The organism is Roseibium sp. (assembly GCF_039982295.1).
Taxonomy (GTDB): Bacteria; Pseudomonadota; Alphaproteobacteria; order Rhizobiales; family Stappiaceae; genus Roseibium.
In genome coordinates this window covers 1-57,466 of record NZ_JBDWYP010000082.1, presented here as the reverse complement: position 1 = coordinate 57,466, position 57,466 = coordinate 1, and the positions used below count along the sequence as shown (strand labels likewise).

Annotated in this window: 50 protein-coding genes and 1 pseudogene (1 of these 51 cut by a window edge); 35 read left to right on the top strand and 16 right to left on the bottom strand. The window is 56.5% G+C overall.

The genetic code is table 11. From position 1 onward, the window contains the following. Positions 1–14, bottom strand: the beginning of a protein-coding gene (locus ABJZ52_RS16235; RefSeq protein ID WP_153771043.1) for a MerR family DNA-binding transcriptional regulator. The gene continues 451 nt to the left of window position 1, outside the view; only the first 14 of its 465 coding nucleotides appear in the window; its start codon is at positions 12–14; its stop codon lies beyond the left edge, outside the window. Positions 15–421: 407 nt separating this feature from the next. On the opposite strand from ABJZ52_RS16235, the gene ABJZ52_RS16230 reads away from it, so the two are divergent. From ABJZ52_RS16230 to ABJZ52_RS16220, 3 genes are all read left to right on the top strand, one after another. Then, positions 422–4,441 carry a peptidoglycan-binding protein gene (locus ABJZ52_RS16230; RefSeq protein WP_348188296.1) on the top strand — a complete coding sequence of 1,340 codons (4,020 nt, stop codon included), beginning with the start codon at positions 422–424 and terminating at the stop codon, positions 4,439–4,441. Between the two features lie 174 nt (positions 4,442–4,615). After that, entirely contained in the window at positions 4,616–5,545 is a 930-nt protein-coding gene (locus tag ABJZ52_RS16225; protein ID WP_348188294.1) for a sulfite exporter TauE/SafE family protein, read from the top strand. After that, on the top strand, positions 5,542–6,315 hold the full coding sequence (locus ABJZ52_RS16220; protein ID WP_348188292.1) for a TIGR02186 family protein: 774 nt from the start codon (positions 5,542–5,544) through the stop codon (positions 6,313–6,315). The genes ABJZ52_RS16225 and ABJZ52_RS16220 overlap by 4 nt, the downstream gene beginning before the upstream one ends. 46 nt (positions 6,316–6,361) lie before the next feature. Here ABJZ52_RS16220 and pdeM read toward each other — a convergent pair whose 3' ends face one another. Then, complete coding sequence (gene pdeM, locus ABJZ52_RS16215; protein ID WP_348188290.1) at positions 6,362–7,096, bottom strand: ligase-associated DNA damage response endonuclease PdeM; 735 nt, start codon at positions 7,094–7,096, stop codon at positions 6,362–6,364. Next, positions 7,093–9,603 carry a ligase-associated DNA damage response DEXH box helicase gene (locus tag ABJZ52_RS16210; protein WP_348188288.1) on the bottom strand — a complete coding sequence of 837 codons (2,511 nt, stop codon included), beginning with the start codon at positions 9,601–9,603 and terminating at the stop codon, positions 7,093–7,095. Before ABJZ52_RS16210 ends, pdeM begins: the two co-directional genes overlap by 4 nt. A 138-nt stretch (positions 9,604–9,741) precedes the next feature. Here ABJZ52_RS16210 and ABJZ52_RS16205 point away from each other — a divergent pair, with 138 nt between their 5' ends. From ABJZ52_RS16205 to ABJZ52_RS16195, 3 genes are all read left to right on the top strand, one after another. Further along, positions 9,742–10,641 (top strand): DUF4189 domain-containing protein, encoded by a 900-nt coding sequence (locus tag ABJZ52_RS16205; RefSeq protein ID WP_348188286.1) that lies wholly within the window; start codon positions 9,742–9,744, stop codon positions 10,639–10,641. 80 nt (positions 10,642–10,721) lie between these two features. After that, the gene (locus ABJZ52_RS16200; protein WP_348188284.1) at positions 10,722–11,750 is read left to right on the top strand and encodes a ligase-associated DNA damage response exonuclease; all 1,029 of its coding nucleotides are present in this window, start codon (positions 10,722–10,724) and stop codon (positions 11,748–11,750) included. Between the two features lie 12 nt (positions 11,751–11,762). Then, positions 11,763–12,191: a DUF4440 domain-containing protein gene (locus ABJZ52_RS16195; RefSeq protein WP_348188282.1), complete on the top strand. Its 429-nt coding sequence runs from the start codon at positions 11,763–11,765 to the stop codon at positions 12,189–12,191. 71 nt (positions 12,192–12,262) lie between these two features. On the opposite strand, the gene ABJZ52_RS16190 is transcribed toward ABJZ52_RS16195, so the two are convergent. Beyond that, positions 12,263–14,338, bottom strand: a complete 2,076-nt coding sequence (locus ABJZ52_RS16190; RefSeq protein WP_348188280.1) for a DEAD/DEAH box helicase — start codon at positions 14,336–14,338, stop codon at positions 12,263–12,265. Between the two features lie 373 nt (positions 14,339–14,711). Between ABJZ52_RS16190 and ABJZ52_RS16185 the strand changes: the two genes are divergently transcribed. The 3 genes from ABJZ52_RS16185 (at position 14,712) to ABJZ52_RS16175 (ending at position 17,800) form a co-directional block, all read left to right on the top strand. After that, the gene (locus ABJZ52_RS16185; RefSeq protein WP_348188278.1) at positions 14,712–16,361 is read left to right on the top strand and encodes a cisplatin damage response ATP-dependent DNA ligase; all 1,650 of its coding nucleotides are present in this window, start codon (positions 14,712–14,714) and stop codon (positions 16,359–16,361) included. A 57-nt stretch (positions 16,362–16,418) separates the two neighbouring features. Continuing rightward, complete coding sequence (locus ABJZ52_RS16180) at positions 16,419–17,039, top strand: 2-hydroxychromene-2-carboxylate isomerase (protein WP_348188276.1); 621 nt, start codon at positions 16,419–16,421, stop codon at positions 17,037–17,039. Positions 17,040–17,185: 146 nt separating this feature from the next. Further along, the gene (locus tag ABJZ52_RS16175; RefSeq protein ID WP_348188274.1) at positions 17,186–17,800 is read left to right on the top strand and encodes a hypothetical protein; all 615 of its coding nucleotides are present in this window, start codon (positions 17,186–17,188) and stop codon (positions 17,798–17,800) included. Between the two features lie 32 nt (positions 17,801–17,832). Here ABJZ52_RS16175 and ABJZ52_RS16170 read toward each other — a convergent pair whose 3' ends face one another. Continuing rightward, positions 17,833–18,702 carry a thioesterase family protein gene (locus ABJZ52_RS16170; protein ID WP_348188272.1) on the bottom strand — a complete coding sequence of 290 codons (870 nt, stop codon included), beginning with the start codon at positions 18,700–18,702 and terminating at the stop codon, positions 17,833–17,835. Positions 18,703–18,995: 293 nt separating this feature from the next. Between ABJZ52_RS16170 and ABJZ52_RS16165 the strand changes: the two genes are divergently transcribed. Next, on the top strand, positions 18,996–19,463 hold the full coding sequence (locus ABJZ52_RS16165; protein ID WP_348188270.1) for a secondary thiamine-phosphate synthase enzyme YjbQ: 468 nt from the start codon (positions 18,996–18,998) through the stop codon (positions 19,461–19,463). 22 nt (positions 19,464–19,485) lie between these two features. On the opposite strand, the gene ABJZ52_RS16160 is transcribed toward ABJZ52_RS16165, so the two are convergent. Next, positions 19,486–19,632 (bottom strand): hypothetical protein, encoded by a 147-nt coding sequence (locus tag ABJZ52_RS16160; protein WP_348188265.1) that lies wholly within the window; start codon positions 19,630–19,632, stop codon positions 19,486–19,488. 612 nt (positions 19,633–20,244) lie between these two features. Here ABJZ52_RS16160 and ABJZ52_RS16155 point away from each other — a divergent pair. Next, on the top strand, positions 20,245–20,934 hold the full coding sequence (locus ABJZ52_RS16155; protein WP_348188263.1) for a response regulator transcription factor: 690 nt from the start codon (positions 20,245–20,247) through the stop codon (positions 20,932–20,934). A 36-nt stretch (positions 20,935–20,970) separates the two neighbouring features. On the opposite strand, the gene ABJZ52_RS16150 is transcribed toward ABJZ52_RS16155, so the two are convergent. Beyond that, a complete protein-coding gene (locus ABJZ52_RS16150; protein WP_348188260.1) occupies positions 20,971–24,498 on the bottom strand; it encodes a PAS domain-containing hybrid sensor histidine kinase/response regulator in 3,528 nt (1,175 codons plus the stop codon). 243 nt (positions 24,499–24,741) lie between these two features. Here ABJZ52_RS16150 and mscL point away from each other — a divergent pair, with 243 nt between their 5' ends. The 5 genes from mscL to ABJZ52_RS16125 all read left to right on the top strand — a co-directional run bounded on the left by mscL (position 24,742) and on the right by ABJZ52_RS16125 (position 28,862). Further along, complete coding sequence (mscL, locus tag ABJZ52_RS16145) at positions 24,742–25,167, top strand: large conductance mechanosensitive channel protein MscL (RefSeq protein WP_348184445.1); 426 nt, start codon at positions 24,742–24,744, stop codon at positions 25,165–25,167. 324 nt (positions 25,168–25,491) lie between these two features. Then, complete coding sequence (locus ABJZ52_RS16140; RefSeq protein ID WP_289032822.1) at positions 25,492–26,661, top strand: PAS domain S-box protein; 1,170 nt, start codon at positions 25,492–25,494, stop codon at positions 26,659–26,661. A gap of 53 nt (positions 26,662–26,714) precedes the next feature. Continuing rightward, positions 26,715–27,317 carry a response regulator gene (locus tag ABJZ52_RS16135; RefSeq protein ID WP_213216596.1) on the top strand — a complete coding sequence of 201 codons (603 nt, stop codon included), beginning with the start codon at positions 26,715–26,717 and terminating at the stop codon, positions 27,315–27,317. A gap of 171 nt (positions 27,318–27,488) precedes the next feature. Next, entirely contained in the window at positions 27,489–27,830 is a 342-nt protein-coding gene (locus ABJZ52_RS16130) for a response regulator (RefSeq protein ID WP_289032824.1), read from the top strand. 312 nt (positions 27,831–28,142) lie between these two features. Next, positions 28,143–28,862, top strand: a complete 720-nt coding sequence (locus ABJZ52_RS16125; protein ID WP_209008551.1) for a helix-turn-helix domain-containing protein — start codon at positions 28,143–28,145, stop codon at positions 28,860–28,862. Positions 28,863–29,003: 141 nt separating this feature from the next. On the opposite strand, the gene hemN is transcribed toward ABJZ52_RS16125, so the two are convergent. Then, complete coding sequence (hemN, locus tag ABJZ52_RS16120; RefSeq protein ID WP_289032826.1) at positions 29,004–30,362, bottom strand: oxygen-independent coproporphyrinogen III oxidase; 1,359 nt, start codon at positions 30,360–30,362, stop codon at positions 29,004–29,006. Between the two features lie 104 nt (positions 30,363–30,466). Here hemN and ABJZ52_RS16115 point away from each other — a divergent pair, with 104 nt between their 5' ends. The 10 genes from ABJZ52_RS16115 to ccoS all read left to right on the top strand — a co-directional run bounded on the left by ABJZ52_RS16115 (position 30,467) and on the right by ccoS (position 40,462). Next, a complete protein-coding gene (locus ABJZ52_RS16115; protein ID WP_289032828.1) occupies positions 30,467–31,201 on the top strand; it encodes a glutathione S-transferase family protein in 735 nt (244 codons plus the stop codon). A 30-nt stretch (positions 31,202–31,231) separates the two neighbouring features. Further along, positions 31,232–32,278, top strand: coding sequence for an AbrB family transcriptional regulator (locus tag ABJZ52_RS16110; protein ID WP_348188254.1), 1,047 nt, complete (start codon positions 31,232–31,234; stop codon positions 32,276–32,278). A gap of 230 nt (positions 32,279–32,508) precedes the next feature. Next, positions 32,509–34,164, top strand: coding sequence for a cytochrome-c oxidase, cbb3-type subunit I (gene ccoN / locus ABJZ52_RS16105; protein WP_348188251.1), 1,656 nt, complete (start codon positions 32,509–32,511; stop codon positions 34,162–34,164). A 14-nt stretch (positions 34,165–34,178) separates the two neighbouring features. Continuing rightward, positions 34,179–34,913: a cytochrome-c oxidase, cbb3-type subunit II gene (gene ccoO / locus ABJZ52_RS16100; RefSeq protein ID WP_213216591.1), complete on the top strand. Its 735-nt coding sequence runs from the start codon at positions 34,179–34,181 to the stop codon at positions 34,911–34,913. A 4-nt stretch (positions 34,914–34,917) separates the two neighbouring features. After that, positions 34,918–35,073, top strand: coding sequence for a cbb3-type cytochrome c oxidase subunit 3 (locus ABJZ52_RS16095; protein ID WP_192110262.1), 156 nt, complete (start codon positions 34,918–34,920; stop codon positions 35,071–35,073). Between the two features lie 3 nt (positions 35,074–35,076). Further along, positions 35,077–35,955 carry a cytochrome-c oxidase, cbb3-type subunit III gene (gene ccoP / locus ABJZ52_RS16090; RefSeq protein ID WP_348188247.1) on the top strand — a complete coding sequence of 293 codons (879 nt, stop codon included), beginning with the start codon at positions 35,077–35,079 and terminating at the stop codon, positions 35,953–35,955. Between the two features lie 197 nt (positions 35,956–36,152). Beyond that, a complete protein-coding gene (gene ccoG, locus ABJZ52_RS16085; RefSeq protein ID WP_348188495.1) occupies positions 36,153–37,532 on the top strand; it encodes a cytochrome c oxidase accessory protein CcoG in 1,380 nt (459 codons plus the stop codon). Positions 37,533–37,541: 9 nt separating this feature from the next. Continuing rightward, positions 37,542–38,060 (top strand): FixH family protein, encoded by a 519-nt coding sequence (locus tag ABJZ52_RS16080; protein WP_246542145.1) that lies wholly within the window; start codon positions 37,542–37,544, stop codon positions 38,058–38,060. A gap of 11 nt (positions 38,061–38,071) precedes the next feature. Continuing rightward, on the top strand, positions 38,072–40,285 hold the full coding sequence (locus ABJZ52_RS16075) for a heavy metal translocating P-type ATPase (RefSeq protein WP_348188244.1): 2,214 nt from the start codon (positions 38,072–38,074) through the stop codon (positions 40,283–40,285). Beyond that, on the top strand, positions 40,286–40,462 hold the full coding sequence (gene ccoS / locus ABJZ52_RS16070; RefSeq protein WP_348188241.1) for a cbb3-type cytochrome oxidase assembly protein CcoS: 177 nt from the start codon (positions 40,286–40,288) through the stop codon (positions 40,460–40,462). A gap of 388 nt (positions 40,463–40,850) precedes the next feature. On the opposite strand, the gene hemA is transcribed toward ccoS, so the two are convergent. Next, entirely contained in the window at positions 40,851–42,137 is a 1,287-nt protein-coding gene (gene hemA / locus ABJZ52_RS16065; protein WP_348188239.1) for a 5-aminolevulinate synthase, read from the bottom strand. Positions 42,138–42,477: 340 nt separating this feature from the next. On the opposite strand from hemA, the gene ABJZ52_RS16060 reads away from it, so the two are divergent. Further along, complete coding sequence (locus tag ABJZ52_RS16060) at positions 42,478–43,017, top strand: response regulator (RefSeq protein WP_348188236.1); 540 nt, start codon at positions 42,478–42,480, stop codon at positions 43,015–43,017. A gap of 55 nt (positions 43,018–43,072) precedes the next feature. On the opposite strand, the gene ABJZ52_RS16055 is transcribed toward ABJZ52_RS16060, so the two are convergent. Then, positions 43,073–43,282 carry a hypothetical protein gene (locus tag ABJZ52_RS16055; protein WP_348188233.1) on the bottom strand — a complete coding sequence of 70 codons (210 nt, stop codon included), beginning with the start codon at positions 43,280–43,282 and terminating at the stop codon, positions 43,073–43,075. Between the two features lie 216 nt (positions 43,283–43,498). Here ABJZ52_RS16055 and aroQ point away from each other — a divergent pair, with 216 nt between their 5' ends. Further along, positions 43,499–43,936, top strand: a complete 438-nt coding sequence (gene aroQ, locus ABJZ52_RS16050) for a type II 3-dehydroquinate dehydratase (RefSeq protein WP_348188231.1) — start codon at positions 43,499–43,501, stop codon at positions 43,934–43,936. A 19-nt stretch (positions 43,937–43,955) separates the two neighbouring features. Here the strand turns inward: aroQ and ABJZ52_RS16045 are convergent, their stop codons facing one another. Together ABJZ52_RS16045 and ABJZ52_RS16040 are read right to left on the bottom strand one after the other, a co-directional pair. Then, positions 43,956–44,591, bottom strand: a complete 636-nt coding sequence (locus ABJZ52_RS16045; protein ID WP_348188229.1) for a sugar transferase — start codon at positions 44,589–44,591, stop codon at positions 43,956–43,958. A 179-nt stretch (positions 44,592–44,770) separates the two neighbouring features. Beyond that, a complete protein-coding gene (locus ABJZ52_RS16040; protein ID WP_348188226.1) occupies positions 44,771–46,078 on the bottom strand; it encodes a UDP-glucose/GDP-mannose dehydrogenase family protein in 1,308 nt (435 codons plus the stop codon). A gap of 365 nt (positions 46,079–46,443) precedes the next feature. Here ABJZ52_RS16040 and ABJZ52_RS16035 point away from each other — a divergent pair, with 365 nt between their 5' ends. The 4 genes from ABJZ52_RS16035 (at position 46,444) to ABJZ52_RS16020 (ending at position 50,019) form a co-directional block, all read left to right on the top strand. Beyond that, a complete protein-coding gene (locus tag ABJZ52_RS16035) occupies positions 46,444–47,322 on the top strand; it encodes a metal ABC transporter substrate-binding protein (RefSeq protein ID WP_348188493.1) in 879 nt (292 codons plus the stop codon). Positions 47,323–47,390: 68 nt separating this feature from the next. Next, a complete protein-coding gene (locus ABJZ52_RS16030; RefSeq protein WP_348188223.1) occupies positions 47,391–48,317 on the top strand; it encodes a manganese/iron ABC transporter ATP-binding protein in 927 nt (308 codons plus the stop codon). After that, a complete protein-coding gene (locus tag ABJZ52_RS16025) occupies positions 48,317–49,186 on the top strand; it encodes a metal ABC transporter permease (RefSeq protein ID WP_348188220.1) in 870 nt (289 codons plus the stop codon). Before ABJZ52_RS16030 ends, ABJZ52_RS16025 begins: the two co-directional genes overlap by 1 nt. Then, on the top strand, positions 49,186–50,019 hold the full coding sequence (locus ABJZ52_RS16020; protein WP_348188217.1) for a metal ABC transporter permease: 834 nt from the start codon (positions 49,186–49,188) through the stop codon (positions 50,017–50,019). Before ABJZ52_RS16025 ends, ABJZ52_RS16020 begins: the two co-directional genes overlap by 1 nt. Before the next feature lie 368 nt (positions 50,020–50,387). Here ABJZ52_RS16020 and ABJZ52_RS16015 read toward each other — a convergent pair whose 3' ends face one another. The 3 genes from ABJZ52_RS16015 to ABJZ52_RS16005 form a co-directional block, all read right to left on the bottom strand. Continuing rightward, the gene (locus ABJZ52_RS16015; protein ID WP_348188215.1) at positions 50,388–51,722 is read right to left on the bottom strand and encodes a DEAD/DEAH box helicase family protein; all 1,335 of its coding nucleotides are present in this window, start codon (positions 51,720–51,722) and stop codon (positions 50,388–50,390) included. A gap of 225 nt (positions 51,723–51,947) precedes the next feature. Continuing rightward, positions 51,948–52,406 carry a ribonuclease HI gene (gene rnhA / locus ABJZ52_RS16010; protein ID WP_348188213.1) on the bottom strand — a complete coding sequence of 153 codons (459 nt, stop codon included), beginning with the start codon at positions 52,404–52,406 and terminating at the stop codon, positions 51,948–51,950. Positions 52,407–52,675: 269 nt separating this feature from the next. Then, on the bottom strand, positions 52,676–53,236 hold the full coding sequence (locus ABJZ52_RS16005; protein ID WP_348188210.1) for a recombinase family protein: 561 nt from the start codon (positions 53,234–53,236) through the stop codon (positions 52,676–52,678). A 404-nt stretch (positions 53,237–53,640) separates the two neighbouring features. On the opposite strand from ABJZ52_RS16005, the gene ABJZ52_RS16000 reads away from it, so the two are divergent. From ABJZ52_RS16000 to ABJZ52_RS15990, 3 genes are all read left to right on the top strand, one after another. Continuing rightward, on the top strand, positions 53,641–54,423 hold the full coding sequence (locus tag ABJZ52_RS16000; protein ID WP_348188208.1) for a DUF5131 family protein: 783 nt from the start codon (positions 53,641–53,643) through the stop codon (positions 54,421–54,423). A 67-nt stretch (positions 54,424–54,490) separates the two neighbouring features. Beyond that, positions 54,491–55,750 carry a three-Cys-motif partner protein TcmP gene (locus tag ABJZ52_RS15995; protein WP_348188206.1) on the top strand — a complete coding sequence of 420 codons (1,260 nt, stop codon included), beginning with the start codon at positions 54,491–54,493 and terminating at the stop codon, positions 55,748–55,750. A 58-nt stretch (positions 55,751–55,808) separates the two neighbouring features. Beyond that, a complete protein-coding gene (locus ABJZ52_RS15990) occupies positions 55,809–57,272 on the top strand; it encodes an RES family NAD+ phosphorylase (protein ID WP_348188203.1) in 1,464 nt (487 codons plus the stop codon). 88 nt (positions 57,273–57,360) lie between these two features. Here the strand turns inward: ABJZ52_RS15990 and ABJZ52_RS15985 are convergent. Next, positions 57,361–57,466: pseudogene (locus tag ABJZ52_RS15985) on the bottom strand (IS5/IS1182 family transposase); the annotation flags it as partial.

Below are 57,466 nucleotides of genomic sequence, written 5' to 3'. Positions count from 1 at the left end.
AGAGCTTCGCTCATAGCGTCTTACCTTGTCATCTCCGGTTCCGGAGCTTTGTTTTTATTTGCGCAGCTGTGTGGCTGAGAGGATCTCGCCGTCCACCGAAACGCCAAATGTGGATAACCCGACACACATCAATCTCGGTTACTTTGAAGGAACATGTACCTTACGCGAAGGTAAAGGTCCAGTCACGGCAGCGGGCTTGTCAGGAAATCGTTAACCGATGGCCTGCTGAGGCGGGCAGATGATGTTTTCTCAACGGTTAACCCGCTCCGGTTTCTTGCATTTGGCAACTGCAATTAACGCGCTGTTTACCCTGTCTGGACAAAGATTCGGCAAATGCTGCGGCGCTATTTGTATTTTTTGTTGGCTTGGCGCAGCCCGTCAAAAATGAGCGGTCAGAAGATCGTAACCCCAGGGTCAAGACATGCCGGCTTGGAAGAACCGTGAAGCAGGACGCCGCGGACGCATCAGAAATGAGCCACACGATGAGGGCTATTTCGATGCGGGCCTTGACGAGCGCGATGCCCGCCGTCCGCGGCCGTCACGGCACGAGCAACCGGGCGATCGGATTGAACGTCTGACAAGAACCGCGACTTCTCTTGGTGATCAGGGCAGGCGGCGACGTGCGCGCCCGATGGGCGGCGAAGGCGAGCTCGAGGCGGTTGCCAACGAACTCGATCGTTTGCTTAGCGACCGTGACGCTGATGCTGCGCCCCGGCGCCCGTCGCGTGGGCAGGCCCCCACCCGTCGGTCAAAGAGAGACCGGTCTCCCCCGCGCGATGGCGGGCGTCTTGATCAGGTGATTGGTGCGCTTGAAAAGCTGGACCGGAAAGTCGAAGGACTTGCCGACAAGTCGCAGTATGAGGACGAGTATCGCGAGGATTTTGGAGCGTATCATGCTTTCGACGCAGATGATCGCCGCTCAGCCTACGATGCGCCTTATCCGGACGAAGACTACGAACCAGATGCGTACGGCGCTGACCTGGATCATGACGATGACTATGGTGCCGATGAGTATGATGACTACGAAGAACAGGCCTATGCCTACGCGGAGCCGCGTGGACGCAGGCGAATGGCTTCGGGGTCTCGTCGCGCGCCCAACGATCCCGGCATCGGTGCCTATAAGGATCTCGGCCGCCGCATAGACTCCCTGCGCAAACCGCAGATGGAAGCCTTCAACATGGTGCGTCAGGAACTCGGTTCCTTGCGCGACGCCATTGGCGGCTATTCCTCCGTCACCCAGGAACGGTCCGGCAAGCAAAATGCCGAGCTGCGCCGTCTGGCGAACATGGTCGAGCGGCTGCGTGTTGAGCGACAGGATGATCGCTTTGCAAAAGAGATCCGCAAGGAAGTTTACGAACTCAAGTCGCTTGTCGGCCGCACCAATGTCGACGGGACGCTCAAGACCCTCGAGCACGGCTATGCCCATATTCTGCAGCGTTTGGATGAGCTCAGCCGGGCGACGATCGACCCCAGGGTTCTGCGCGGTGTTACGGCGCGCTTGAACGAGATTGAGGATTCCTTTGCCGCCCTGCCACGCGGCGAACACATGCTCGTGCTTGAAGACCGGGTGTCCGGCATCGCTGAACGCGTTGAAGAGCTGCTCCATCGAAACAGCCACGAGGAAATCGAACCTCTTCGGCTAGAGTTGCGCGAAGTTCGCAATTTTGTTGAACAGATTGACATTGGCGGTCTGGTCGAAAGCATCGATGACAGGATGCGTTTCGTTGCGGGTCGCCTGGACGAGCTCGAAATTCTGGCGCGCGAGCAGCGCGGACTTGATACGCGCATTTCCGCCATGGAAGATCGGCTTCCCGATGCCGACACGTTGAACCGGTTACAGGGTAGGCTTGAAGACATTGTCGGTATGATGTCCGACGAGCGTGCCACGGGTGAGACACCAAAGGCGTTTGCGGCGCTGGAAGAGCGCCTGGCAACGATCTCGGGCAAGATCGATACCATTGAAAAGACTGCCAGCCGTCCGACGGCTGCTATGGATGCTGCCGCTCTGGCTGCTGCCGATCCTGCGGGGATCGAGGCGCTCGGCGAGCTCCAGATGCGGATTTCTGATCTGGCGGAACAGCTTGATAAGCCTCGGGATAACGTCACCACCAGTGATCTGGACGCATTGCGCCAGGAAATCGGGGACATGCGTAAGGCGGTCGCCGCACCGGTTTCTACGGATGCATTGGAACAGCGCATCAGCGATCTGGCGGAAGCCGTGGCTCGCGGCAGCGAAGGACTTGATGATCAACGCATAGAGCAGCTTGGCTCTAAGGTTGCAGCGCTTGCCGAACAGCTCGAGACTTCCGGCGATCGCGATGAGGACATGAAACGGGTCACGACTGCGTTGGCCCGTATCGAAGACGGATTGAAGACCACACGGGAAGAGGTGGTTGCGATCGCCATGGACGCGGCGCAAGAAGCCGTTTCGGCTAATCCCACGGCGCGTGCTCCTGAATACGACAAGGCAATCGAGGGTCTGCAAGGTGATCTGCGCAGGCTTCTGGATGCCGCTGATGGTTCGGAAGAGCGTACACGCAACACATTCAACGGTGTTCAGTCGGTACTTGGTTCGCTCACGGACCGACTGGAGCGTCTGGAGCGGATGGACCATCCGACATCGGCGTCTACTGCATCGTCGACCGCAGTTGGCGAAGCAGGGCTTCTGGGACGTGGGTTGAACAAGCTGCGCCAGTCCGAGCCTCAGGAGGAGCGTACGACTGAGCGTGTGCGGGATCGAAAGGCCGATTTTATTGCTGCTGCGCGCAGGGCTGCGCAAGCAGCATCTCAAGAAGCTGCAATGATCGAAGCTGCCGCTGAGCCGAGCCGTTCCAAAGACGATAGCGCCGAAGATCGCAGTTCTGCGCGTACCGGCTGGCTGCGCAATGTCTTGAAGCGCAATACAAAGAAGTCTGACGGCGTAGACGCAGATGAATTGGTGTTGGATACACCGGCGTTTGAACCTGTTCATGCAGAAGAAAACAAGGTTCTCCCTGGGGATCGGCCCGCGCCTGAAGACACGCCTGCCGCAGGCGGCGGTCGCCGCAGAGCCTTGCTCTTTGCAGCTGCCGCAGTGGTTCTGATGATCGGCACCTTGCAGGTCTTCAAGTTGGTCACGACGTCCGGCGATGGGGCGTCTGATGCCGACAAGGTTGCCGTGACCACCCAGGAGCCGGTTACGCCGCAGGTGGCAAAGGTAGAGACGCCTGCCGAGGCCACACCCAGCCCGGCGGAAGCAGCCCCGGTGAGAGCCGCAGGCGCAGTTAAGAGCCCGCCGGAAAGTGTCGCCAGTACGAACGAGAGTGCAGCGGGAGCAAAGGTTGCGCCACCTGTGGAACCGGCACAGACCACGCCTCAGCTTGCCTCTGCCCCGGCCACTCAGCCCGTGAAACCGGCGCCTCAGCAGGCGTCAACGTCAGTCGCGCCCGGTCCCGAGACACCCGACACGCTGGCATTTGCTCCTCCGAGCGGTGTTGGCGGGAGCTTCGGCGCAGAAGTGCCGCCGCTCGAAAACGAAATTTCATCGGCAGGCCAGAATGCAGTTCCAGCCAGTCTCGTTGCGAAGCTGCCTCCGGAGGCGGTTGGCCCGATGGCCTTGCGCAGCGCTGCAGCCAGTGGCAATGCCGCAGCAGCTTTCCTCGTTGGTGTGAAATACACCGAGGGCAAAAGCGTACCGGCCGATCTTACGGAAGCGGCCAAATGGTACCAGAAAGCGGTCGATCTTGGCCTTGCGCCGGCCGAATATCGCCTTGCAAGCCTCTATGAGAAGGGCCGGGGTGTCGAGAAGGATCTCGAAAAGGCCCGTGAGCTTTACACAAAGGCAGCTGAAGCGGGCAACGCTAAGGCAATGCACAATCTCGCGGTTCTTTACGCTGAAGGCGCAGACGGCGCTCCCGACTTTGCCAAGGCAGGCAAGTGGTTCGAAAGCGCAGCCAACTATGGCGTGAAAGACAGCCTGTTCAATCTGGGTATTCTCTATGCGCGTGGTCTTGGTGTCGAAAAGGACCTCGTGGCGAGTTACAAGTGGTTTGCGATCGCCGCAGATCAGGGGGACCGGGACGCTGCCAAGAAACGCGACGACGTGGCGAACATGATGGACCAGGAGACGCTGGCAGCTGCACGCCTCGCTGTGGAGACGTTCAAGCTGAAGACGCCGGATCCGGTCGCAAACAAGGTTGCCACCGACCCTGAATGGGCGGCTGCGGGAGACTTGTCCACCAATGCCTCCATTTCTCTCGGCAATGTCGTCGACTATGAGGGAATGGTGCGAGAGGCGCAGACCAGACTGAATCAGCTCGGCTTCGAAACAGGCACGCCTGATGGGCAGATGGGGCCGCGAACTCGCAGCGCAATTCGCGCCTTCCAGCGCAGTATCGGCATGGTTGAGACCGGTGACGTCGATGCGGATCTGATCAAGGAACTGGAAAGCCAATCGATCTGATTTTGGCCGGTTTACCCGCGCGCAAGACACGCTAGCGTATAAAAAGAACAACGCAGGCAGGCTTTATGACACTGATGGCCTGACTCTGGTTGACAGATCTTTCCAAGAGGGTCTTAAACCGAAGCATCATATCCACGGGTCCCTGACCGGGTACCCCAAAACCGGCAATCTATCGTGCAAGTCTATCTGCCCATCGCCGAAATACCGGTCAATATGTTTGTCATTTTCGGCATGGGCGGCGCCGTGGGATTTCTCTCGGGCCTTTTCGGCATTGGTGGCGGGTTTCTCCTGACGCCGCTTCTGATCTTCTCTGGTATTCCACCGGCGGTCTCTGTTGCGACTGTCACGACGCAGGTCGTCGCGTCCTCCGCATCTGCCGTGGTGACTTACTGGCGCCGCAAGGCAATCGATCTCAAGCTCGCGACAATGCTGCTGATCGGCGGTGTCCTGGGCTCATTGCTGGGCGTGATCCTGTTTGATGTCCTTCAGTCTGTTGGTCAGCTGGATCTGGTCATCTCCCTGGCGTATGTCACCTTCCTCGGCGCGATTGGCAGCCTGATGCTGATTGAATCAGTTCGTGCCATTAGACGACGCAAAAGTGGTGCACGCGTGGCAGCCCGGCGGCCCGGCCAGCACAACTGGATCCACGGGCTTCCCTTCAAGATGCGGTTCCGCCAGTCGAAGCTCTACGTCAGCGTTTTGCCTATCCTGGCGCTGGGGGGCATCATCGGCTTCCTGGGCACGGTGCTCGGCATCGGCGGCGGCTTCATGATGGTGCCGGCGCTGATTTACCTGCTGCGCGTTCCCACGAACATCGTTATCGGAACATCGCTTCTGCAGATCATGTTCACCATGGCTGCCGCCACTATCTTTCATTCGATAGGCACCCAGACGGTTGATATCGTCCTTGCCTTGACGTTGATGATTGGCGGCGTGATCGGTGCTCAATTTGGCGCGCGTATGGGTCAGAATCTGCGCGGGGATCAGTTACGGCTCCTGCTGGCTCTGCTTGTGCTGCTGGTCGGCATGCGCTTTGCCGTCGATTTGTTGCTGACGCCAGAAGACTTCTATTCGATTGCGATCATGAAAGGGGCGGGCGCATGATCGGTCGAAGTGCCTTGCTTCTGGCTTTGGCCCTCTGCCTGCTCGGATCGCAAACTCGCGCCGAGGACCTTGTGACGGCCCTGTCCTCGGACGAGGTCTCTATCCAGTCAAACTTCACCGGTACGGAAATTGTGATTTTCGGCCAGATCAGCCGAGACCTGAACACGATTGCCCGCCCAGGTGTCTACGACCTGGTGATCACGGTTGAGGGCCCCTCGCAAGACATCACCACCCGCCGGAAAGGACGTTTTCTGGGTGTCTGGGTCAATCGTGAATACGAGACCTTCCAAGGCGTTCCGTCATTTTACGCTTTGGCCAGCACCCGGAGTGTCGGAGAGCTGGGGGATCGGGAGCTGCTCGATGAACATGCCATTGGTCTTCATCACCTGAACCTCGCTGTCTCAGGCCATTCGGGCGTGCCTCTCTCTGAGCGCGACGACTTCCGCAACGCCTTCCTCCGTCTGCGGCAGCAGCAGGGGCTCTATTCGGAACGACCACAATCGATAGAGTTTCTGACGGAGACAATGTTCAGGACGAAAGTACCGCTGCCAGCGAATATCCCGGTCGGTCAATACAAGGTGAAAAGCTATCTTCTGCAGGATGGTGGGCTTCTCTCGGCGAAGGAGTCCGACTTGACTGTTGCCAAAAGCGGCTTCGAGCAAGTGACCTACAACCTCGCGAACAATTATTCGCTGATCTATGGATTGCTCGCGGTAACACTTGCCATTTTCACAGGCTGGCTCGCAGGGGTGATATTCCGCAAGGACTGAAGCGATATTCGAGCAGGCTTGGTCCGTGCCGTCGCTCAGTGAACGTCTAGTCCGCGATCAGCCGGGCTGCCGTGAACGGGTAAAGGCGGTTCTCTCCCAATAGAAAAGCCGAAAAACGACGTGGCTCGAACAGTGAAGAGAATGCGTCGTCCATCACATTTAGACCGCCGGTCAATGCGCCGAAGGCAGGTAAGACCAGTCTCGAGCCATCCGTGACAAAGCAAGAGCGCCGGATGGACCGTCCGTAACGGCGCACTCTTGCCGCGGGATGAAGATGCCCGCAAACCTCGCCGCGGCCAGCGTCGTGATCGTCTTCGCGCGGTTCATGCCGAAAGGTCAAAGCGCCGATGGTTACTTCATCCATCGCCTCGCCGCAGAGGCGGACAGGTGCTATCGGGTCGTGATTGCCGGTTATCCAGATCCATTCCCGATCGAGTTGCAAGGTCGCCAGCATCGCGCGATAAGCCGGTGGTAAACGATCAGAGCCATGAGAGTCGTGAAAGCTGTCGCCGAGCGCGATAACCCTAGCTGGATCAAAGGCATACACAACCGCTGCGAGTTTTTCGAGGGTGGCTGCGGTGTCATATGGTGGCAACATAACGCCTCGGCGGGCATATGCGGAGCCTTTTTCAAGATGCAGATCGGCCACCACGAGCGTGGATTGTTCAGGCCACCACAGGATCCCGCTATCGTGCAAGCCGATAGTCTGACCATTGATCTGAATATCGTGGCAAACTGGCACCACGTTGAAATCACTCATGTGGGAGGGCAGAAGTTTCATTGGCCGAGAGCCTCTGTGATCAGATCGTCAGCTGCGTCTTCCAAAATGCTTTCCATGGCCTCACCGTAGATCGGTTCCCGGCCGATCTCGAGTAGGATCGGCACCGCGAGTGGAGATACTCGGCTGAGGCGAGTATGCGTGATTCGACCCTTGATACGCGCAAGAAGTTCGCCCAGACGAGAGATATCCAGAAGTCCTTCGGCTGCATCGTTCCAAGTTGCGTTAAGAAGGATGTGATCAGGTTCATGCGCGCGCAATACGTCGTAAATGAGATCAGACGAGATGGTGACCTGGCGGCCAGACTTTTCTTGCCCTGGATGACGGCGCTCAATCAGTCCGGCGATCACGGCGCAGTTCCGAAAGGTCCGCTTCATCAGACTGGACTCCGCAAGCCAAGCATCCAGATCGTCGCCGAGAATGTCTTCCTCAAACAAGGTGTCGAGAGAAATTTGCCCGCTCTCGAAGAGGGTTGAAAGGTCGCGCAGGCCCCAGATGCTGAGGGCATAGTCATTGGCAACAAAGCCCATGGGTTGTGCGCCGAGACGCTCTAGCCGTTTCGTCAGCAGCATGCCGAGGGTTTGGTGTGCCAGCCGCCCTTCGAAGGGGTAGCAGACCATGTAGTGCTTGTCGGAACGAGGAAAGGTTTCGACCAGAAGGCCATCTTCTTCAGGTAGTTTGGAGTTTTGTTGCTGAAGAGAAAGCCATTCCCCGACCTGCTTTGGCAACTGCTTCCAGCTGGCGGGGGTTGCGAGCATATGCCTGACGCTCTTGGCCAGATAGGTGGAGAGTGGAAACTTGCCGCCCATGTAGGATGGTATCATCGGGGATTGAGATCGCGTCCGCGAGACGAATGCCTCGTTTTCGCGTAAGGCCTCGAAACGTAAAACCTCCCCGCCGAAAATGAACGTATCGCCTGCTTCCAGCTGTTCGACAAACCACTCCTCGATTTCACCGAGCACGCGCCCGCCGCGGCCAATCGGCGATCGGCGTCCTTGAGCTTTCGATTTGACCAGACGCACCTTCAGCATAGGCGCCTCCACGATGGTGCCGACATTCAGACGGTATTGTTGGGCGATCTTTGGATGAGCAATTCTCCAGTTACCGTCTTTGTCTTGCTTCAGCCTTGCGTAACGTTCGTAGCTCTTTAGCGCATAGCCACCGGTGGCGACGAAATCGAGAACTCGGTCGAACGTTTCTCGCTCCAGATGGCGGTAGGTTTCAGAGGACCGGATTTCGCAATATGTTTCATCTGCATTCAGGGGACCAGAGCAGGCTAGGCCAAGCAGGTGCTGTGCAAGCACATCAAGCGCGCCTTCGCGCAGGTCTGGTGTATCCTGATCGCCGCGCCTTGAGGCTGCGAGCGCAGCCTGGCATTCCAGAATTTCGAAGCGGTTGGCGGGAATGAGGACAGCCTTGGAAGGTTCGTCCATTCGATGGTTCGCACGGCCGATCCTCTGTGCGAGTCGGCTTGCGCCTTTTGGGGCACCGATATTCACGACGAGATCGATGTCGCCCCAGTCGATGCCAAGATCGAGAGACGAGGTCGCGACCACGGCCCGCAACTGGCCACCGGCCATAGCTGCTTCGACCTTCCGCCTTTGGCCAACATCAAGAGATCCATGATGCAGGGCAATGGGCAGCGTTTCTTCGTTGATGCGCCAAAGTTCTTGAAAGACAGCTTCTGCCTGGGACCTCGTATTGACGAAAAGAAGCGTGACCCGGTGATTTTTGATGAGCTGATACATGTCGTCGAGCGCGTAGCGCGCCGAGTGCCCTGACCAGGGAATTCGCTCTCGTGACGCAAGAATGTCGATATCAGGAGCCGCTCCGCCAGCGACTTGCACGACATGCGATTGCGCTCTGAGTGCAGGATCTGGCTGATGAACCAGATAGGCGCGCAGATCTTCCGGTCTAGCAACGGTCGCAGACAGACCAATGGTTTTGAGCCGGGGCGCAATCTTTCTCAACCGGGCAAGGCCAAGGGCGAGAAGGTCGCCGCGCTTGGAGGTCACCAGGGCATGGAGTTCATCGAGAATGATGGTTTCCAACGATGCGAAGAGCTTTTCCGACGCAGGGTCAGACAGCAGCAATGCAATCTGCTCCGGTGTGGTGAGCAGCATGTCGGGCGGATTCGTTTTCTGTCTTTGCCTTTTATGGGAGGGGGTGTCTCCCGTGCGCGTCTCGATCCGGATATCCAGGCCCATTTCTGAAACAGGTGCGTCCAGATTTCGGGCGATGTCGACCGCAAGAGCTTTCAAAGGTGAGATATAGAGCGTGTGGATACCCGTTGAGCCGATGCTGCCGGGTTTTCGCGATCCCCGTTCCGACAACTCAACCAGGCTTGGCAGGAAACCTGCCAACGTCTTTCCCGCGCCGGTCGGCGCAATCAGGAGCGTGGAATGGCCGCTGGAAAGCTGGTCAAGGAGGGCTAGCTGATGCGGACGGGCGCTCCAGCCGCGACTGTCAAACCAGTTTTTGAAACGATCGGGGAGCAAGCCTTTATCCATGGAAGTGTTTTTAAGGCGGTTCTGGCCACTTGGCGAGGCTAACAAATGTGTTCCAGGTCACAGCGTTCATTCGCGGTTCAGATAGGGTACAGCTAACTGGCGACACTTTATGAAAGTGATTAGGAAGGGGCTTAGAAGATGAAATCAATTTGGGTCGTCGCAGCAACGCTGTGTCTGTCTGCATCTGCAATTGATCATGCGTCCGCAAGCGCAGATAGCGAGTACCGCTGTTCCATGGGTAATGGCAGCGCTATCGTTAAGGTCGTTCCCGAAGAGGGAAGGGCATACTATGAAGATGCCAATTCTCGTTTTTCGATGAAGCCATATCAGGAAAACGTCTATGCAAATGAGGCTGAAGAGATCTCGCTCGAGATGAAGGGACGGCGCGCGACACTCTGGTTCGGCGATGCATCCTTTCCTTGCGAGAGTGTCTTCGCGCAGCCGATTGCCCACGGGCAGGCCGAAGCGATCAATGCCGTCGGGCAGTCTCTTGGTGGAAAGTTGAGAGACGGGCCAGGGACCAATTTTCGCCAGATAGGCAGTGTGGCAGAAGGCACTTGGCTGACAATTCTGAACAACACGAACGTTCGCTTTGATGGCTATGACTGGTTTGAGGTGGTCTTCGACAACGGCAAGCGCGGCTATCAATGGGGTGGCATCATGTGCTCGAATGGCCCGAGGATCGAGGGCATCTACAGTTCGTGCCAAAACATCTCACAGGCGCCCACAAACCAGTCGACCATCACACGTAAAGGCCGCGGCTTCATGGCCTTTGCAGTTGGTAGCGATGGACGCTTTGGTCATGGTGCGGGTGGAACTGTAGCTGATGCCGAGAGATTTGCGATGCAGTACTGCGGCGAGCAGGGTTGCCAGATCTTGGACGTCACAGACGCGAAGTGTCATGCTCTTGCCCAGGTGCCCGGCGGATCCTGGTTCGGAGCCGGGCAGAATGAGCAGGCCGCAAGGAACTTCGCCCTCGGGTTTTGCACCAATGCCGGGGCTTCCGGGTGCAAGATTGAGTACACCCACTGCCAATAGCCGTGGCGAAAGGCTCGGTCGCGAATGCTGACTGAATAGGTGGGCTGGTTATTTGAACCAGCCCACCTATTCTCTTTGTCATGTCCGATCTCCTGACCCTCACTCCGGAAGGCCTCTATTGCCCGGCGATCCAGGCCCATATCGACCCGGTCCGACCGGTCGAACGGGCAGTCATCACCCACGCTCATGCGGATCACGCGCGGTCAGGTCATGGCGCTGTGTTGGCCACACCCCAGACGCTCGATATCATGGGCCTGCGTTACGGCGCAGACTTTTGCGGCCAGCCGCAGTCCTTGCACTATGGCGAGAAACTCGATCTTTCCGGCGTTGAGGTTTCACTCCACCCGGCGGGTCATGTTCTTGGGTCTGCGCAGGTGCTTTTCTCTGGCGAGGGGGGGAGGACTGTGGTCTCGGGCGACTACAAGCGGCAGTCCGATCCGACCTGCGCGGCTTTCGAACTTGTCACCTGTGACACCTTCGTGACCGAAGCGACATTCGGTCTTCCCGTTTTCAGGCATCCTCCGGCTCTTCAGGAAGTGCAAAAGCTGCTGACCTCGCTGAAACTCTTTCCGGACAAGACCCACTTGGTCGGTGCCTATGCGCTGGGCAAGGCGCAGCGGGTCATCGGCGAGCTGCGGGCAGCCGGTTATGACCGAACAATTTATCTGCACGGTGCATTGGTCAATTTGACCAACTACTATGAAGAACAGGGGATCATGCTCGGTCCTGTGGAAGCTGTCGCAAGGCGGGGTAAGGAGCTGACCGGCGAGATCGTCCTGTGCCCACCCGGTCAATTGGCAGACCGTTGGGCGCGGCGCTTTGGTGACACGGTGACGGTCATGGCCTCAGGATGGATGCGTGTCCGTGCAAGGGCGCGGCAGCGTGGCGCCGAACTTCCTTTGATCATGTCTGATCACGCCGATTGGGATGACCTCTGCAAGACCATCATCGAAACCCAAGCCTCACAGATCTGGGTGACACATGGTGCTGAGGAAGCTCTTGTGCATTGGTGTGAAATCAATGGACGAAAGGCCCGTCCTCTCAATATGATAGGCTATGACGACGAGGAAGAGACCGCGGTCTCTGACACGGCTCTCGAGACCGGCTAGCAGGAGAAAGCCATGTCTGATCAAATCGATATGGAGCCCGCAACGGAGCCGCATGATAACGGCAAGAGCGAGGCCGAAGAAGCGATAGCCCAGCTGTTCGAAGACTATTTGACCGGCTTCAACGATTTCGATGCAGAAAGGATCTGCGATTGCTTTGCGCTGCCGACGACCATCTGGCAGCATGAAAAGGGTCACGTCTTCAATGATGAAGAAGAGCTGCTTGAGAATGTAGAAGCCTTGCTCTCGGCTCTCGACAAAGAGGGCGTCACCGTATCCGAATTCAATGTGGCTTCAAGCCACATCAGCGGGGCATCTGCGCTGGTAACGCTCGACTGGAGTCAGGAAAGTTCCAGCGGCGAGACTGCGCTTGAATTCACCTGCCACTATCAGCTGCTTCAAGACGGTGACGATTGGTTGATCGCCATGATCATCAACGAGTGATCAAATGAAAAACGGAGGCCTCTGGCCTCCGCTTTAATGTTTTATCCGATCACGTCGCACCCCGCCTAGATCTAGGCCTTGGAAGCCTTGCGTTCAGCACGAGACGGCTTGCCCTTGGCGGCTTTCTTTTTGCCTGCGCCTTTCGCTGCGCCGGGCTTCTTGCCCTTGGAGGGCTTGCGTGGTCCGCGCTCTTCGTCAGACTTCGCCGGGCGGACGACGTTTTCACGCTTCGGCTTTTCCTCGCGATTGCCGCCGCCGAGCTGCTTTGCATCCAGAGGTTCAAATGCCGGATGGGAAGGGGCCGGATCGTCGTCATTGAAGCGGCGCCGCTTCTTGCCCTTGGGCGCAAAGTCGCGCCCGGAACCGTCACGTGGTGGGCGGGCACGACGGCCTTCGCCATCGTTGCGATCTTCGCGGCCACCCTCGTAGGCGTCACGGCCGCCGCGTTTGAACGGGCGATCGCTGCCACGATCCCGGGGAGGTCCGCGGCGTCCACGGTCCTCTGACGGCGGAGCCTTGGCTCCCTTGGCATCAAGGACCTGGATGGTGACATTTTCCTCGCCAGAGCCGTCGCGCTTGATCACGTCCGCGTAGCGCTGGGCGTGCTCGCCGTCGATCTCGAAGCGGGTCTCGTTCTGGAAAATCTTGATTGCACCGACTTCACGCTTGGTGACGTGACCTGCTCTACAGATCATCGGAAGAAGCCATCGCGGATCAGCTCGATGCTTGTGGCCCAGCGAAAGGCGGAACCAGGTGCCTCCTTCGAACTTGCCCTGAATCTCCGCGGTGCGCCCGCCTCGTTCACCTGGGCCGCGTCCGCGCAGGTTGTCTTCTGTCGCTTCAGAAACATCTTCTGCAGCGGGAAGCCGGGCCTGATGCAATTTGACGAAGGCAGCTGCAATCTTCTCGGCGCCGTGTGCTTCGAGAAGTTCGCGTGCAATCGCCAGATCGTCGCCATCAAGATCCGCAGAAAGGGACGGGTCCGCGAGTAGCCGTTCCTTGTCCTTGGCGCGAATGGCAGCTGCCGTCGGTGCTGGCTTCCAGGCGACTTTAACACCTGCGAACTGGAGCGTTCTTTCAGCAGCGCGTCGACGCGGATAGGGCACCATAAGCACGCAAGTGCCCTTGCGGCCTGCGCGACCGGTACGGCCTGACCGGTGCAAAAGCGCGGCTTTACCGGTTGGCAAGTCAGCGTGGATGACAAGATCAAGGTTTGGCAAGTCAATACCGCGCGCGGCGACATCGGTCGCAACGCAGACGCGTGCGCGGCCGTCTTTCATGGCTTGAAGCGCATTGGAGCGCTCCGCCTGGCTCAGTTCCCCAGAAAGCGAAACGATCGAGAAGCCACGGTTTGCAAGGCGGCTGGTCAGACGCTTGACCGCCTCACGGGTCGAGCAGAAAAGAATGGCCTTTTCAGCTTCATGAAGTCGCAAGACGTTGATAATTGCATTTTCGCGCTCATTCGGGGCGACTGGATGGGCGATGTATTCAATGTCGCCATGCTGTTCGCGTGCACTGACGGTATTCAGACGGACCGCATCTTTTTGAAAGCGTTTCGCCAGATCCGCAATCTGACGCGGGACCGTTGCCGAGAACATGAGCGTGCGTCGGCTGGCAGGCGCTGCATCCAGAATGAATTCGAGATCTTCGCGGAAACCCATGTCGAGCATTTCATCGGCTTCATCAAGGACGACGGCGCGTATCTGCGACAGATCCAGCGCGCCGCGCTCGATATGGTCCTTGAGACGACCGGGCGTGCCGACGACGATATGGACACCGCGCTCCAGGGCACGGCGCTCAGTCCGGGGGTCCATGCCACCAACGCAGGATGTAGTCTGCGCGCCGGCTTCCTTGTAGAGCCATGTCAGCTCTTCCTTGACCTGAAGGGCCAGCTCGCGGGTTGGCGCAATTGCCAGCGCGATCGGAGCGTCTGCTTTGCCAAGCGCAGGCTCATCTCCAAGAAGTGTTGGCGCCAGTGCGAGGCCGAATGCCACGGTCTTGCCCGAACCGGTCTGGGCTGAAACGAGAAGGTCAGCGGCGGGCGGAGCGTCCTTGAGGATACTTTCCTGCACGGGCGTGAGGGTCTCGTAGCCGCGGTTTGCCAAAGCGGTTGCCAACGCCGGGGTGACGTTATTGAAGTCGGTCATTAAGCTCTTTCAAAGGAAACAGGCGCCGCGCAGGAGGCTTGAACAGCCATTCTTTGCGATCGGGCGCAAAACTATTTGACCCGTGTATAGGGGGGAAAGCACGAAAGGTCCATAGAAACCGTACAGTGGTTGTGGTTCCCATAGCTGTTTTCCGGCAAATCGATGCAACTGAGCAGACGCGGACAGCTGCAGCTTATTCGAGTGACGTCTGGAAACCTGGTTCGTCGAGATATGCCGGCGCGTTCAAACCAGGATGGAAACGCAGGTGGCAGTCGTGACACGCGATAAATGTTGTCCTTTGGCCTGAGCGGCCCATCTTAGTTTTGGCAAGGCCCTGAAGACGAGGCGGGGCGCAACTTCCGGGTCTTGATTTATGCTCGCATTCTCCAGCCTTCTTGATCGTCTCTCCTTTGAGCCTCGTCGCTCTGCAAAGGAGGCGATCTTGTGCGATTACCTACGACGCAGCGAAGACCCGGACCGGGGGTATGCACTTGCCGCTCTGACCGGGGATATGACCTTCAAGAACGCCAAACCTGCTCTTTTGAGAGCTCTGATCGCCGATCAAACCGATCCCAGGCTCTTCGAACTCTCCTATGATTTTGTAGGGGATCTCTCCGAGACCATTGCTCTGCTTTGGCCTGCTGCGCCGGGTTCTTTAGATAATGTGGCCGCGCCATCCCTCGCCGAGGTGGTCACAAAACTGGACCTGACGAGTAAGTCAGAACTCCCGGGTGTGATCGCCAGCTGGCTTGACGCACTTGACGAGACTGGACGGTGGGCCCTGTTGAAACTTGTCACCGGAGGTCTGCGTGTTGGCGTTTCGGCACGCCTGTCCAAAACCGCTGTGGCACGTTTGGGTGATCTTGACCCAAATCAGATCGAGGAGGTCTGGCATGGCCTGAAACCTCCCTATGAGAGTCTTTTTGCATGGGTTGAAGGCAAGGCCGGCCCGCCAGACACGAGTGATCCGGCACCCTTTCGACCGGTCATGCTTGCTCACCCGCTCGATGAGGAAAAAGATCTCGAAGTCTTGAGCGCAACAGACTTTTTTGCCGAGTGGAAGTGGGATGGTATTCGCATTCAGGCAGCGAGCGGCGTCGATAAGGCCGGGACCAGGGTGTCACGGCTCTACTCGCGCACAGGTGAGGACATTTCCAGAGCATTTCCGGACGTGGTCGGCCTTCTCGATTTCGATGCGACACTGGATGGCGAGTTGCTCATCGTCTCGGATGGAAAGGTTCGGCCGTTCTCGGATCTGCAACGTCGTTTGAATCGCAAAACGGCAAGTTCAAAACTGATTGCTGAGTATCCGGCGGCGATCCGCGTCTATGATCTGTTGTCACTTGAAGGCGAAGATTTGAGGTCGTTGCCGTTTCTGGAGCGGCGAGGCAGGTTGGAGACCTTCCTTCGCGCAGTGGACAATCCGAAACTGGACCTCTCGCCGGAAATTCAGGTCTCTGACTGGGCGGATTATGCTCAGGCAAGAAAGGCTCCGGCCGAGTTTTTACCAGGGTCAGACGCGTCTGCGGTCGAGGGGCTGATGTTAAAGAGGCGCGACGCTCCCTATGTCCCGGGTCGGCCAAAGGGGCAATGGTTCAAGTGGAAACGTGAACCGTTCCTCGTGGATGCCGTCTTGATGTATGCGCAGAGGGGACACGGCAAGCGCTCCTCCTTTTATTCTGACTACACGTTTGGCGTCTGGCGCGCTGAGGCTGGAGAAGATGTCCTGGTACCGGTTGGAAAGGCTTATTTCGGCTTCACCGACGAAGAGCTTCGGGAGATCGATCGCTTCGTTCGAAACAACACGGTCAATCGGTTCGGTCCTGTCCGGGAAGTGACACACGACCGTGAGACCGGGCTGGTTCTGGAAATTGCGTTCGAGGGGTTGAACCGTTCGACGCGCCACAAGTCCGGACTTGCGATGCGCTTTCCCCGGATTTCCCGTTTGCGCTGGGACAAGAAGCCTGCGGATGCAGACAGGATTGCGACACTTGAGACGCTTTTGACAGCGACCCAGGCTTGATTTGCAGCCCCGCACCGGTAAGCGTTGCGGTCAACAGCATCATCGGGAGGTCGTGTCATGGGCGAGACGATAGATTATTTTTACTCGCATGTTTCACCGTGGGCTTACCTCGGGCATAACGTGGTGAGGATGGTTGCGGAAAAGCATGGCGCGGTCCTTCGAGCGCGACCAGTCGATCTGTCAGGCGTGTTCGACGCCTCGGGTGGATTGCCGCTCGGCAAGCGCCATCCTGCGCGCCAAGCCTATCGGTTTATCGAATTGCAGCGCTGGCGGGACAAGCGCGGTGTACCCCTTTCCTTCGAGCCAAAATTCTTTCCGACGAAGCCGGGACTGGCTGACCGCAGCGCAATTGCCTTGGCGCAGGCCGAGGGCCCCGCGTGGGAATTCTCAGCCGCGATGTTCAAGGCTATTTGGGTCGATGATTTGGATATCTCCGAAGAGCACGTCGTACGACAGGGACTTGTCGACGTGGGCGTTCATCCGGATGAGGTGTTATCCAGGGTTGAAGGTGAAGACGTCAGCATTCAGTACCAGCAAAATCAGAAGGACGCCGCTGAAGCTGGCGTGATCGGCTCTCCTTGCTACGTTTTAAGGGGGGAGCCATTCTGGGGACAAGACCGCATTGATCTTCTCGAAGACGCGCTCATCAGTGGGCGACCCGGTTATACTTCGTTGTAGTCTGCGGACGGGCGAGACGAGTAAACGCACTTTCCCGAAGAAGATCAGTCTGAGGTCACCCTTTTGCCATCTCAAACTGAAAAGCATCAATTAACCTGCCACAAGATCAGAACGATGTGGCAAATGGATCTGCGAGAAGAGGTGAAATGGCGCTAGGGACGAGAAAAATCACTTGTTTGAAGTGGGGCCTGATCGCATTGGCGGGCATGACTTTCGCCTCGCCTTTGCTGACAAATGCACACGCAGAAGAACAGGCTGCGATCGAGCCTGAGAGCGATGTGGATCAGAAAGCAGATCTCGCACAGCAGCAGCGCTATGCACTTGTTCCCTCCGGCGATGACATTCTTCGGATCGATCGGGAGGCAGGTAGCGTCAGCTTTTGCCGCAAAGCCAACGATATCTGGCGTTGTGTCCCGGCGCCGCTGGCAGAGGAAGCCTATCTGGCCGAAATTGCGTCGCTTGCCGATGAGGTCGATCAGCTGAAAGCAAGACTTCACGAGCTGGAGGCAGATGCTACCAATACGCCTCTGGGCCTGGAACAGCCCGGATCGGGAGAGGGAGCAGCTTCGCCTGGGATCAAAGGTGAGGCACCCGCTGCCGGCAACGCCGACAGGGAGATGGGCGAAGACACACCGCTGTCCGAAGAGGATGAAGCTCAGCTAGAGCAAATGCTGAACTTTTCCGAAAAGGCGATGCGCCGCTTTTTTGGTCTGATGAAGGACCTTAGAGATGAGCTTGAAAGTCCTGCTGACAGTGACTGACGTCGCACATCACTCTCCTTTAACTGGCACTCTTACCTCTGATTGAGGCGCGGTATGTCTTTTTGAGCGCCTTCTGGAAGCGGAACGGCCTTTCTCGTTGTCAGGTCCATGACGAGTGCCACCACATCGCAAATTGCGGCCAGCCGTTTCGTGCGGCTTTCAAACAGGTGATGGCGGATGCTGAAGGTTTTTTCCTGTGCGCCTGTTGGTGCGCTTGCGACCAGGAACATGTCCCCCGTCTTGAGGGGAGAAAGCCAGGAAAGCTTCATTTCGACGGCTACGCGTCCGTAGTTGTGCCGGCTCAAATATTCATGTGTCATTGGCGTTCTTTGCCAGACGTGAGCCACGGCATCGGTGAAAGCAGATAGGGCAAAGCCATCGTCTGCGCGGCCATCGGATCCGACGTGGCGAGGCAGTACCGTTCCGCGGAAACAGATTTCAGCGCCAGCCGCCAGCGTGGCATTAAGCGTTGCGCGCGAACCGGCATGAGAGGCAGCGATGCCGCGCGGCGCTGCGTCTACAGGCATGTTACCAAGCACGGACTTGAAACGACTTCTCAAGTCTTTCGCAGATGCGGTTCCGGGCTCGTATCCGTCAATTGCCGTCGCGGCCAGATCCCCGGTGCCGCTGTTCCGCAGTTCGTGTACGACGGTCAGCATATGTGGACCATCGAAGGCAATGAAGGATTTGACGGCAATAAGGTCGCCGGTCCTCAGTTCCTTGTGATAGCGAACGTGACGCACACGCCGGGCGCCAACAACGGCATCGCTGAGACCGCTTAAGAGTTGAAATTGCCTGTCGGCTTCTTCGAATCGGCTGAAGTAAAACTGAACGTTCAGGTGGTCGTTTTCATCACATTCCCAGCGGTTGACGAATGAGAATAGTGTATCTTGAGCGTTCATTGCCGTTTTTTGCCTATTTTTCTAGAGCTGTTCTGTATTAAAATTGGTTGTGTTTTTTTGGACTTCCTCCTGGGTGAGGAGGAGTTTAATACTTGAACATTGATCTTATATTTGTCGATAAACCGGTGATTGTATTTGTTTTTCTGATTGTTTCTGAAGTATCTCGAATCCTTTATTTGAGAGGTGCTGAGGAGCATTGGTCAGGGGGCGTCTCCACACTGGTCATACTGTGTGCTCAGGCAGTAGAGTGTTGGCTCAAGATTTTGCCTCAAACGGATAGGGAGCCTTGGACAATGACGTTGAACCCCATAGGTGTGTGGACCCTTGATGGTGACGGGACGCAACTACGCCAGGTGATGGGGCGCCTCGTGGTTTCTACGGCTCCGCGCGGCTTTCATTCACTTACGGAGCCGGTCAATCGATGGCTGGCAGAAAACTCTGCCGGAGATGGACTGCTGACCGTATTCTTGAGGCACACATCTGCTTCGCTGGTCATTCAGGAAAACACCGACCCGGATGTCCAGTCGGATTTGGTTGACGCTCTGGATCGACTGGCGCCAGAGGACATCAACTATCGGCACAGCCTGGAGGGCCTTGATGACATGCCAGCTCACGTCAAGGCCATGCTGACAGGAGTCAGCTTGCAGGTGCCTGTCGTCGGTGGTCGCCTGGATCTTGGGACGTGGCAGGCGCTTTATCTGACTGAGCACCGGGCGCAAGGGCATCAGCGGTCGGTCACAATGCACTATTTGGGCACTTGATAGAGGTGTCAGCCGACCTGTCTCAGGGCACAGCTGGTGTGTGAAATGCGGGCGTTGCTGTTGCTGCCAGACTGCGATCGCCTTCAAAGGCGAAGCCTGGATTTGAGTATTTTCCCGCGGTGGCGCCAACGAGAATCAAGGCTATCAAACCGTAGAGCCAGATGTTCATCTCGCATATCCTTCGCAAGATGTGGTGATGGGGTCCGAAATCTGCCGTGCACGTATTTTTGTGATTGAACTTTAGTCTATATTAGACTTTAGGATAGTGTATGGCAATATCAACTGATGTCTGCATGTTGTGCAGTGCGATGACGTTGTGAAAATCACTTGGTTGCCGACCTTTGTCTTGGATGACGCTAGGGACGCTACGAGTTGGCGTTTTGGGGTGATCTCCTGCGGGGGCAGAGCGAAACCGGCAGTGTCCAGGTCGGCGTGGCACAACAGAAAACGTGTCGCCAGTGCACCGTAAGCCTAATGACGGATTTGACTTGAGAATTCATTGCAGTGCAAACATGCTGGCTAGAATAATTGAAGCAGAACCTGGATATTACGCCAGGCTAAAGCAGAAATGGGGGGCATGGAGCACTTGGGGCGCATTCTTCATCCGCTTACCGGGCAAACGCCGCGACATCTCGTGGCGTTCGCAGGCACGCTTTCGCAGGTATAGGCCGGACAGACTTGTCTGTTGGTTATTGTCTCGATGGATGAATCGACAGGTTGGTTTTGGAAGCAAGGCCAAGTTGAAGAGCCAGGGCTTTTGCCGAAAAGGGAGGAAACCGGAGTGCCGGACACAGCAGCGTTTCGTTTTATCATTGCCGATGATCATCCGCTGTTTCGGGGGGCGTTGAAGCAGACACTCGAGACGCAATACCCCAACGCGCGCATCGACGAGGCCGGCGCCTTGGAGGATGTCACCGGAAAGTTGGAAGAAGGCGGCGATGTGGATCTCATATTGCTCGATCTTACGATGCCGGGCATGCGCGGCTTCTCCGGCTTGATGTACCTGCGGGCACAATATTCCGGCGTGCCGGTTGTGATTGTCTCAGCCAACGAGGAAGCGCAGGCGATCCGCCGTTGCATTGAGTTCGGGGCCTCAGGCTTTATTCCAAAGTCCCACGGGATCGAGGTTATCCGGGAAGCGATCGCGGCCGTTATGGAAGGCAACATGTGGACGCCGCCGGAGGTTGATCTCGGGGCCGATGATGGCAGTGCAGATCTCGTGCAGCGCCTCTCGACACTGACACCTCAGCAGGTGCGTGTGCTTATGATGCTGTCGGAAGGCCTTCTGAACAAACAGATCGCATATGAGCTTTCTGTGTCCGAAGCGACCGTCAAGGCGCATGTGTCGGCGATCCTTCAAAAACTCGGCGTGGAAAGCCGCACCCAGGCAGTGATTGCCGCTTCGAAAATCGAGGCCGGTCAATGGCAAATGGGCGGCGAAGGTGAGGGGCAGGCCGCTGACGCGACCTGATCTAATGGCCTCAGACACTCTCTTTCAATAGTCGGATTACTCGGCAGCCTTGAGCCCTGCTCGGCAGCGGGCAAGGTGCGCTCGCAAGGCTGCCGGCTTGACCGGTTTGTTGAACATGTCGATTGATTTGGCCGCCGCCTCCGCGCGAACGGCGCGGCTTCGATCCGCCGTCACCAGGAGCGCGGGTAGATCGGCGCCGAATTTCCATCGCAGTCGGACGACGGCTTCAATCCCGGTACCTTCATCGAGATGATAGTCTATCACCACGATGTCCGGGGTCTTGTTCTCTTCCGCAAGGTGTTGAACCGCTTCGAGGTCATCCCTGGCCGTAATCACATCGCAATGCCAGTTCTCCAAGAGGTGGCGCATGCCATTGAGAATGTCGGGCTCGTTGTCGATCGCCAGCACGGAAAGTCCGTCCAGCTGGCCGGCGGCGACGGGAGCCTTGGGTGCAGCGACTTCCTGCGGCACGGGGGCTGCCTGGGGTAGCTCTACGCGGAAGCAGGAACCACTTCCAGGATCTGAAGCGAGCCGAACCGGATGATCCAGCACGTGAGAGATGCGATCCACGATGGATAATCCGAGGCCGAGCCCCTTGGCAACGCGCATACCGTCGTCAAGCCGTTGAAATTCTTCAAAGATCAACTTCTGTTTGGTCTCCGGTATGCCCATGCCTGTATCATGAACTTCGACAACCACCTTGCCGCCACGGTGCCTGCAGCCGACCAGAACCTTGCCATGGGCGGTATATTTGACAGCGTTCGAAACCAGGTTCTGCAGCAAGCGGCGCAGGAGCCTGCGGTCCGAGCGGATCGAAACGCTCGTTGAGACAAAACGCAGATCAAGACCCTTGTCCCGGGCAACCGGTTCGAATTCCAGTTCCAGAGCCTTGAGAAGCACATCAAGGCGGAAGATCGTCTGCTCCGGCTTGAGGGCGCCCGTGTCCAGGCGGGAGATGTCGAGAACTGCGCCAATAATGTCTTCGACAGATTCGAGGGCTGCCTCAACGTTCCGCACGAGACCGCCGCTCTCGCCTTCCTGCAATTGATCGACCAGCACTGATGCATAAAGCCGTGCGGCATTCAGCGGCTGCAGGATGTCATGACCGGCCGCAGCCAGAAAACGCGTCTTGCCGATGTTGGCTTCTTCGGCAGCGTGCGTCGCCTGAACCAGACGCTGGTTGACGTGAGTGAGCTCTTCGGTTCGCTCCCGGACGCGCCGCTCAAGCGTTTCGTTGGCACGCGCAAGCGCATCCTCTGCCATGACCCGCTCGGTGATATCGGTATAGGTCGTCACGATGCCGCCATCGGGCATCGGGCTGATTCTGACTTCCAGGACAAGTCCGGAGGATGTCATGCGCTCCTGGAAGGTTTCCTGAACAACCACCAGTTTTTCCAGTCGATCGGCAACAATCGCTTCTACGGGACCGTCGCCGTGTTCGCCGCGAACGGCGTTGTGTCGAATGATCGTATCGAGTGTCGTTCCGACTTGACCGTATTCGGAAGGCAGGCCGAGGAGGTCGCGGAATTGGCGGTTCCAGCAGATGAGCCGCAGGTCTCGGTCAAAGACGCCGATGCCCTGCCGGACCTGATCAAGCGCAGTCTGCAAGAGGTCGCGGTTATACTGGATCGCCGCCGAAGCGTCGTCGAGCAGTTTGACGGCGCCCTTTGTGGAAGGATCGTGCCGTTTCAGCATCAGTGACAGAACAAGACGCGAAGAAGCCGCGCCGATTGCGCTGGCCAGCAGCTGCTCGGAAAAGCGCAGGAGGTTTGCGTCGGCGGTGGCATCCGGGTCGAGCACAAGGCCGCGTTCCCGCGCATAGCGGTTGAAGGATCGGTCTGTCCGTTCCTCTCCAAGGTATCTGGCGATGGTCGCCTTGAGGTCGCCGCTGGTAACGCTTGTGCGCCACAATCGCAGGCCGGGAGCCGGGGCAAGGTCAACCGGAACAAAGATATTGGCTTGCAGTTTTTCAGCAGGTTCCGGTTGGCGCATCAGCGACACAACGACGAAGAGGAATACGTTGGTCAGAAGGCTCCAGAGCGTCCCGTGAACAAACGGGTCAAGCTCCATTCCGAAAAGTGACTGGGGCTTGAGAATCTCAAGCCCCAACGGCCCGGTCTGAAGAATTGTACTGGAAATCAGTCCTGATTCCGCGAACGTCGGCAGCAGCAAGGTGTAGAGCCATAAGGCAAAGCCAACGACCATTCCCGCGATCGCGCCACGCGCAGTTGCCCTGCGCCAGACCAGCGCCCCGACAAAGGCCGGTGCAAACTGTGCGATGGCGGCAAAGGATAAAAGCCCGATGGATACGAGCGCAGCCGTGTCGCCTGCCGTTCGATAATAGGCGTAGGCGAGCAGCAAGATGGCGAAGATCGCGGTTCGGCGGACGTTGAGCAACAGACGGCTCATGTCCTTTCCGCTGACCGCGACGATCTCGTCTTCACTGCGCCGACGCAGGATCAGCGGCACCACGATGTCGTTTGAAATCATGATCGCAAGAGCGACAGTGGCCACGATGACCATCGCTGTTGCCGCCGACAGGCCTCCGATGAACGCAAAAAGCGCCAGCCAGTGCTGTCCTGAATCGATTGGCAGGGCGAGTACAAACGTGTCTGGATTGATGTCTTCGCCAAAACGCAGCAGGCCGGCCGCTGCGATCGGTACGACAAACAGGTTGATCAGGATCAGGTAAAGCGGAAACAGCCAGACGGCGCGCCGCAATTCTGCTTCGGAGTTGTTCTCGGTCACCGTGACGTGGAACTGTCGCGGAAGAAGAATCACCGCAAAGGTCGACAGTACCGTCATGACCAGCCATTTGCCCTGATTGATCGGCTGCTCAAAGACCTCTGCAACTTCCGGCGCGCCGGAGATGGCCCGGACCAGGTCGAAAGGGCCGTCGTATAGAGAATAGGTGACCCAAAAGCCGACTGCGAGGAAGGCGACCAGTTTGACAATCGCTTCTGCAGCGATCGCCAGCATCAGGCCTTCCTGGTGTTCTGTTGCATCGATGTGGCGTGTGCCGAACAACCAGGTGAAAATGGCCATGCCGATCGCGATCAGCAACGTGATGTCGTCAAAAACGGGGAAGTAACCACTGCCACCTTGCGGCATCAGTGGCCCGATCATTGTGGTGATTGACTGGGATACGGCTTTTAGCTGCAGGGCAATGTAGGGGATGATGCCTATGACGGCGATGATTGTTGCAACCGCAGCTACCGACTGGCTCTTGCCATAGCGTGCACCAATGAAATCGGCGATCGAAGTTATACGCTCGGTTTTGGCGACCCTTATGATCCGGCGCAAGATCGGGTAGCCAAGGGCAAACACCAACATCGGACCAATGTAGATCGTCAGGAATTCCATGCTGTTGCGGCTTGCGCCACCGACCGAGCCGTAGAACGTCCAGGATGTGCAGTAGACGGAGAGTGAAAGGGCATAGATGAACGGCCTGCCACGTCTTCCCGGTACGAACCGGCGTGGCATGCGGTCGCCATAGGTTGCGATGGCAAAGAGCAGCAGGATGTACCCTACAGCCGAAAATATCACGAGCCATCCATGCAGCATGTGCGGGCTCTTCCCTCCCTGCTATCCGTCCTGTCCTGATGGTCTCATCAGGCTCTCAAGAGATCCAGACGCTCAGAGACTGGATCCGATCATAAGTGCCTTGTTGTGTCTATTGGTCTTGCGGTTGAGGCCAAGCTGCGAGAAATCTGCTTGTCGGAAGGTTCATAAAGGTTCTATTTACCAACCGACAGAAAATCATTCCGGTTTTCTGTTCGGGGAAAAGTCTAACGGGGACTACCTTTAATGTTGAAAGAATTCAAAGAGTTTGCCGTCAAAGGCAACATGGTCGACATGGCTGTCGGCATTGTCATCGGTGCAGCATTCAGCGCAATCGTTTCATCTATGGTCGATGATATCATCATGCCACCAATCGGTTTGATGTTGGGTAATATCGACTTTTCCGAGATGTTTCTGCTCTTGAAACAGGGCACGCCTGAAGGCCCCTATGCAACAGTAGCTACCGCAAAGGAAGCAGGTGCAGTAACCTGGAACATCGGCCTCTTTATCAATGCCATCATCAAGTTCGTGATCGTGGCTTTCGCGATTTTCATTGTGGTCAAGGGTGTGAACAACATGCGTCGCAAGGAAGAAGCAGCGCCGGCGGCACCTGCAGCTCCTGCAAAGGAAGTTGTTCTGCTTGAGGAAATTCGCGACCTGTTGAAGAAGTAAATTCTACTCTTTGGTGTGATGCGCAACCGGGCTTCTCTGAGAAGTCCGGTTGTTTTTTTGAAGGAATACACTGAGTTGATCAGCCGCAGCGGTGGCTTGAAATGGCGAGTGGCCGAGGATCGCGAGGTTCGCGCCCTATTTTGTTGCGATCTTGTGAAAATTCACGATCTTGCCACGCCTCAATGCGGCTCGTAGGAACGAAACTATTGATCGAATTGTTGAATGGGTCGCAGCGCAGGCTTGAGACTATGCCTTGCCGAGTTACGTGATTACCCTTAAACCTGAATTCGAAAGCGTCCTCGAAGTGGGCTTGGGACCGGGGCGATGGATCAGGGACTAGACGAACATAGCGAGCGGCAAGCGACCGTCTCTGACGCACGTCTGGCGAGTGTTTTTGACACCGCTGCCGATGGCATCGTCGTGATTAATGAACGCTGTCAGGTGCTTGCCTTCAACAAGGCATGTGAGAAGCTGTTTGGCTACACGGCCGCCGAACTGATTGGCGACAACGTCATGAAAATCATGCCGGCAGATTTCGCCGCTGCACATGACGGTTTTGTTCAGCATTATCTCGATACCGGCGAGAAGAAGATCATCGGAATTGGCCGCGAGGTTCGTGGACGGCACAAGGACGGTACGGAGTTTCCTGTTGAGCTGTCCGTCGGCGATGCGTCGACCAGCGAAGGTCGTCAGTTCATCGGCATCCTGAGGGATCTGAGGTCCCGGAAGTCCGTCGAAGAAAGACTGGCTCAGGCCCAGGCACAACTCGTCCACATGACCCGTATCAGTGCCATGGACGAGATGGGCGCAGCGATCGCGCATGAACTCAACCAGCCGCTGACGGCCATCTTGCTCTACCTGCAATCGGTATCCCGCAAGGCCGGGGCAAGCGCCGACTTTGATCCGATGATGCTTAGCGTCATTTTGAAGGCGGAAAAGGAAGCCGAGCGCGCCGGTGAAATCATTCAACGGATGCGCCAGCTTGTAGAAAAGAAAGAGCCGGAGCGTGAGCAAATCGAGGTTGCTTCCTTCGCGAAGGCCTGTATCGAGCTCGTCGAGCTCGGCACCAATGAGCGCCGCTCTCTGTTCACGTCTTCCGTAGAGCCCGGATTGCCGACGCTCCCCGCCGATCCGGTTCAGATCAGGCAGGTCTTGGTCAACTTGCTGAAAAACGCGCGTGAAGCGGTCAGCGATAGCAAGACCAAGAATGTTCACCTGGCGGTCGACCTGAAGGATGGCTTTGTCGAATTTCAGGTCAGTGATACGGGAACAGGGGTTCCCGAGGATTTGGTACCTGAACTCTTCAAGGCCTTTACCGGCAAGAAGCAGAAGGGCCTCGGATTGGGGCTCGCCATTTCAAGGTCAATCGCCCAGAACCACGGCGGTGACCTCTTGCTCGGCCCAAGCGTTTCCGGGCGCGGAGCAACATTTATCTTGAAATTACCGGTCGGTACTGCGCGTCGCGCAAATGACGCCGGCGCACTGTGTGACTGAGCACGGCTGATGTCGAACGGCAGGCCGGTGCAAATTGGAAGGACGTGACAAGAATGACGAACGATGCGAAAGCCATCTACATCGTTGATGACGACCCGGCGGTGCGTGACGCGCTGTCTGTCGTGTTCAGCATGGAGGGTTTCGTGGTTGAGACCTTTTCAGATGGCGACACGTTCGTAAATTCCGCGAGCAAGACCCATCCGGCCTGTGTTGTTCTTGATGTCCATATGCCGGGCCGCTCCGGTATCGAAATCCTGAAGGCGTTGAATGGCGAGGATTATCCCGCGCCGATTTTCATCATCTCCGGCCAGGGCGATATCCCCATGGCGGTCGAGGCGATCCGGAACGGTGCCTTTGACTTCATTGAAAAGCCCTTTACCGCAGAGACCGTGGTGGGCCGGATCAATGATGGCATCGCGGCGATGGAAAAGCGTCAGCTGGAAAACGACCCGACCGTCTTTGAGGGGTCGGATCTTTTGACCCGACGGGAGCGTGAAGTCCTGCAGGAAATCACCGGCGGAGCCTCAAACAAGGAAGCAGGTCGTATCCTGGGGATCAGTCCAAGGACCGTTGAGGTTCACAGGGCCCGGATCATGGAAAAACTGGGTGCCCGAAACGCGGCTGACCTGGTTCGGATTGTCCTGGGCCGGGCATAGAACAAGACAGGTGGCGTCATCTAGGCGCCGCTTCTGATTGCAGCCGCCGCAAACACATACTCTGAGTACGGCTTTCGCAGCGAAAATTCGTGTTTGTGCGTACTGAAAACCCGCATGTTTTGCTCTACATTAGGTAGTCTGTACCAGTCTGAATTCTGAAAGCAAAACTCCGTGCGTATTCACATAATCGAGGATGATCTGGCGGTCTCTGATGCCTTGGCCACTGTTTTGAGTGTCCTTGGTCATGCACCGCTTTGCTATCCCGATGCGGAGAGTTTTCTGGCAGAGCCTGCACCTGATTCCGAAGATCTGGTGATTGTTGATCTGGGCCTTCCTGGCATTGGCGGGGAGGAAGTGGTTCGGCGCCTGGAGCTGAACCAGGAACCGCCACGGGTGATCGTGATTTCCGGCCATTCGAAGTCCAAGCTGGAGCGAAAGCTGCCACAGTTTGCCTCCATGACTGTACTGCGCAAGCCTCTGTCATTTCCGGCACTTGCAGAACATTTGAACTGATTTCCCCTTCCAGAAAATCTCCCGAGGCGATCCGTCTCAATCGGTAAAAAACGCGACCTTCTTGGTGTGCTTCATGCCGCTCGATCTGCGGGTAACTGCTTAGGGATACTTACGTATTCCATATGGTAACTATGTAGTTGGCCTTACGCATTCGACCGAATTTCTTGATCGAGATCATCGGTCTAGCTTGTTCTTAGCAAGGGCGTTGGGCAGTCGGACGGGACTGAGCCAACACTGACCGGGATAGGCAGAAGATGATCTTCTGTTCCTCATGTCTATTGTGCCCCTTGCTGCGTAAAGGAGGGGTCTGAAATGGCATACCTGGAACACGAAGCGAACGGTCAATATGGCGCTGCGCGGGCGGCTGCACGCCCCATGGCAGTGGCAACTCAACCGACATTTGAGGCCTTCGGCGCCAAACTCACGAAATTCGGCGCGCATGACGTCGTGTATTACGAGGGCGACGAGGCAAAACGTCTCTATCAGCTGGCCAGCGGCACGATCATGCTCTTCAAGCTGCTCCCGGACGGACGGCGCCAGGTTGTCGAAATCCTGCGCCCCGGCGACATCTTCGGTTTGTCCGCCGGTGAGGAACAGGACTGCACCGCTGAAACGCTGACTGAAGCGACGGTTCGTGAAGTTGACCTGAAGCAGGTCGAAGCATCGGTTGATCTTCAGCGCCAGCTCACAAAGTGCTTGACCAACCAGATGAACATTCTGCACGAACACGCAGTGTTGCTAGGCCGCAAGTCTGCCGTCGAGCGCGTCGCATCGTTCTTGATGTACCTCGTGCCCAACCGTGGTGGCGGTGTTGGCTGTGTCGGACCTGATCCGAGCAAGTCAGACGATGGGTGTGATCTCCAGCTGCATATGACGCGCCAGGAAATCGCGGACTATCTCGGTCTGACGATCGAAACCGTGAGCCGTGTGGTCTCCGACCTCAAGCGCCGCGGCGTGATCCGGATCGACCGGTCCGACAAGATCCATCTGAACCGGATTTGCGGTCTTTGCCAGATGACGGGCATTCACTGAGTTCCCAAAAACTTCGGGGCCCACCGAACTGTGCATCCTCCCATCGGCCCCCTTGCCGGCGCAGCCCCTGCGCCGGCTGTTTTGCGCCGGACGTGGGCGGGGAAAGATTGACCGAGGAAACCTCGCCACCAAAACTTATGCTCAAACTGCCATGGAATGCTTGCCCGCGCCGGCGTCTCGCCCGCCAAGATAGGCATCGAAAGCTGCCGCGGCGAGGCGGACATAGCTCTGACCTCTTTTCGGAATGACCACCGTCCAGCCATCCAGCCGAACCAGACCCTGGTCGACCAGCTCCTGAAGTGCATCCATCGACGGCAAAAGATCAACTGGTTCGGTGCTGAACTGTCGACAGGTCTCTTCGATGTCGCACAGATGATTGGTCATCAGTTGTTCGATGATGCTGCCGCGCAGGCGGTCATCAGTGCTCAGTGCCATGCCTTTGGCAACAGGAAGCTTGCCATCGGCAATGGCCCGGCTCCAATGCCTGACATCAGGCATGTTCTGGACGTAACCTTGGCTGAGCTTCCCGATTGACGAAACGCCAAAACCGATCAGCTGGTCGCCCGTGTCCGTCGTATAGCCCTGGAAATTGCGCCGCAACTCTCCCTGTTGCTCCGCGATCGCCATGGAATCGTCCGGTCTGGCAAAATGATCGAGGCCGATCGCCAGGTACCCGGCGCTCAAGAGGTCGGCGCGAGCCGCTTCAGCGAGGGCAAGGCGCTCTGCAGCGGAGGGAAGGCGGCTTTCATCAATCAGGCGCTGATGTTTTTTCATCCATGGCACATGGGCATAGCCGAAGAGCGCAATCCGGCCCGGATTCAGCTCAACGGTGCGCGCAACCGTGTCACGGATGGTCTCTAGCGATTGTTCCGGCAAGCCATACATCAGGTCGAAGTTCAACGCAGCCAGACCGGCATGCCGCAGCCGCTCCGTTGCGGTCTTGACGAGGTCATAGGACTGAACGCGGCCAATTGCGACTTGAACAGTGGGGTCGAAATCCTGAACGCCAAGGCTTGCCCGATTGACACCCATCGTCACCAGCGTTTCGGCGAGGGATGCGCTGACGTAGCGTGGATCAAGCTCGATGGCGTGTTCGATGTCTGGTGATAAATCAAACAGGACCCGCATCATCCCGGCAAGGTCTAGAAGGCTCTGCTCAGGCAACAGGCTAGGCGTCCCGCCGCCCCAGTGAATGTGCCTGACCTGACCCGGTGTCTTGAGGTGATCGGCGACCAGTTCCAGCTCTTGACCAAGCGTTTTGGCGTAGGAAAGAAGCGGGGCCTCCTGGCGCGTTGCCTTGGTGTAGCAGCCGCAGTAGTGGCACATCTCACGGCAATAGGGGACGTGCAAATAGAGCGAGAGGCTGTCTCGAGGTGACAGCGCGCCAAGCCAGTCCGAATAGATCGCGTCGGTAACGCCCGCATTAAAATGCGGCGCAGTCGGATAACTGGTGTAGCGCGGCACGTTGCGCATGGCATAGGATGAGAATGTGTCAGTCATTCCGGCAAACTGACGTGAGCGCGCCCTTCAGTCTTTGATCTTTCGCAAGGTGAAGGAAATCAGGTCAGGTTTGCCATCCCGAAAATCGGCTCAGGAAGTAGAAGATGGTGCAGGACGCCTTCCAGCTCGATCCAACTCGGCTTCATCTGTTCGGCTCTTTTGACAGCGCCAATCTGGTGGTGCGCTTCATTCTCGAAGAGCTCGAAATGGATTATCGCTTTGTCGAGATCAATCGCGCCAATCGAATGAACAGGTCGCCCGAATATCTCGAACTCAATCCGCAGGGCTTGCTGCCGGTCCTGATTGATCCCGATCAGAAAGAGCCTCTTTTCGAGACGGCTGGGATTCTTCTTTATCTAGCCGACAAGACCGGGCGACTGGCGCCACAGGTGGCTTCGCCCGACCGGGGCAGGCTCCTGTCATGGCTGTTCTTTCTGTCCAACACGTTGCACGCCGATCTCAGGATATCTTTTAGGCCGGAGCGCTACATGTCGGATGAGGCAGGGTTGCCTCATCTGGCCGCCGCCCTGGAAACCCGGATCGAACAAGGCTTCTCGCATCTGGAAACGGCATTCCAAGGGTCGGCGGGTCCCTACATGCTGGGTTCAACACCCTCAATTCTCGACTTCTATGCCGCTGCCTGTGTGCGGTGGTATCAACTCTATCCTGCGACGCGGGTGTTCGATGCGGATCGCTGGCCGGCGCTTCATGGCATGTTGTCTTTGCTGCAGGACCGGCCGTCGGTTCAGCGGGCGATCGCCAAGGAGGAAGTCGGCGGTTCGGCATTTCTAGAGCCCCAGCGGCCCGATCTGGACGAGGCAGCCCTGTTGGGCACCTAAGGTCCAACATCTTTTCAAAAGGACATTGCGTTGAATTTGAATTGGCCATCGTGGCAGACGTTGCGCTCGATTGCTCTGACGGTTGCTCTTGGAGCGGCCGGAGGACTGGTCTTCACAGCTATGGGCCTGCCTGCGGCGTGGATGTCTGGTGCGATGGTGGCTGTCGCTGCGGCCGCGCTTGGCAGGCTGCCGGTCGCCTTGCCCGATCCTTTGCGGGACGCCCTCTTTGTCGTCTTGGGGCTCTCCATGGGGGCGGGTGTAACCCCCGAGGTGGTCGAGCGGGTGAGCGACTGGCCATGGACGATGGCGGCGCTCCTGCTTGTGGTGGCCCTGGTCACGGGGGCAACATTCATATTCTTGCGCTATGCCGTTCGATGGGATCCTGAGGCCGCCTACTTCGGCGCAATCCCGGGAGCGCTGTCCTTCGTCATGGCTCTGGCCGCGGAACGTCAGGTTGATCTGGCGCGGATCGCTGCGTCCCAATCGACCCGGCTCTTGATCCTGGTTGTGGTGCTGCCACTTTTCATCACGTCCACCGCCAGCAATCCACCACACGGTCTTGAACGCGATGTCTTGCCGACGCTTCTCCAGATGGTGATCCTGTTCGCGCTGTGCATCGGCGCAAGTTTTGTGGCGGTGCGTGTCGGCGTCCCCGGAGGATGGATGACAGGGGCGTTCTTCATGAGTTCTGCCTTGAACGCGTCGGGCGTGATCCCGGTGGCATTGCCTGAGTTTGTCTTGATTCCCTGCTACATCGGCCTTGGGTGTTTTATCGGAAGCCGGTTCACTTCAACGTCGCTGACGGTGTTCCTCCGCATCATAAAGGCCAGCATGGGGGCGGTCGCCGTCGGTTTGTGTGTCTCCACAGTGATTGCGTTGGTCGTGTCGACTGTTCTCGGCTTGCCCTTCGGCCAATTGCTCCTGGCCTATGCGCCAGGCGGTCTCGAGGTCATGACACTGCTGGCGTTCATGATGGATCTGGACCCGGCGTTCGTCGCCGCTCATCAGCTGGTTCGCTACATCGGGATGGTTCTGCTTCTCCCCTTTGCGACCCGGCTTTTTCTCGGTCCCGGGTAAGGCTGCGCGTCTGTTTACGGATTCGTTTTCCGCTACTCGACAAAGACCCGTTGCCCCCCTTCAAGCTTGTTTTTGCCGCGCAAATTGCCGCAGCGGCTTCGTGTCAGCCATCTTTTGGGGGTGGAGTCGGGCAGTCTTGATCTGGATCAACGTCAGCCTGCCCACGCCATGCGCAAGGTCGGACCAATCGTTGGCACAGTGTAACGATATAGAAGACTGGGGCGCGCAAAATGGCACAGACACAGGCCAGATTGATCACACTCGAGGAAGGTCTGTTTGCAGCCTTCCTTGTGGTGTTGGCATTCGCCTGCCTGATCGTGGCGGGCAAAACTTACGATCAAGTGATGGCATTTCACGCAATGCTCGGCGCATTCGTCGCGGCCGGCAGCGTGTTTGTCATCTTCAAGAATTACTTCGATGACGGCGGGATTCCGATCCCGCAGGAAATCAACGGGAAGCCGAACTACAACATGGCGCCGGTCAAGTTCGGCGTGGTGGCTGCCATGTTCTGGGGCATCGCGGGCTTTACCGTCGGTTTGATCATTGCCTCGCAGCTGGCCTGGCCGGCGCTGAACTTTGACCTGCCCTGGACCAATTTCGGTCGACTGCGTCCGCTTCATACGTCGGCCGTGATCTTTGCGTTCGGCGGGAACGTCCTTATTGCGACCTCCATGTATGTGGTTCAGCGTACGTGCCGTGTGCGCATGCCAGGCTCGGTTCTCCCCTGGTTCGTGATCATCGGCTACAACGTCTTCATCGTCATTGCCGGGACGGGCTATCTGCTCGGCGCAACCCAATCCAAGGAATATGCTGAACCTGAATGGTACGCAGACCTTTGGCTGACCATCGTCTGGGTTGCCTACCTCTTGCTGTTCCTGATGACTTTGTGGAAGCGGAAAGAGCCGCATATCTATGTGGCCAACTGGTTCTATCTGGCCTTTATCGTCACCATCGCGATGTTGCATCTGGTCAACAACGCCACGATCCCAGTGACGGTCTATGGCACCAAATCCTACATCGTCTGGTCAGGTGTTCAGGATGCGATGGTACAGTGGTGGTATGGCCACAATGCTGTCGGTTTCTTCCTGACTGCAGGCTTCCTCGCGATCATGTACTACTTCGTACCCAAGCGCGCTGAGCGGCCGGTTTACTCTTACCGGCTGTCGATCGTGCACTTCTGGGCGTTGATCTTCCTCTACATCTGGGCCGGACCGCACCACCTGCATTATACGGCTCTGCCGCAGTGGGCTTCGACCTTGGGGGCAACCTTCTCGATCATCCTCTGGATGCCATCCTGGGGTGGCATGATCAATGGTCTGATGACCCTGTCAGGTGCCTGGGACAAGCTGCGGACTGATCCTGTCCTGCGCATGATGGTGGTGTCCGTTGCCTTCTATGGCATGTCCACTTTCGAAGGTCCCTTGATGAGCCTTCGCTCGGTGAACTCGCTTTCGCATTACACCGACTGGACCATCGGTCACGTTCACTCAGGTGCTTTGGGCTGGGTTGGCTACATCTCCTTTGGAGCGCTGTACTGCCTGGTTCCGTGGCTGTGGAACAAGAAGAACCTTTACTCGCTCAAGCTGGTCAACTGGCACTTCTGGCTCTCGACTCTCGGCATCGTTCTCTACATCACCTCCATGTGGGTGTCCGGGATCATGCAGGGCCTGATGTGGCGTGCCTATGATGCGCTGGGCTTCCTCGAGTATTCCTTCATTGAAACCGTTGAGGCGATGTACCCCTTCTACGTGATCCGTGCATTGGGCGGCGCTCTGTTCGTCTTTGGCGCTGTGATCATGGCCTACAACCTCTGGATGACTGTCCGTCATGGCGAAGCTGAAGAAGCTGAAGCCAGCGCGGCCGGCCATCTGGCTGCGGCCGAATAAGGGGAGGAGACAAAATGTCAGTATGGTCAAAGCACCAAATCTTCGAAAAGAACTCCTTCGTTCTCCTCATAGGCATTCTGATCGTGGTCGCCATCGGCGGTCTCGTTGAGATTGCACCGCTCTTCTATCTCAAGAGCACCATTGAAAAGACCGAGGGCGTTCGTCCCTATACCCCGCTCGAGCTGGTCGGCCGGAACATCTATATCCGCGAGGGCTGCTACCTGTGCCACTCGCAGATGATCCGCCCGATGCGCGACGAGCTGGAGCGTTACGGTCACTTCTCGCTGGCCGCGGAGTCCATGTACGACCACCCCTTCCAGTGGGGGTCCAAGCGGACCGGTCCTGATCTTGCGCGCGTTGGCGGCAAGTATTCGGACGATTGGCATGTGGAGCATCTTATTGATCCTCGCTCCGTGGTGCCTGTCTCGATCATGCCCGGCTATCCGTTTCTGGCTGAAACCAAGCTGAGCACGCGTGGCATGGGTGATCATCTGAAGACGAACGTGCTCGTTGGTGTTCCCTATACCGAGGAACAGATCGCCAGCGCATCGAGAGATGTTCTCGGCCAAGCCATGCCGGATACAGACGCCTCCGATGAGTTCATGGAGCGCTATCCCACCGCCATGGTACGGGATTTCGACGGCAATCCGAAGGAAGTCACCGAGATGGACGCGCTCGTCGCCTATCTCCAGATGCTCGGAACCATGGTTGATTTCTCAATCTACGACGACAAGGCAAACCTGAGGTAATGCAATGAACGAGACCTATTCCGCAGTGGCAGGCTTCGCTCAGACCTGGGGCCTTCTCTACTTTGTTGTCCTGTTTGGCATCGTGCTGGCCTACGTGTTCTGGCCGAAGAACCGCAAGGACTTCGATGATGCCGCCCAGATCCCGTTTCGGGAGGATTGATACATGTCCGATAGTCACAAACCCGAACTTGATCAGATTTCCGGGGTCGAAACCACCGGCCACGAGTGGGACGGCCTGAAGGAACTCAACAACCCGCTGCCGCGCTGGTGGCTCTATACCTTCTACGCCTGCATTGTCTGGGCCATAGGCTATTGGGTGGTCTATCCGTCCTGGCCCATGGTCTCCAGCTATGCGACCGGGGTCCTTGGCGACAGTCAGCGCGCCAATGCGCTGGCCGCGTATGATGCGGGCATCGCAGAACGCGCGGGCATTGGAGATCAACTGGTCGCAGCGTCGTTCGAAGACATCCGCACCACGCCGAACCTGCTCGAGTTTGCCTCGGCAAACGGTCGCGCAGCATTCGGTGACAACTGCGCGCCGTGTCACGGTTCGGGGGCGATCGGTTCGCCGGGCTATCCGAACCTTCAGGACGACAACTGGATCTGGGGCGGCACTGTGGACGATATCCACACCACGCTTCTTTACGGGATCCGTTCGGATCATGACGAGGCGCGCTTCGGCGATATGCCGGCCTTTGGCACTGACGAGCTGCTCACCCGCGAAGAGATTTCGCAGGTCGCCAGTTACGTCGCATCCAAGACCGGACTTGAACCGGAAGAAGGTGTCGACCTGGCCGCCGGCGAGACGCTCTATGTCGATAATTGCGCGGCATGTCACGGCGAAGACCTCAAGGGCATGATTGAAGTCGGCGCACCGAACCTGACATCGGCGACATACCTCTATGGCAAGTCCGTGGATGCCATCAAGGCGCAGATCTACAGCCCGCGCAATGGCGTCATGCCGGCGTGGGAGGCGCGTCTTGATCCGGCGACGATCAAGTCGCTGGCCGTATATGTCCATTCCTTCGGGGGTGGCCAGTAGTCCTGGGAGATTGGTCCGGCTGATCCCGGATCAACGAGAGAAGACGACGCAGGCCGGGTGTCCGGCCTGCAGGACGCAAAGGATCCTATTGGGGCAGGATCCGAAACAGAAGGACGGACGGCATGTCTGCCGACACCGAAGCCACGCAGGCCGAACACGCGGAAGAGTGGTTCGCCTCAGCCAAGAAGATCTATCCGATGGCCGTCAAGGGCACGTTCCGGAGGATCAAATGGGCGATCTTGTTCATCACGCTCGGGATCTATTATTTCCTGCCCTTCATTCGCTTTGATCGCGGGCCCAACGCCCCGGATCAGGCGGTGCTCGTCGACTTGGCGGGCCGCCGTGGCTACTTTTTCTTCATCGAGATCTGGCCTCAGGAAGTTTACTACATTACCGGCCTGCTGATCATCGCGGCCGTTGCTCTGTTCTTGATGAACGCGGTCGCAGGCCGCGTCTGGTGCGGCTATCTCTGTCCGCAGACCGTCTGGACCGACCTCTTCCTCTATGTTGAGCGAAAGATCGAGGGAGATCGGCGCGAGCGTATGGCCTTGGACAGGGCGCCGTGGACAGCCGGCAAGGTCGGACGCAGGGCTGCCAAGCACTTCTTCTGGCTCATGATCGCATGGTGGACCGGCGGCGCATGGGTGCTCTATTTCTCCGACGCGCCGACGCTGGTCTATAATCTTGCCACGTTCCAGGCACCGTTCAGCGCCTATCTCTGGATCGCGATCCTGACCGCGACTACCTATCTGCTGGCTGGCTTCATGCGCGAGCAGGTGTGCATCTACATGTGCCCATGGCCACGCATTCAGGCCGCGCTGACGGATGAGAAGGCCCTGAATGTTACCTACAAGTGGGACCGCGGCGAACCGCGCGGATCGCTGAAGCAGAACAAGGCTCTTGAGCTGAAGGGATTGCCGGCTGGCGATTGCGTCGACTGTCACCAGTGTGTCCATGTCTGCCCAACTGGCGTCGATATCCGCAAGGGAACACAGCTCGACTGCATCCAGTGCGGGCTCTGCATCGACGCCTGTGACAATGTCATGGAGAAGGTCGGAAAGCCGACCGGGCTGATTGGCTATGACACTGACGAGAACATCGAGCGCCGGATCGAGGGCAAGGAATCGGTCTACGAAATCGTGCGCGTGCGGACTGTTGTCTATGCCGCGGTGATTGCTCTTGTGGGCGGCATCATGTTGTTTGCGTTGCTGACCCGCGATTTTGCCGGCATCAACGTTCTTCATGATCGCAATCCGATTTTCGTCACGCAAACCGATGGCTCTATCCGCAATGGCTACACCGTTCGGCTTTTGAACAAACGAAACCATGAGCGGAATTTCATGCTGCATGTCGAAGGCATGCCCGCTGGAACAAGTGTTGAAGCCGTGGGTATCGACACGACCTTCGCCGGAAGGCCGATCATTGAGGTTGGCGCTGACACGACCCGGGAGGTGCGTGTGCTTGTCAATTCGCCGGCCGGTGTCAAAATGCCAAAGAGCACCGAGATTGTTTTCCGTCTGACGGAATCGGTGATGGGCGAGGTCGTAACAGCTGATGACTACTTCAAAGCGCCATAGGAGCGGAAAATGACCACGACGCATCAAGGCGCCATGCCCAAAGACCCCAAGGCCTTCACAGGGCGCACCGTTCTGTTCTGGCTGTTCGGTTTCTTTGCCGTCATCTTTGCAGCGAATGCCGTGTTCATCTGGCTGGCTGTCGGATCCTTCCCGGGTGTTGTTGTCGAGAGCTCCTACACGGCAGGTCAGACCTACAATCAGGAAATCGCCGATGCCAAAGCCCAGTCTGAACGCGGATGGCAGGTGAAAGCCGATCTGACGCGTGCAGCAAACGGCGGGGCCTCCCTCAAGGTCGAGGCGCGAGACAAGCTCGGCGCCCCGCTGACCGGACTGGCCTTTGTCGCGCATCTCAATCATCCGACCCATGACGGCGTGGATCTTGATGTTGCGCTGGTTGAGGGCGAGAGCGGCGTCTACACCGGGACAGCCGATGCTCTGGCGGCCGGAAACTGGAACATGGTTCTGGACGCTGAAAGTGCCAACGAGCGCCTGTTCAGATCCGAGAACCGTATTTTCCTTTCCGAGTGAGTCAGGGTCCCATGAACGTTCACGCACGCGATTGGGATGCTTTCGTAACCCCCGCCGAAGAGGGCGCGGTGCATATGGATCTGGCGGTGGAGGGCATCACCTGCGCCGCCTGCATGGGGGAGATTGAACGCGGTCTCTCCCGTCTTCCCGGCATCCGCAAAGCCAGGGTCAATCTGACCAGTCAGCGGCTTGCCGTGGATTGGGACACAGGGCAGACCGGCGCCGATCAGATCGTCGCTGAGCTATCAAGGCTTGGCTATACTGCTCATCCCTTCGATCCGGCGAGCCAGAAAGACCGTCAGGACCAGACCGGCAAGAACCTGCTGCGATGCATGGCCGTGGCGGGGTTCGCAGGCATGAACATCATGTTGCTCTCCGTTTCCGTCTGGTCCGGAAACGCAACCGACATAACGCCTGAAACGCGCGATTTCTTTCATTGGCTATCCGCACTGATTGCCCTGCCGACGGTTGCCTATTCAGGCCGACCGTTCTTCAAAAGTGCGTTTTCTGCTCTGCGGGCAGGGCGGCTGAACATGGATGTGCCGATCGTTATCGGCGTCACGCTGGCAGTCGGGCTGTCCCTGATCCAGACCATGCAGCATCAACACCACGCCTATTTCGAATCCGCGGTGATGTTGCTCTTCTTCCTTTTGGTCGGTCGCTATCTGGATCACAACATGCGCGGCCGTACGCGCTCATTTGCTGAAAACATAGCCGCCCTGAAGGCCGAAGTTGCAGCTCGTATTGGAGCAGATGGCACGGTACGCGAAGTGCCTTTGTCCAAGATTGAACCGGGCGATATGGTTCTGGTGATGGCCGGTGACCGTGTTCCTGTCGACGGCGTCGTCGTTGATGGCCGTTCGGAAATCGACCAGAGCCTTGTGACCGGTGAGACAATTTTGCATCCCGTCGAAAAGGGCACCCAGGTTTATGCTGGCACATTGAACGGTGACGGCACGCTAAAGGTCCGGGTAAGCGCCGCCACAGGTGCAACGCTGCTTGATGAGGTCAATCGGCTGCTGGAGACGGCAACCCAGGCAAAGTCGCTCTATGTCAGACTGGCCGATCGCGCCGCACAGCTGTATGCGCCCATCGTACATGGCGCAGCCGCCGTGACCTTCGCTGGCTGGATGTTGGCCGGGGCCGATTGGCAGCCAGCTCTGGTGATTGCGATCTCTGTCTTGATCATCACATGCCCTTGTGCTCTCGGTCTCGCGGTCCCCGCTGTCCAGGTCGTAGCCTCGGGCCAGCTCTTCAAGTCCGGGGTCTTGCTGAACTCCGGTGACGCGATCGAACGCTTGTCGGATGTGGATACCATTGTCTTCGACAAGACCGGAACCCTGACCACCGCGGAACCATGTCTGCTCGATAACGGGCAGCTTTCTGACGAGCTTCTGGCACTTGTCGGGCGCTTGGCACTTTCAAGCCGCCATCCTCTATCATCGGCATTGGTGAAGGAGAGCGGCGCGTTGCGGCCGTTCGGATCTGTCTCGGAGACGCCTGGCGCAGGGATCGAGACCACAGTCGACGGGTGGGCGCTTCGCCTTGGAGGTCCTGCATTTTGCAGCGTTCCGGATGCGGAGATAGCTGCGCTCATGAAAAAACACCCGGGAGCCTCGGTAATTGCAGTAAAGTACGGCACCGAACCGGCGGTGCTTTTGCCATTACGCCAATCCTTGCGGCAAGACGCTGCCGCGGTGATGGCAGAATTGTCCGGGCTTGGCTATCAGCTTGAAATTCTGTCTGGCGACAGGGAAGGGGCTGTTCGGGCTGTGGCCGAGGAACTTGAACTTGCCAACTGGCGGGCGGAGGTCAAGCCTGGTGAAAAGATCGCCCATCTCGAAACGCTGAAGCGGCAAGGGCGGAAAGTGCTTATGGTTGGAGACGGTCTCAATGATGCTCCTGCGCTGGCCGGCTCACATGTGTCCTTGTCACCCGTCACTGCGGTTCATCTGTCCCAGGCTGCTGCCGATGCGGTCTTTCTGGGCGATAAATTGCAGCCGGTGGCAAACGCCCTTCAAATCTCGCGACGGGCACGCAGAGCAATAGAGCAAAATCTCTGGATCTCTGCACTTTACAATGTCGTCGCCGTTCCAATTGCCGTCGCCGGTATGGTCACGCCACTGATGGCGGCGGTCGCCATGTCTGCATCCTCGATTGCGGTAACGGCAAACGCCCTTCGCCTGCGATGGGGAGATGGCGGGTCAGCCCGCTCGGAGCTTTGAATGGACGTCCTCATCTACCTCATACCGATCGCACTGTTCCTTGGCTTGCTTGGATTGGCCGGCTTCCTGTGGTCGCTGAAAAGCGGTCAATTCGAAGATCTGGAAGGTGCGAAATGGCGCATTCTTGAGGACGATGACCTGGAAGGGCCTGCAGATAAGAAGGGCGGCGAAAGCTAGGACCTGTCGGTGTTCTGCGTGTTGCGAGCGCCTTCAGGAAAAAAGCGTCGTGACAACCATACTTGCGGCGACCAGCACCAGGCCAAGGCCAGAGACAAGCAGCGCATTTTCCTTCCACGATGAATGCGAGGGGCCGCCTCGGCCAGCTGAGCTTGTTTCTCTATCTGCCTTAGCGGAAGAAAGTAGCTCTATGTCGTCTCGTGACATGTGGCTCGACGGCATTTTGGACCTGCAACGCGGTTTCAAGCAGGGGCATTGGCCCCTTTGGATGCGTCCCACAGGACACCCAAAGCGCTAAAAGTCTCGTTAATCTGGAGTTGTAAAAGGCGTTAATGCTCAGCAACAATACCAAGGTGTGAAAATGTGGCTGAGCCTTTGATCGGGCGACTTAACCGCCTGCTGCCGGATAAATCGACTGGGCGACGTTGCCATTGGCATCAACGATGTTGCAGTCCGCATCGACGGTACCCTTCGGCAGTCCGAGCACGTCCCAAACGTCGACAAGGGCCTCCTTGAGACGGGCGATGAGTGCATCATCGTGTAGCGGTGTGGGGGTGATCCGCAAACGTTCGGTCCCGCGCGGGACCGTTGGATAATTGATGGGCTGAATATAGATGCCATGCTTGTCCAGCAGCATGTCACTGGCTTTTTTGCAAAGGTCAGGATTGGCGACCAGCACTGGCACGATATGGGTCTCGGACAGCATCACGGGGAGGCCAGCTGCGCTCAGCGCCTCTTTTGTACGTTGGGCCTGGCGCTGATGCGCGGTGCGCTCGCTCTGGGACGTTTTGAGATGGCGGATCGACGTGCAGGCTGCAGCCGCAAGACTTGGCGGGATTGCCGTGGTGAAGATGAACCCCGGTGCATAGGAACGTACCGCGTCGACAATTGACTGGCGGGCCGTGATATAGCCGCCCATCACGCCAAATGCCTTGGCCATTGTGCCTTCGATCACGTCGATACGATCCATCACCCCGTCGCGTTCGCAGATGCCCGCGCCGCGCTCGCCATACATGCCGACGGCATGCACCTCATCGATGTAGGTCATGGCATTGTACTTGTCGGCAAGGTCAGCGATCTGCTCGATCGGGGCAATGTCGCCATCCATCGAATAGACGGATTCAAACACGATCAGCTTTGCGCGCTCACTGCCGGCCGCCTTGAGAAGATCTTCCAGGTGCTCCAGGTCGTTGTGACGCCAAACCTGCTTGGCGGTTCCCGATCCGCGCACGCCGGCAATCATGGATGCATGATTGAGTTGGTCCGAAAGGATGAGGCAGTCCGGCAGCAGTTTTGCAATGGTCGAAATCGAGGCTTCGTTGGAGACAAAACCGGACGTGAAGACGAGCGCTGCATCCTTGCCATGAAGGTCGGCAAGTTCGCGTTCAAGTTGTACCAGGGGATGATTGGTGCCTGAGATATTGCGGGTGCCGCCAGCGCCAGCTCCCATTTTCTCGGCAGCTTGCGTCAGCGCAGAAATAACGGCCGGGTTCTGGCCCATACCCAGGTAGTCGTTGGAGCACCAAACCGTAATGTCGCGCTCGAGGCCATTCTCGGCGCGCCAAACTGCTTTTGGAAATTCCCCGGCGACCCTCTCCAGATCGGCGAAAACCCGATAGCGCTTTTCATCCCGAAGGGCGTCAATCGCACGTTCAAAGGTTTCTTCGTAGTTCATTCCATGAACCTTATTCTTCTCTGACGTCTTTTGCGGACCCTAGCCAGTCAGACTCTCAAAGTCTAACGGCAGATTGACGCGCTCGCGAAACCCGTTTGGCGGTGATCGCTACCTGATGCTTTCACCTTCTTGCTAACTTGCTGAGCAAACGAGGTAATTGATCGAGCGCAAGTTTTTCAAATTTCTTGCGTGCTCAAGCCTGTCTTCAAATTGGAACACCTGAAGTGACCCACTATAAACCGCCACGTCTTTGATGGGAGAGAATTAGCTTATCTTGAACATTAATAACTCAATTTTCAGGATTTCCTGCCAATTGTAGGATGACATGGAGGTTTGCTAGGTGAGTGTTGATCTTTCTTCACTGACGTTTTTGCTGGTCGAAGACAGTGCGTATATGCGTACGATCCTGCGCACGATGTTGCAGGGTTTTGGTGCACGTCGCATTGTTGAAGCTGAAGACGGCGCGTCCGGTCTGGAAGCGATGGACCGTGCAAACCCTGATATCCTGATTCTGGATTGGGTCATGCCGATCCTCGATGGCGCGGACATGGTGCGCATGATCCGCAGTCCGAACAATCCCTTCGCCTATATTCCGATCATCATGGTGACCGCGCATACAGAGCGTAGCCGGATCGTTGAAGCCCGGCGGTTGGGAGTTCACGAACTCCTGTCGAAGCCCATCTCGGCAAAAGCACTATACCAACGTGTTTCAAGTGTGGTTCTTCATCCACGCGACTTCATCAAGACCGCGACCTACTTCGGTCCCGCTCCGCGCGAAATTCGCAATCGTCAGAAAATCTGGCAGGGAGCGCCGGGCGGCCCGGGTGACCCAAATGGTCCACAGGGCGGAGCGAAGCCTGATGTTGCAGCCATCGGATAAGCTGCACCTCCTGCGATAGCGCAAGATGCATCAAGTTCAAATTTATTGAATGGACTCAGGCCGCGTGTCTGATGGCTGGGGCTGCTAGCGGCAGTTCGTGTTCGGTGGTGGTCGAGTTCATGAGGAATTCGCTCATGAGATCCAGATCGACCGCGTAGTGCGCCAGCAAAAACTTGGAGAGCGTCTCCGGGGGCAGATGGCGTAGTCCCTCGATTGCCTGATTGAAGGCTTCCAGCGTGTCGAGTGTCTTCTTCAGTTCAACCATACAAACTAACTCCCATGTGCCGTTATGTAATTTCTCCGATTATGGTTAAATTTGCCTAAATGGCGCACACGTCGACCTTAAAGGGAAGCCTTTGTATTTGGGGCTTGATCTACCTTCGCGTTTTCGCATCGAATGCACACATGTCCTTAAACACATGACATTATATCGAAAGAGAAATGGCCTTCGTGGAAAAGGTCAGAGAGACAGGGGAACGTTTTGCAAACCGTCTATATCTTGAATGGCCCAAACCTGAATCTGCTGGGAAAGCGTCAGCCGGAGATCTACGGCAAGGAAACACTTCAGGATATCGAGGTTGCCTGCGGAAAGATCGCCGAGGCAAATGGTATGAAAGTCCGCTTTCTGCAAAGCAATGCGGAACACCAGTTGATCGACTGGATTCATGAGGCCCGGGAAAGTGCCTGCGGTATCATCATAAATCCCGCAGCCTATACGCATACGTCAGTGGCCCTTTTGGATGCACTCAGCACTTTCGAGCGCCCGGTGTTCGAGGTGCATATTTCCAATGTGCACAAGCGCGAGAGCTTTCGCCATCATTCCTATGTGTCTTTAAGAGCTGATGGCGTTATCGCTGGTTGCGGCGCGCAAGGCTACGAGCTGGCGCTTCTCAGGCTCATTCGCGTACTCGGCTCCTGACCGGTCCAAGGGTGTCCGGCTAGTAACCGTTGCCTTTGAAGAACTCGCGAACAATCGTTTTGAAGATAATCTTGATGTCGAGAAGCGGCGAGTGACGCGCGACATAGGCAAGGTCGTGCTCAAGACGCATGTGCGCGGCATGAGGAACCTTGGTCTCACCGCGATAACCATTGACCTGCGCAAGCCCGGTGATGCCAGGCTTGACCCGGTGGCGCTGATGATAGCGTGGATCGAATTCCTCATACGGCAGACCGGCAGCCAGCATGCCCGGCACGTGGGGGCGTGGCCCGACCAATGACATTTCGCCCTTCAGGACATTGAACAGCTGGGGCAGTTCGTCGAAGTTGCTTCGCCTCAGAAAGCGGCCGACCGGCGTCATCCGGGGGTCATCACGCACGGTCTGTTGCCGCCCGCTGGCGTCACCGAGATCTGCGTACATGGATCTGAACTTGAGTATGGTGAACGTCGACCCATTCCTACCGTGGCGCGTCTGTCGGAAGAGAACCGATCCGGTGCTGTTCACCTTGATCGCAATGGCAATCCCTGCCATCAGCGGCGCAAGCAATAAGATGCCGGACACCGCCCCGACAATGTCAAACAGCCTCTTTATCCCGGCGTAGCGTCGCGCATCCGGCAAGGTGTTAGAAATTGCCATATGAGGCGCTTGGCGTTTGGCGCCGTTTGGCGGAGTTCTATCGACTAGTGCGACTGGAGGCACCCTGTTTCACTCCCTGTAGTTTGGAAGGAAATGTAACGATCCCCTATGGTTAACCCAAGGTTAAAGCGAAAAAGTGGTTAATAGCGGCGCGCTTGGCAACGCAGTAGAGCGGACGCTTAATACGCCCGCCCTACGCTTGTGTATTTGAAGCCGCGTTCGATCATGTAATCGCTCTGGTAGATGTTCCTGAGGTCGATCACATTGGGTGCGGCAAGCGTTTGCCGGACACGGTCGAGGTCAAGCGCGCGGAACTGGTCCCATTCGGTGACAATGACAACCGCATCGGCGTTTTCGATGGCGTGATAGGGCCCGTCACAGAATAGAACATCGCTCATCAGGTGCGAGGCTTCGTCCATGGAGGCGGGGTCATAGGCGCGGATCTTGGCGCCAGCCTCTTGCAGCTTGGCGACAATGTCGATCGAGGGGGCTTCGCGCATGTCGTCGGTGTTGGGCTTGAAGGCAAGGCCGAGGAGAGCGATGGTCTTGCCACTGACGTCCCCGCCCATGTGGGCAATCACCTTGTCCGCCATCTTCTTCTTGCGCTCTGAATTCACCTCGATGACGCTGTCGACGATCTTCAGCTCCGAGCCCGCGTCCTGGCCGATCTTGGACAGCGCCAGCGTGTCCTTCGGGAAACAGGAGCCGCCATAGCCGGGGCCTGCGTGCAGGAACTTGTTGCCAATGCGGTTGTCGAGCCCGATGCCACGGGAAACTTCCTGCACATTGGCGCCTACTTTCTCGCAAAGGTCGGCAATCTCGTTGATGAAAGTGATCTTCACCGCAAGGAAGGCGTTGGCGGCATATTTGATCAGCTCGGAGGTGCGGCGCTGGGTGATGATGATCGGGGTTTCGTTCAGGAACAGAGGCCGATAGAGTTCGCACATGACCGTGGCAGCATCTTCGCTGTCGGTGCCGACGACCACCCGGTCCGGGCGTTTGAAGTCGTTGATGGCTGCGCCTTCGCGCAAGAATTCCGGATTGGAAACAACAGCAAACTTCGCGTCGGGATTGGTCTTGGCAATGATCGCCTCGACCTCGTCACCGGTGCCGACAGGCACGGTCGACTTGGTGACCACGACCGTAAAGCCATCGAGATGCCCGGCGATCTCTTCGGACGCAGCATAGACATAGGACAGATCCGCATGGCCGTCACCGCGCCGGGTCGGCGTGCCAACGGCGATGAAGACCGCGTCTGCCTCTGCAATGGCATCCTTCGGATCAGTGGTGAAGAACAGGCGCTCTTCATCGACGTTCTTGGCGACCAGCTGCTGAAGACCGGGCTCATAGATCGGGATCTCGCCGTTGTTCAGGGCATTGATCTTGCCCGCATCCTTGTCGATACAAGTGACCACATGGCCGAAGTCGGCAAAACAGGCCCCGGACACGAGCCCGACATAGCCAGTTCCAATCATTGCAACGCGCATAGTCTCATTCCGATCAACTGGGCAATCGCGGAAATCAGTGTTCCGCAAGCCGGTTCTTCGTCAGTTAGAAGGTTCACCCGCTAACAGTCAGATGTTGCTTTAACATGACGGCCCCGCCTGTCCATAGCCGCCCTTGCGATAACCGCCGAAAAGCCCGGTCCCCGAAAACTCCGAATATCTGAAAGTGGCGGCTGGAATAGTGGATCTTCGCCGAGGTGCTATGCGGGTCAGAAGAGGAAAATAATCCTTTTTGCAAATAATTCCTAATAGCATTGACATTCGGTTCGGGCTCGGCATATTTGTCCCATGACGGATGCGCTAGGAGCGAAGCAATGAAATATTCATGGTCTAAATACGTGCTGGGAATGGCTGTCGCCGGGGGATGCATCGCGGGGTCGAGCGCGATTGCAGATGAAAAGCTCAAGGTCGTGACGACCTTCACCGTCCTGGCGGATATGGCCAGAAACGTTGCAGGTGATGCTGCCATCGTGGAGTCCGTGACAAAACCGGGTGCCGAAATCCACGGCTATCAACCGACGCCGAAGGATCTTATCAGCGCTCAGGATGCAGATCTGATCTTGTGGAACGGAATGAATCTGGAACTCTGGTTCGAGCAGTTCCTCGGCAACCTCAAAGACCTTCCATCCGCGACCTTGTCCGAGGGCATTTCGCCAATCTCTATTCACGAAGGCGGCTATGAGGGCAAGCCAAACCCGCATGCATGGATGTCGCTAGAAAGCGCCTTGATTTACGTTGACAACATTCGTGCGGCAATGGCGGAACAGGATCCGGAAAATGCGGAGGTCTATGAGGCCAATGCCGAGGCATATAAGGCCAGAATTCGCGAGACTATTGAGCCGCTTAAGCAGATGATCGCAGAAGTTCCGGAAGATCAGCGTTGGCTTGCGACCTGCGAAGGGGCCTTTTCCTACCTGGCGCGCGACTTTGGTCTCAAGGAAATCTATTTGTGGCCAATGAACGCGGACCAAACTGGAACACCTCAGCAGGTGCGTAAGGTGATCGACGAGGTTCGCGATCATGAAATCCCGGTGGTCTTTTGCGAAAGCACGGTGAACACAGATCCGGCCAAGCAGGTGGCGCGCGAAACCGGCGCAAGCTACGGTGGGGTTCTCTATGTGGACAGCCTTTCGGATCCTGATGGCCCGGTGCCGACCTACCTGGACCTTCTGCGGGTGACCACCGAAACGGTTGCAGCTGGTTTGATTGGAGCGGCGAAAGAGTAATCGCCCCGCGAGGCAAATGGGCGTGGAGGCGGGGCAAAGGCCCCGCCAGTAACAAACGGACGCGTGTTGTGATCGATAGTGAAGAGTTGAATGCAGGCGAGGCCGGGTTGTCGGCCAAACATGTCACGGTAACTTATAGAAATGGCGTCATGGCATTGAGCGATGCCAGTTTTACGGTGCCGCGCGGATCGATTGCCGCGCTGGTCGGCGTCAATGGGGCCGGAAAATCGACCCTTTTTAAAGCGATCATGGCGTTTCTTCCGCTGGCTGGCGGCGAGATCCGCATTCTGGGCCGTCCAGTGAAAGCGGCTCTGAAAGAGGGTATCGTTGCCTATGTGCCTCAGGCAGAGGAAGTCGATTGGTCTTTTCCCGTGCTCGTCGAAGATGTGGTCATGATGGGCCGCTATGGCCGCATGGGGTTCTTGCGCATCCCTTCGGCTGCTGATCGAAGGGCTGTCGAAAACGCGTTGCAACGTGTTGGCATGTCCGACTTTCGAAGGCGCCAGATTGGAGAACTCTCGGGCGGACAGCGCAAGCGTGTGTTTCTTGCCCGGGCTCTGGCCCAGGACGGGCAGGTGATCCTGCTTGATGAACCCTTCACCGGCGTGGACGTGCAGACGGAGGAGGCAATCATCAAGCTTCTTCGAGAATTGCGCGACGAGGGGCGGGTCATGCTCGTTTCGACGCACAACCTGGGTTCCGTTCCCGAGTTCTGCGATCAGACCGTCCTGGTGAAGGGCACGGTGCTCAACTATGGTCCGACGGAAACCACCTTCACCCGCGAAAACCTCGAGGTCGCCTTTGGCGGCGTGCTGCGGCATTTCGTTCTGGGCGGCGCCGACTTGCACGACGATGATGATGCGCGGGCGGTGACAATCATCACCGACGATGAACGGCCTGTGGTCATGTACGACGACAAGACGAGAACGCTCACTCAATCGGATGCTGGCTCCACGAACACGGCCGACGCCAAGATTGCTGAAGAGGCGTCGTGATGGAAACCCTGCTGCTACCCTTCAGCTACGGCTATATGACCAACGCCATGTGGGTGAGTGCTCTGGTGGGCGGTGTCTGCGCCTTTCTGTCGGCCTATCTGATGCTCAAGGGCTGGTCCCTGATCGGAGATGCGCTCAGCCATTCGATCGTGCCAGGTGTTGCCGGTGCCTATATGCTTGGGCTGCCTTTTGCGCTCGGCGCATTCCTGTCCGGCGGTCTGGCTGCCGGCTCCATGCTGTTTCTCAATCAGCGCACGGGCCTTAAGGAAGATGCCATCATCGGCATCATTTTCAGCAGTTTCTTCGGCCTCGGGCTGTTCATGGTCTCGGTCTCGCCGGTGCCGGTCTCCGTGAACACGATTATTCTGGGAAATATCCTGGCGATCACGCCTGAGGATACGCTCCAGCTCGCGATCATCGGTTTTGTCTCGCTTACCATTCTACTGCTCAAGTGGAAGGATCTCATGGTTGCCTTCTTCGACGAAAACCATGCACGGTCCATCGGGTTGAAGCCGGAACGCTTGCGTTTCATCTTCTTCGTGCTGCTCTCTGCTTCCTGCGTCGCGGCCCTGCAGACCGTTGGTGCGTTCCTGGTGATTGCCATGGTGGTCACGCCAGGTGCGACGGCCTACCTTTTGACCGACCGGTTTCCAAAGCTGTTGGCGATGAGTGTCGCAATTGGCGCGGTGACGAGCTTCACGGGCGCCTATCTCTCATTCTTTCTGGATGGCGCGACGGGCGGGATCATCATCACCTTGCAGACATTGATCTTTTTGCTGGTCTTTGTCTTTGCGCCCAAACATGGGCTGCTGGCTGCCAGGAGACGCGCCGCGCAGGCTTTGCGTCAGGCAGAAACGGGAGGCGCCTGATGGAAGATCTTGTGCTGCCGTTCCAGTTCGGCTTCATGCAAAACGCGTTTTGGGTGGCCATTCTGCTCGCGCCACCAACAGCGATGCTCTCGTGCTTTCTGGTGCTCAAGGGCTGGTCCTTGATGGGCGATGCTGTCAGCCATGCGGTTCTGCCCGGCGTTGTGATTGCGTATATCCTCAACATTCCGCTGCTGATCGGCGCGTTTTGCGCCGGCATGACCTGTGCTTTGGCCACCGGATATCTGAAGGACAACAGCCGGGTAAAACAGGACACGGTCATGGGCGTGGTGTTCTCGGGCATGTTTGGCTTCGGCATGGTGCTCTACACGAAGGTCGAGACCAACGTGCATCTGGACCACATTCTCTTCGGCAACATGCTGGGTGTCGGATCCGCAGACCTTTGGACGGCCGGACTCGTGGGCGCCTTCGTCACCTTCGCGCTTGCCTTCAAGTGGCGGGATCTGTTGCTTCACGCATTTGACCCGGCCCAGGCGCAGGCGTTGGGTCTACCCGTCAAGCTCCTGCACTATGGGCTCTTGTCGATCCTGTCTTTGACGATTGTCGCGACACTCAAGGCCGTCGGCCTGATCCTCGCCATCGGTCTCCTGATTGCGCCGGGCGCAATCGCATTCCTCCTGACCCGTCAATTCCTGCCCATGATGCTGACAGCGATTGCCGTTACGCTCCTCGCGATGACAGGGGGCGTCTACGTCAGCTTCTGGATCGACAGCGCGCCGGCACCGACGATCATTCTCGTTCTCACGTTGCTCTTCATCTGTGCCTTCGTCTGGCGGCAGATCCAGAATGCCCAAAGAGACAAGATGGCTGTCTGACGGTGTCGGCCTGGATCTCCGGGATAAAAGTCAGCGAATCCAGTCGCTTCCCAGGCCTCTCGCTTGGGGAGCGAAAAGCTGTGCGGACACGAAGCGACAGCGCGAAGTTTGAACTCTACCGATCCAAAAATATCTGGCTTGAAAATGGTGCTGCCGGAGAGATTTGAATTTTCCATTCCGGGGAATAAAATCAAGCAATATCAATGCCTTATTGTCGCTGATCCTGTTCGGAATGTAACATCTCACTGTAACAGTTTCAACTTGGGATTTGGTCCTGAAAAATGTGGGCAGCCATACAAACAGGTGTTGAGGCCCCGCCAGAATGTCCGACGGAGCCCGTGGGTTAGCCATGGGTATAGGTGTGGGCGCTACGCTGCGATGAGCTGAGGCTCGCGCTTGATCAGTTCTAGCGTGTTCTTGGATGCAAGCCAGTCCGTCAGCAACCCACGCATTCGTTGCGAGGGTATGAAGAGACTGATGGGTTGGAAATTGCGGATTTGTGAGCGCCATATCCACTGGATCATCTCAGACAAGGCATAGAGGTCATCATCAAAGGAGATGCCCCGGTCGGTGAAGCTGCCTTTGATAACAGGATGGGGGAAGAGGTTGCACAGGTAGGCCAAGGATTGCTTGTTGGCGTAGTCGTTCGTGGCCTTGGTGCTCAGCGGGACCCATCCCCGAGTGTAGCCGGGTCCCTTAAGGCTCTGCTTCTGATCCTTGAAACAAGTCCACATGTTGGCGTTCGATGGGGATCCTGCTGTTACCTCAAAGAACCTTCGTGTTGAGCTACCAATTCGTTTAAGCGTTTCCGGAGATTGACGCTTAAACCACGAGGAAGAAAGGGCGTTGGACCTTCCCTGCCTATTGCCGATCTCATTCATCGGCCCATCGTACACCTCGATCAAACCACTCAGGTGAGCCTTCAGGGCGCTTTCGTCGACCTCGGTATAGTTGACTAGCGTTCCGTCCTGGATGGCCCTGAGGCTGCACATGAGACCCGCAGCCTTGAGGTGGGCGGACATAGGTGATCCATGGAACATGTAGGTCAGGATGATGATGTCCGAGAAGCACTCCAGGAATTCGACGGGAAACTCCCAGAGTAGGACCGTGCCGTTGCGGCAAACCAGATTGCCGTTGCGACACAGCTCCTTGATGGCGCTGAAGCGGCCGGAATAGGCTGAATGATCTCGCATGTTCCAGCCAAGGCGCTTGGTCTCTGGATCGACGTAGACAAGACGCTGATCGAACAGAAGGTCCTTGTCTGCTTTGGTCAGCGTCTTGAAGATTTGGACACAGTCCAGCACCTCATCAAGGATCAGGACATAGTTTTCATCTTGCAGAAGACGGAAGATGTCGCGATTGAGAAGGCGGAACAGGGCATGTGTGGAGACAATATTCCGTCCTTCTCGCACCAACGTCTCAAGGTGATGGAGCTTGCGCCCTTCGATTGGCTGAGGGTCCCTGAAGTCCAACATGGGGCAGGAAGACCTGAACCTCTCTACCTCTGACAGCAAAGGCGTGACGACAAGGAATTTGGTAGGCCTCTGTCCCCTATCGAAGTTGGCTTTGAGGTCTTGTTGATAGGTTTCGTTGATGTGTTTGATGATGTGGGTCGTTTTGCCAGACCCCATGACGGCATCGATGACGGTGATCATTTCTTGAAGGTTTCCTTGAGGAGGAAGAGCCAGCACAAACTCAATCATTACCCCTTCTTCTTTTAAGGAAAGGGTCTAAAGAATGGCTGAAATGCTGGGTCTTTTGATAAGCCATGGAGGTTTTCTGGTGCAGAAACTCCATAGGCTGAGATCGGCAGTTCCACTGTGAAGGTGGGGAACATGGCCGATAGAGACACCTTGCCGATTATTGGCTTGGGTGTCTGATCGTCGGTTGAGGCGTCCTGATAATAGGCTGTCTTCTTAGGCGTGGCGTTAACTGGCTAGGGCGGTCCCCACCAAGCGTGTCTGTCGTGTCACGGCCTCGGTAGCAAGCGTGTCAGCCAGCTCATTGAACTCGTTCCCGGCATGTCCTCTCACCCATTTCCACCGGACTTCGTGCTTTGCTATCTCACTAAGAAGCTGCTGCCACAGGTCCACGTTCTTCACGTTTTTCCATCCTCGAGCTTTCCAGCCAAGAAGGCGCTCCGAAGCTCCTAGGATGACGTATTCGCTATCGGAAATAACGAGTACCTTCGAGGCTCTCGTGAGCCCCCTGAGGCCCTCTATGGCCGCTGTCAGCTCCATTCGATTGTTGGTCGTATCAAGTACTCCTGCGGAGAGCGTCTTGATCGATTTTCTGCCTGTCAGGATGGCTGCCCAGCCGCCGGGGCCAGGATTTCCCTTGCAGGACCCGTCGGTATAGATCGTGACGAGAGTAGGCTTATCCGTCATGGGGATACCTCATGTGTTCGTGGGGATTTCGGGGGAGGGGACGCAGGTCTCCGACAAAAGAAGATCGGACCGGCCAGATATGATCTGACCAGCCGACGTCTGAGGGAGAGTGTCCTAAGGGGACGGTGTCCACACTCGATCAGTTGGGAGTGCGGATGCCGGTGCAGAGAGCGGGTTTGGCCGTTCTATGTACAGTATGGCTACGTTTTAGATCGTCCCAACGCGCGATTTGCTCAGTATGGGAACGTTTTCACGCACTAGCCTTGCAATTAGCTCTTGTCTGCGCTCGTGGCCTTGTGAGCGAGCCCCTTGGAGATCCCGAAGTGGTCCGCAATCCGCTGGATCGACCAACCCTCCGTGGTTCTTAGGTGACGTGCCTCAGCCTCTTGCTCTGTTGTTAGCCGTGGCTTTCGCCCGAACTTGATGCCTTTCTCCTGCGCCTTTGCAATGCCATCCATCTGCCGCTCTTTACGGATGTCTGTCTCGAACTGTGCGAAGACGGCAAGCATTCCAAGGAAGGCGCGACCGGCTGCGTCTCCTGTGTCGATGCTCTGGTCAAGCACCTTGAGGGTAACGCCTTTGTTCTCCAGTTCGCTCACCAAGGAGAGGAGATGCTTGGCAGATCGGGCTAGGCGGTCAACGCGAGAGATGACCAGCGTGTCGCCCTTGCGGACATAGCGAAGGCACTCTGCCAATTTGGGGCGCTCGGTATCCAAGCCAGAACGCTTCTCGGCGAATATCTCTGCGCATCCTGCTTCCCCGAGCTTCTCCTGTTGTACTTCGAGAGACTGCCCGACTGAGGAAACACGGGCATAACCAACCAGAGCCATATTGTTCACCAATATCTAGACTTAAATGATCAATCATTGTTGAACGGAAAATGAACGGGCTGTCAAGCCGTCATCTCGATGTTCATCAAGGTATACATTTATGAATGACGCCGTGCAGTGAGTGGCATGGTCGGTAGTTGGCTATATGGCGCATTTTGGGCACCCGGTGGGGGGGCATTTGGAAAAGGCGGTTGAATGATATCCGCTCGCAGATTTTTCGGAAAAATTGTCGTCAGCGTCCCTCCGTCTCGATCGATACCACTTAGGTTGTATTGTGGATCTCGGCACAACATTTGCTTTTGCCCCGCTGAGGAAGCACATTACGGAGTTTCATATTTGTTGCCTCTATGTTCCACCAGAGGTAACACTTGTGGGAGGTCTCTAGTGTTCATGAAAGCAATCAAATGGCCGATACGCAGATTGAATGGACTGATGCAACATGGAACCCGGTTGCCGGATGCACGATTATGTCCGCTGGGTGTACGAACTGTTACGCGATGAACATGGCGAAGCGCTTGGAGGCCATGGGGGTCGAAAAGTACAAGGGGCTGACGCGAAAAACGGGCAAGCGTACGGTCTGGAACGGAGTTGTGCACGAAGATCGTACGTCTCTAGAAATCCCAAAAAAGTGGAAGAAGCCTCGAAAAATTTTCGTCAATTCGATGAGCGACCTTTTTCATCCGGCTGTGTCTAAAGCCTTTGTCGCAGAGGTTTGGCAAATCATGGCTGAGACGCCTCGCCATCACTATCAAATCTTGACAAAGAGGCCCGATAGGATGGCAGAGATACTGTTGGAGATCTGCCCCTTTCCCCTGATGAATGTATGGCTTGGAACAAGCGTCGAGGCGCAGCATGTTGTGCATCGCATCGATGAATTGCGCCAAGTGCCGGCGAGCATTCGTTTTGTATCTTTTGAGCCTTTGATCGACAGCGTAGGGCAGGTTGATCTTACAGGTATCGATTGGGCTATCGTTGGTGGAGAAAGTGGCAGGAATGCAAGGCCCATCAAGGAAGAATGGATTGACGACATTCATGATGTCTGCCGACTGCATGGGACCGCTTTCTTCTTCAAACAATGGGGTACTTGGGGCAAAGATAATAAGAAGCGCTCCAAGAAACTAAATGGGCGTGACTATCGAGGTCGTACTTGGGATGAAATGCCTGTCGAAATTCAACTTCAGGTATAGTTTTTGCTTGCGTTTGTGCCAAGAGAGGTCAGATTTATGAAATGTTTTATCTTCGCAGCTGAGATTGATGGCTAGGAAACAAAATTTTAATTGGAAGATTGGTGAGCCCCGCCCTCGGATTGAAGCTCATACGGAACGAAAACTCGAGGTTATTGAACAATACCTTGATGTTTATTTTGACACCGTCACCGCCAATCGCCGCATGGACGTTCTGCGGATAACCATCGTCGATGGTTTTTGTGGCGGTGGCTTGTATCAAAAGGGCAGCGAGACCAGATATGGTAGCCCATTTGCACTACTTAATGCGGTGGAAAAAGCAAAGATCCGTGTAAATGCTGATCGCCACAAGCCACTTGAAATTGCAGCCCAGTACTATTTCAGCGACGCAAACAAGCTGCATATGGCGGCCTTGCGTGACGAACTTTTAAGAAGCGATTTTGCGCGGCAGGTGGATGACAGCATAATCCTTCAAACGGGAGAGTTTGAACATATTCTTCCTAAAGTGATTGCGGACATCAAAGGGCGTCAGCGCCAAGGCCGCAGCTTCTTTGTCCTAGACCAATGGGGATATATGGATGTCCCGGTCAAGTGTCTTCAACAGATCTTCTCTGCGCTAGATAAGCCAGAGGCAATTCTGACATTCTCAATTGATGCCTTGCTCAATTATCTCCGGACAGATGGGAGCGGATTGGAAGGTTTACGGCAATTTGGTGTTACTGAAGACTTTGTAAACACGTGGCAGGCTCTCAAAGATGATGAAAATTTTGGTCGGGCGACGGCACAAAGAACAATCATGGAGAACCTTCGCAGGAATAGTGGTGCTCACTTTTTCACTCCATTCATGATGTACTCAAAAACGGACAAACGCTGGATGCTGTTGGCGCATTTGTCAAAGCATCAGGCGGCTCGAGATAAGATGCTTTCCGTTCATTGGGACCAGCAAAATCACTTCCGGCATATCGGAAAAGGAAGCCTCTTTGAGCTTGGGTTCGATCACCGTCTGGCTGAGAGCAAAGACGCCCTGTTTTCGTTTCGTGAGGAGGATGAAACAAAACTTATGATGGAATTGGAGAATGAGCTGCCGTCAAGGGTCATGGATAACATGATTGATGATGTTCTGATGGTGGAAGACCTTTTATCCCAAATAGGAAACCTCACAGCGGCTCAGAATGACATGATTTTCGGAGTGTTGCAGACGCTTGCTTCGGAAGGTGAGCTGGAAGTTGCTAAGAAAGGAGGTGGAAAGAAAAAGGCGAGTACTATGATTGAGGTGTCAGATACACTCATTCGACCAACTCAACCCACATTTTTCTCGAAGTACTATTAGTGCAGTTTCAGGCAACTGGATCGATAAGTGTCGATGGTTGGGGAGAACACATTTCATAATGGACATTGACGTCGAAGAATATGGCGAGAGAGCCATTTGTGAACACTGCGTCGGTGATAACTATCTCGCAAAACAGATTGAGTTAAATGGCGAGGTTGAGACGTGTTTCTACTGCGAGGAGGATGAGCGTCGAACTTGGCTTTTGTCTGAAGTAGCCGACGCGGTAGAGGCAGCCTTTCAACAGCATTTCAGGCGCACACCAGATCAACCTGATGGACTGCAATCGATGATGCTTGCCGACAAAGAAGGCACGTATGAGTGGGATCGCGATGGAGAGCAGACCGTATACGCGATCATGAATGCGCTGAACTCTTCCGAAGAAATCGCGAGCGACCTACAACAATATCTCGAGAAGAAGCACGAAGACTGGGATGCCGCCGTGTGTGGTCAAGAGTGTGAATTCGCTTCCGAGGCATACTATGAGGAAATTATGCCCAGCGATGGCGCTTGGCATGAGGAGTGGCAGCGTTTCGAACGGAATTTGAAGCGAGAAACGAGGTTCTTTAGTGGTGCTGCACAGGAGTACCTCAAGTCCATTTTTGGCGGTGTTGATACGATGAAGACTGCCAAAGGCCGCCCAGTGGTCATTGAGGCGGGACCAGAACAGGAGATTTTAGGGTTCTACCGGGGGAGAGTGTTTTATTCAGATGATAAGCTTGAAGTTGCGATGAAGAGGCCTGATCTTGAACTTGGTCCTCCTCCCTCGGAATTAGCTCCTGCGGGTCGGATGAACGCTCATGGTGTCTCGGTATTTTATGGTGCAGATAGTGTTTTAGGAGCCATTGCTGAGGTTCGTCCGCCGGTCGCAAGCCGAGTCTTGATTGGACGTTTCGATCTTTTACGGAAGGTCCGGTTGCTGGATTTCCAAGCACTTCGATCTGTCACCGAATCTGGCAGTATTTTTGACCCATATTTTGCTGATCGACTGTCGCGGCAGAGATTTCTTCGCTCTCTAAAGTATAAAATCTCGCGGCCTGTGATGCCGACGGATGAAGCCTTTGATTACCTTGCAACCCAGGCTGTTGTCGATTTTCTGGCGAATGGTCTTGAAACCGAGCTGGACGGTGTCCTTTTCCCATCGGCGCAAACCGGCGACAAGAGTGTCAACGTCGTCATGTTTCATCGGGCAAGTCGGGTGCAGGAGATTGTTCTGCCTGATGGGAGCGAGATTGATGCCACTACCTACATGCACACCAATGAAGGTGCTGAGCCTTGGTTCACTGTAACTGAAAATACTCCTCGAGAAAAAATGACTAAGTCGGCGGAGTGGGACAAGGCAATGCTGACAAAACTACCTAGCTATTTTGCTGAGAATAGGTTCGATGCAGATGAGCGAGCCGACACGCTTACTGTCAATCTGGATTGCCTAGAGGTGCATATCGTATCAGAGATTGGCTACAAAACGGATGATCACAAGGTTTTACGGCATCGCAGAAATAAACCAGATTACGACCAGTTTTGAATACTTTGAAGAAGGCCTTGAAATTGTACAATTGAGTTCAGCTTTGAATGCTACCTTAGAGTCTGACTCGAAATTCCCTTGAACATTTTCAATGAGTTGCGACACGTCTGGTGATCATCTGGACGGAGGCCATGAAGATCCAGGCAGTGGCGCTTTCGAGAGTATTCTCGAAGTCCTTGGCGAGGCGCCGGTTA

Coding starts and splice junctions, on each gene's coding strand:
- ABJZ52_RS16230 (WP_348188296.1), top strand. CDS start 422: ATGCCGGCTTGGAAGAACCGTGAAGCAGGACGCCGCGGACGCATCAGA.
- ABJZ52_RS16220 (WP_348188292.1), top strand. CDS start 5,542: ATGATCGGTCGAAGTGCCTTGCTTCTGGCTTTGGCCCTCTGCCTGCTC.
- pdeM (WP_348188290.1), bottom strand. CDS start 7,096: ATGAAACTTCTGCCCTCCCACATGAGTGATTTCAACGTGGTGCCAGTT.
- ABJZ52_RS16210 (WP_348188288.1), bottom strand. CDS start 9,603: ATGGATAAAGGCTTGCTCCCCGATCGTTTCAAAAACTGGTTTGACAGT.
- ABJZ52_RS16205 (WP_348188286.1), top strand. CDS start 9,742: ATGAAATCAATTTGGGTCGTCGCAGCAACGCTGTGTCTGTCTGCATCT.
- ABJZ52_RS16200 (WP_348188284.1), top strand. CDS start 10,722: ATGTCCGATCTCCTGACCCTCACTCCGGAAGGCCTCTATTGCCCGGCG.
- ABJZ52_RS16195 (WP_348188282.1), top strand. CDS start 11,763: ATGTCTGATCAAATCGATATGGAGCCCGCAACGGAGCCGCATGATAAC.
- ABJZ52_RS16190 (WP_348188280.1), bottom strand. CDS start 14,338: ATGACCGACTTCAATAACGTCACCCCGGCGTTGGCAACCGCTTTGGCA.
- ABJZ52_RS16185 (WP_348188278.1), top strand. CDS start 14,712: ATGCTCGCATTCTCCAGCCTTCTTGATCGTCTCTCCTTTGAGCCTCGT.
- ABJZ52_RS16180 (WP_348188276.1), top strand. CDS start 16,419: ATGGGCGAGACGATAGATTATTTTTACTCGCATGTTTCACCGTGGGCT.
- ABJZ52_RS16175 (WP_348188274.1), top strand. CDS start 17,186: ATGGCGCTAGGGACGAGAAAAATCACTTGTTTGAAGTGGGGCCTGATC.
- ABJZ52_RS16170 (WP_348188272.1), bottom strand. CDS start 18,702: ATGAACGCTCAAGATACACTATTCTCATTCGTCAACCGCTGGGAATGT.
- ABJZ52_RS16165 (WP_348188270.1), top strand. CDS start 18,996: ATGACGTTGAACCCCATAGGTGTGTGGACCCTTGATGGTGACGGGACG.
- ABJZ52_RS16160 (WP_348188265.1), bottom strand. CDS start 19,632: ATGAACATCTGGCTCTACGGTTTGATAGCCTTGATTCTCGTTGGCGCC.
- ABJZ52_RS16150 (WP_348188260.1), bottom strand. CDS start 24,498: ATGCTGCATGGATGGCTCGTGATATTTTCGGCTGTAGGGTACATCCTG.
- mscL (WP_348184445.1), top strand. CDS start 24,742: ATGTTGAAAGAATTCAAAGAGTTTGCCGTCAAAGGCAACATGGTCGAC.
- ABJZ52_RS16140 (WP_289032822.1), top strand. CDS start 25,492: ATGGATCAGGGACTAGACGAACATAGCGAGCGGCAAGCGACCGTCTCT.
- ABJZ52_RS16135 (WP_213216596.1), top strand. CDS start 26,715: ATGACGAACGATGCGAAAGCCATCTACATCGTTGATGACGACCCGGCG.
- ABJZ52_RS16125 (WP_209008551.1), top strand. CDS start 28,143: ATGGCATACCTGGAACACGAAGCGAACGGTCAATATGGCGCTGCGCGG.
- hemN (WP_289032826.1), bottom strand. CDS start 30,362: ATGACTGACACATTCTCATCCTATGCCATGCGCAACGTGCCGCGCTAC.
- ABJZ52_RS16115 (WP_289032828.1), top strand. CDS start 30,467: ATGGTGCAGGACGCCTTCCAGCTCGATCCAACTCGGCTTCATCTGTTC.
- ccoN (WP_348188251.1), top strand. CDS start 32,509: ATGGCACAGACACAGGCCAGATTGATCACACTCGAGGAAGGTCTGTTT.
- ccoO (WP_213216591.1), top strand. CDS start 34,179: ATGTCAGTATGGTCAAAGCACCAAATCTTCGAAAAGAACTCCTTCGTT.
- ABJZ52_RS16095 (WP_192110262.1), top strand. CDS start 34,918: ATGAACGAGACCTATTCCGCAGTGGCAGGCTTCGCTCAGACCTGGGGC.
- ccoP (WP_348188247.1), top strand. CDS start 35,077: ATGTCCGATAGTCACAAACCCGAACTTGATCAGATTTCCGGGGTCGAA.
- ccoG (WP_348188495.1), top strand. CDS start 36,153: ATGGCCGTCAAGGGCACGTTCCGGAGGATCAAATGGGCGATCTTGTTC.
- ABJZ52_RS16080 (WP_246542145.1), top strand. CDS start 37,542: ATGACCACGACGCATCAAGGCGCCATGCCCAAAGACCCCAAGGCCTTC.
- ABJZ52_RS16075 (WP_348188244.1), top strand. CDS start 38,072: ATGAACGTTCACGCACGCGATTGGGATGCTTTCGTAACCCCCGCCGAA.
- ccoS (WP_348188241.1), top strand. CDS start 40,286: ATGGACGTCCTCATCTACCTCATACCGATCGCACTGTTCCTTGGCTTG.
- hemA (WP_348188239.1), bottom strand. CDS start 42,137: ATGAACTACGAAGAAACCTTTGAACGTGCGATTGACGCCCTTCGGGAT.
- ABJZ52_RS16055 (WP_348188233.1), bottom strand. CDS start 43,282: ATGGTTGAACTGAAGAAGACACTCGACACGCTGGAAGCCTTCAATCAG.
- ABJZ52_RS16045 (WP_348188229.1), bottom strand. CDS start 44,591: ATGGCAATTTCTAACACCTTGCCGGATGCGCGACGCTACGCCGGGATA.
- ABJZ52_RS16040 (WP_348188226.1), bottom strand. CDS start 46,078: ATGCGCGTTGCAATGATTGGAACTGGCTATGTCGGGCTCGTGTCCGGG.
- ABJZ52_RS16035 (WP_348188493.1), top strand. CDS start 46,444: ATGGCTGTCGCCGGGGGATGCATCGCGGGGTCGAGCGCGATTGCAGAT.
- ABJZ52_RS16025 (WP_348188220.1), top strand. CDS start 48,317: ATGGAAACCCTGCTGCTACCCTTCAGCTACGGCTATATGACCAACGCC.
- ABJZ52_RS16020 (WP_348188217.1), top strand. CDS start 49,186: ATGGAAGATCTTGTGCTGCCGTTCCAGTTCGGCTTCATGCAAAACGCG.
- ABJZ52_RS16015 (WP_348188215.1), bottom strand. CDS start 51,722: ATGATTGAGTTTGTGCTGGCTCTTCCTCCTCAAGGAAACCTTCAAGAA.
- rnhA (WP_348188213.1), bottom strand. CDS start 52,406: ATGACGGATAAGCCTACTCTCGTCACGATCTATACCGACGGGTCCTGC.
- ABJZ52_RS16005 (WP_348188210.1), bottom strand. CDS start 53,236: ATGGCTCTGGTTGGTTATGCCCGTGTTTCCTCAGTCGGGCAGTCTCTC.
- ABJZ52_RS16000 (WP_348188208.1), top strand. CDS start 53,641: ATGGCCGATACGCAGATTGAATGGACTGATGCAACATGGAACCCGGTT.
- ABJZ52_RS15995 (WP_348188206.1), top strand. CDS start 54,491: ATGGCTAGGAAACAAAATTTTAATTGGAAGATTGGTGAGCCCCGCCCT.
- ABJZ52_RS15990 (WP_348188203.1), top strand. CDS start 55,809: ATGGACATTGACGTCGAAGAATATGGCGAGAGAGCCATTTGTGAACAC.